The following is a 57,671-nucleotide window of genomic DNA, read 5'->3' on the forward strand; positions in this document are numbered from 1 at the left end:
TAAAAAAGTGATTATCTTACGATAATCACTTTTTTTGCTTTTTACACATACAAAAAAGTATCAGATGATAAGGTTTTAGTCCAATATAAAACACAGGTTATGCCTTGGTACAGGCCTGATTTATGCTTATTGTTGCGTTATCAATTATTTTAATATTATTTAAACTTCTTAAATTCAATAAAATAACTAACTGTTTATTGATTAAACACATAAAATGTTGTTAAATAAAATTAGGAAAACAAAAGAAAGGAATGATATTATGGAAAAAAATATAATGGGAACAAATGTAGTTACTCAAATAGGTATTTTATGTCATGACATAGAAAAAACAGCCCAGGCTTACGCGGATCTTTTCGGTATTGAAAAGCCTGAGATAGTAATGACAGCCACTGAAGATATTGCAAAAACCGTATATCGGGGAAATCCTACACCTGCCCGCGTAAAACAGGCGTTCTTCCATGTAGGTCCTAATTTGGATATTGAACTTCTTGAACCTGATCATGAGCCAAGTACATGGAGACATGATCTTGATACTTATGGTGAAGGAATCCACCATATAGCATTTGTTGTTGACGGAATTAAACACGTAGTTGAAAAATTTGAAAGAAACGGAATGAAAGAAATTCAAAAAGGAGAATGGATCGGCGGACGTTATTCTTATATTGATGCGAAAGATTTGCTGAAAGTAACCGTAGAGTTGTTGGAATTTGACAAATAAAACTGTTAAATTGGATATAAATAACTGTAGTCATAAAAAGATTTATGCTGTTTATTATCAGGCAGCTAGAATGCATATTTTGAGTACTTTTAAGGAGGATAAACGGTGAGGAAGGTTAAGATTGGCATTATAGGATGCGGAGTCATAAGCAATACCTATACCTGGTTGGATATTCAGGCATGTGCAGACCTGGACAGGGATAAGGCCGTATCAACGGCTAAGAAGTACGGAATTCCAAAAGGCTGCAGTACAGAGGAACTGTTGAATGACCCTGAGATAGAGATTGTAATTAACCTTACAATTCCGGCTGCTCATACGGAAGTCAATAAACAGATATTGATGGCAGGAAAGCATTTGTATTGCGAGAAGCCATTTGCCCTTTCCTTACAGGAAGCAGAGGAAGTTATATCCTTAGCCAAAAGCAAAGGCTTGATGATAGGAGCTGCTCCGGAAACGTTTCTTGGAGCCGGGCTTCAAACCTGTCGTAAGGTAATTGATGACGGATGGATAGGGACTCCGATATCGGCAACTGCCAATATGATTTCATATGGTATTGAAACATGGCATACCTCACCGGAATTTTTCTATAAAAAAGGAGCCGGTCCGATGCTTGATATGGGACCGTATTATATAACGGCTTTGGTATCACTGCTTGGTCCGATAAAAAGGACGGCTTGTTTTGCAAATATAGGGAGAAAAACAAGAAAAATATACAGCAAGCCGCTTAGAGGAAAGACTATATCGGTGGAAGTGCCTACAACCTATACCGGAATTATGGAATTTGAAAACGGTGTCAATGCCAATATTAATATGTCATTTGACATCTGGATGTCAAACCTGCCCAAGCTTGAGATATACGGGACAGAAGGCACCCTGATTTTGCCGGATCCCAATTACTTCGGCGGTAAGATAAAGATTTTCCGTAAAGAAAGAGTGCTTGATGCCCTGAAGCTTTATGGCGGAGAAGATAAGCCACAGATTGACATCTGCGAGGACATTCAGGAGATACCCTAAATATACCAGCAACCAATGGATTATATCCGCGGTCTTGGAGTTCTCGATATGGCATATGCACTGGTAAACAGAAGAAAACACAGGACCAATGAAGATTTAATACTTCATGTGACGGAAGCGTTACTGAGTTTTGACCAAGCTGCAAAAACCGGTTCCGTTTATAATATGAAGACGACATGTGAAAGGCCGGTACCTTTGCCTGCAGGAAAGGATATTGATGAGTTGGATTAACAACAAAGGAGGATGAATATGAGAATAGGTGGAGGAATAGAAAAGCCCTACTCCAACCCTGACGAATGGCTTGCCCTGGTAAAAGATTTAGGATACAGTGCAGTCCTTGTTCCTGTATCTTACGATGATCCCAAGGAAGTCAAGCAGGAATATAAGCGATATATTGAGAATAACAATTTGGTTTTAGGAGAAGTAGGTGTGTGGAGAAATCCGATTTCTCCCAACGAGGCTGAGCGCAAGGAAGCACTGGAATACTGCAAGAAGCAACTGGCATTGGCAGATGAAATGGATGCCAATTGCTGTGTAAACGTTGCAGGTTCCAGAGGAGAGCTTTGGGACGGATTTTACAGTGAAAATTATACCAAAGACACCTATGCTTTGATTGTAGATACCGTTCGGGATATCATAGACAGTGTAAATCCTAAAAATACTTACTATACTTTGGAACCTATGCCGTGGATGATACCGGATTCACCGGATGTTTATCTGCAGCTAATCAAGGATATTGACCGCAAAGCTTTTGCGGTACATATGGATTTTACAAACATGATTAATAATCCGTACAGATATGTGCATAGGTCGGAATTTATAAAAGAATGCTTTGAAAAACTGGGGCCTTATATTAAGAGTATTCATATTAAAGATGTAAATATGAAAAAGGTATTTCCGTGCGTTATTGAGGAATGTATGCCTGGAAAAGGCACTATAGACTATGGTTTGGTACTTAGGTTATGTGAAAGCCTTGGACCGGAAACAACCGTATTCGTAGAACATCTAAATACTTATGATGAATATAAGGAAGCGGTCCGCTATGTAAGAAGCGTGGCAGAAAAAGAGAACATCAAAATAATATAAATCATATGAAAGATTAGACGTATTAAGATACGCCTGTATTTGATTGCTTTATTCGAAAGGGCAGCAAAGGAATAAAATTATATAATATATTGTTATATTGTTTTAATTATAAGTTGGTTTAAGAAAAATAATTTAAAAAGTATCCGCATAAACAATAATTCTGTTTATGCGGATTTTTCGGTTGGTTAGTTACGGTATACCTATTATCTAAAAATAAGGGTTGTAGGTTTACAATACATGTGTTACAAAATTAAATAAATAAAAACGGAAATGCTCTCTTTTGTGTTATATTTAAGTTACCATACAAAAATACAAACAGAAAGGAGAAGCATTTCCGTATGGCTATTATAACACAGGATATGAGATTTAGACTAGCATTAATTAAGTATGCTGATAAATATGGTGTTTCAAAAGCTGCTGCTCGTTATAAAACCAATCGCCAGTATGTCTATCGCTGGAAACGCCGTTACGATGGCTCTTGGGATTCTCTTAGAGATCGGTCCAGAAGGCCTCATCATCATCCTAATCAGCATACTGAAGAAGAAATCAAACTTATTAATAACATGCGCCGTCGTAATCCTCATGATGGTTTGGTTGTTTTTTGGGTAAAACTTAGGCAACGTGGCTATAAAAGATCCATCACCGGTCTATATCGTTTTCTTCGTAAGAAAAGCCTTATGCCTACTAAACCAAAAAAACCAAAGTACATTCCTAAGCCTTATGAGAAAATGTCATATCCTGGCCAGAGGTTCCAGATTGATGTCAAGGCCGTACCTTCTTCATGCCTGGTTAATGAAGCCAAGGGGCAAAAGTTTTATCAGTATACTGCTATTGATGAATATTCCAGATGGCGTTATGTTGAAGCTTTTGAAGAGCGTAGTACATATTCATCTATGCAGTTTTTAGAGCACCTTGTAAAAGCATTTCCACTGCCCATAGAATGCATTCAAACAGATAATGGCATGGAATTCACTAAACGCCTTTCATCAGGAAATAAAGCTAAAACACCGACAATTTTTGAAGTACGACTTAAGCAACTAGGTATTCGTCATAAACTCATACGGCCATTTACGCCCAGGCATAATGGTAAAGTAGAACGAAGTCATAGAAAGGATAATGAGCGATTCTATTCAACGCATACCTTCTATTCATTCGAGGATTTCAGTAAGCAGCTAACTATATATAACAAAAGAGAGTATAACCGTTTTCCAATTAGACCCCTGGGATGGAAATCGCCACAAGAAGTCTTAAATGATTTTATTAAGTATGGTGTAACATATGTTTGACAAACCTACATATACCTATTATCTAAAAATAAGGGTGTTATTGACAATTATAAGAAAATAAAGTATATTTATTTAAAATTATCAATTTCGAAAAAAACTAGGTTTAGGGAAATTTATATAACAAAAAAGCGCAAGAAAAAAGCTTCAGCTTCCGGTCAGCCATAAAGGAATTTGTTGATGATAATAATAAGAATACGGCAGAGATCAAAATAATAGTATATAAAATAATGTATTATGTAAAGATGGGGTAGAATATGAATTCTGCTCCATTTCTTTAAAAATTAAATGAAATATTTAAATCTATTGGAAACAAAATATATGTTTAGTTTTGCTGTATCTTTATGTTAATTCTTATTTTTCATTTCTTAGGAGATTTTACGAAAATTAAGAAAAATTCTGCGGTATTTGATTATACTATTAATAAAACACTGATCCAAAATAATTTTTAATAATTACTTTGATAATTAAATTAATATACTTAGAATAAAAGAACTGCTAAAAGATCAATGATAAGAAATAGGATAAGTTTTCCGTGTCTGATTAGGGCAAAGAGGTGAATAAATATGCGGATTGCCATGCTGACAAATAACTATAAGCCCTTTGTAGGCGGAGTCCCTATATCTATTGAAAGACTGGCACAAGGGTTACGAAGCCTTGGACATGAAGTATATATATTTGCTCCCAGCTATGAGGGGCAGGAAGAAGAGCCATATGTGATACGGTATAAATCAAGAAAGAAAAAGCTAAAAGGTGAATTTGTAATACCTGATATTTTGGACAAAACTATAGAAGAAAAGTTTGCCGCCATACCTTTTAATATAATCCATGTTCACCATCCCATGCTGATGGGATATATTGCCCAGTATCTGCACAAAAAGTACGATATACCTATTGTATTTACCTATCATACCAGATACGAACAGTATCTGCATTATTTAAAACCGTACGACTATGTGCAAAATTTCTATATGAGAAATGCTAAAAATAAACTTAGGGCCATACCTCATAAGATTTTGTTTGACAGCGGCAAAAAGCTCGTAACGTTTCATAACCGCATATTTACAAATCTGTGCAGCATGGTTTTTGTACCGACCGAAAGCATGAAACAGTATCTTATTGAAAACGGAACCAGCACAAAAATTGAAATTGTACCAACCGGAATAAATCCCGAAGACTTTTTATATGATAAAGAAGCAACCAAGAAAATAAGGAGTCGATATTTAGAGGGAAAAAAGTTTCTTTTATGTACGGTATCCCGATTGGAGAGAGAAAAAAATATCCTGTTTATACTGGAAGGGTTGGCCAGACTGAAAAGCAACATAGGCTCCTGTTTTCGCCTGCTCTTAATCGGGGATGGAAGTCAGAGGGATGAAATAAAGTCTGTGGCTCACTCCCTTAATTTGACCGATAATATTATATTTACAGGCTGTGTTGAACATTCGCAAATCCGAAATTTTTATCATGCCTGTGATGCTTTTGTGTTTGCATCAAGATCAGAAACTCAAGGTATAGTTCTTCTCGAGGCCATGGCAGCAGGCTTGCCTGTAGTTGCCGTAAAAGCTTGTGGTGTTAATGACGTAATTTCGGACGGATGGAACGGGTATTTGACGGAGCCTTATGTTGCAGAGTGGGAGAGAAAGCTGGAGATACTTCTTGGCAATTTGAGCTTAAGAAAGTGGATGAGCAAAAATTCTGTAAACAGGGCTAAGGATTATTTGGCATCCAATATAGCAAAGAAGGCAGAAAAATTATATAAAGATCTGATTTATGAGCGCAGTATTGAAGAAGTTTATTAAAACAGGATTATGCCATATTAAGATAGTTCGGTAATAAAAAATTGGCTTGCTTAGAAGATTTTTTGCATACTAAAATAAGGACGCATTGCATCCGGCCTTTATGGCGGTTTTGCAGTGCGTCCCTGTGGGTGTTATATATATTTGAATGAGTGATTTAGATTCTTTAGAATATGTTATCCGGTTTTTTATCAGGATGTTCGGGTGCAGGCCATACAGTATTAAGCGGATAAGGTTTCTTCTTGGCATCATCCTTAAGAGGGAAGGGCCAGCATACTTGCTGTTTTTGCAGAAGTTTAATGCACAGATAAATGACAGATTTATCTGTAAATTCTCTGAATTCTTCCTCGTTAGGCATATTATCGATAGGTTTACCCTTCTCGTTTATATCGGCATCATATACTGCGGACCATTCAAGTTCGCAGTATACAGGCTCGTTAAATATTTCAACATTTGATCTATCAGCTTCTCTTATGTCTTTTCCCATTCTCTTTTCATCAAAGTATCTTGCTATTAATGAAGGAGGATTCGGTATAATCTGAGGTTTTGCTCCAAAGAATTCAACCTTTGTATATACTTTGAAAGGAACATGAACAGTAGTATCTTTTATGGTGCCTGCAATACTGTTGTGCTTGTTGGTGCAGGTCTTAGTGGCATATTCAATGTTTTTCCTGATGTAACCTTCGATAAATACTTTATTTGTTTGAGGAATGTACCTGCATTGTGTCAGGAACACCTGTTTCTCAATTCTCTTAATTTCGTATGCGGGTTCATTAAGTCTGATTTTAGCCTCGGAATCGATCTGAACTACGAATTCACTAAGAATTCTGGGGATTTTAAAATCTCCTCCGGGCCAAGGATAATTTTCGGCACCCGGCAGGGTATCCGATTTCAATACAGAAGCATTGCAGAAATCTTTATCGCAGTTGCTGGCATAAGCTTCTGAACTTACAACAGTGGCACTTCCGTATTTGTAGTAATTATCCATATCTCACCTCTCCTGCTTTTATTTTTTTTTGGTTTCAATATATAATATTCAGAATGTCGAAAAATGTGCAAACAATATGTCGAAATAAAATTATTTGCGTCGGTTATATATAGTATGATGTAAATAAAGAACGATAAAAGCAGATTAAATTAAAATTAGGCAAAGCTTCTTAAATCGGCAGAATCGTGTTATAATTTATAAGGAAATTTCGCATTTTAAGTTAAGGACTTCGAAATGTAAAGGGGCATAAAAATGAACATAGCATATTTTTTAAAAACCAAAGCAGAAGTATCATATCTTTATGAGGATTATACCCTTCGCCAGGGTCTGGAAGAGATGAGAAAACACGGTCATACAGCTATTCCCGTGCTTTCAGCCGATGACAAATATATAGGAACTATAAGCGAAGGGGATTTTTTATGGTTTTTGGTAGATGACAGAAAAGAAAATTTGTATAAAACCAATTTTGATAATATAGACAAGATACAAATAAAAAACATATTTAAGAAAGGGAAAAACCCCAGCGTCAGAATTACGGCAACAATGGATGAACTTTTGATGAGGGCCATGGATCAGAATTTTATTCCTGTGGTGGATGACAGAAATTATTTTATCGGTATAATTACTAGAAGAGATATAATGCGTTATATAAATTCCAAACTAACAAATGATAATAAAAATACCTTATTGGAGGAGAAAGATGTCAATTGAAAGAGTAAAGCAATATTTCCGCAGACTGGGAATAGAAGATAGGATACTGGAATTTGACGTATCCAGCGCGACAGTTGAACTGGCGGCCCAAGCGGTGGGATGTGAACCTGAAAGAATTGCAAAAACATTATCCTTTCAGGTTCAGGATAAGTATATTTTAGTGGTGACCGCCGGGGATACCAAGATTGACAATGCCAAATTTAAACAACAGTTTCATACTAAAGCAAAGATGATAAATCCTGACGAGGTAGAAAGGATAATCGGACATGATGTAGGCGGCGTTTGTCCTTTTGGCATTAATGAAGGCATTGAAGTATATCTGGATGTATCATTGAAAAGATTCAAAAGCGTTTATCCTGCCTGCGGAAGCAGCAACAGCGCTGTCGAAATGTCCATCGAAGAATTGGAGAAATACTCTAATTTTACTGCGTGGATTGACGTATGTAAGATAATAATTCATTAGATTAAATAATTAAATATTAAGGATATCAAACGGCATGGATGCCATAAGCCATAATGTCGTATGATACATACATAGATTATGGAGTAAATAATTACGTATATAGTTTTGTTTATAAGACAAAGTATGTAATACGGTTTGAATAAATAACAATAAAAGTGTAGAAATCATAAAAACTTATAGAAAAACTCGATATATTTAAATAGATTTATTAAAATAAGATAAACAAATAATTCATTGAAAGGTCGGCATATATGGAGAACATAGTGTTAATAGGAATGCCCGGTGCCGGAAAAAGTACGGTTGGAGTCGTCTTGGCTAAGGTATTGGGCATGAATTTTATTGACTCGGATATATTAATCCAGAGACAGGAGGGAATGCTCCTAAAAGACATTATAGAAAAGAAGGGGCTTAAGGGATATCTGGACATAGAAAATCAGGTTAATCGGGACATTTCCGTAGAAAATACGGTAATAGCTACCGGGGGCAGCGTAATATATTGTCCCGAGGCAATGGAACATTTCAGAAACATTGCCAGAATAGTCTATATTAAGCTAAGCTATAATACAATACGTAAAAGGCTCGGCAATATAAAACAGAGGGGAGTTGTGCTGCGTGAAGGTCAAACCTTGCTTGACCTGTATTGTGAGCGCTGTCCCCTCTATGAAAAATATGCCCATATCATAATAGATGCGGAAGGTCTTAGTGTTGAAGAACTTATGGATAAAATAGTAAAAGAACTTGCAGGCAAGTAGAGCCTTATATTATTTCATCCCAATTGCAGCCATCTGCCAGTATCCTTGCTACTTCCTCAAGCCCTTTAAGATCAGTCTGGTCAAACCTGTTAAATTCAGGGCTGTCAATATCAAGAACACCTACAATACGGTCGCCTGCTATAATAGGTATGACTATCTCTGAATTTGATGCACTGTCACAAGCGATATGTCCAGGAAAGGCGTGGACATCGGGAACCAGTTGGGATTTGGCTTGGGCTACAGCAGTACCGCAAACTCCTTTTCCTACGGGGATACGGATACAGGCGGGCTTACCCTGGAAAGGGCCCAAGACAAGTTCTTTATTTTTCAGCAGATAAAAACCTACCCAGTTTATATCTGGGAGGGTAAGGTTTAGCAAAGCTGAGGCATTTGCAAGATTGGCTATGGGATAGGTTTCATTTTCAATAAGTGATGAAAGCTGGGCAAATAATAAATTGTAACATGCCTGCTTATCTGTAAGGTAAAGATCCGAAAGTTTTTCATTATCTTGTTGTTGGGTATTCATATTTTACTTCTCCTGTTAACTATATTGAATTAATTTATACTATTCTGATTATAGTATTTGTAATGAAACATTTCAACCATAGGAATATTTTATAGTTTCAGCCCTGCATTTTATAATTTAAAACATTGAATCAGTTTATTGATTAATATATTATTGTATGGTAAGGGCTTTCGCTCTTATCAGAATTAATATGTTGCAAAATAATACATCAGCAAAATTGCGATAAAGTTAACTGTGTATGTATTATTCGGATCTATCTGACGGAGGATATCATGAGGCTTTTTACGGCAGTTATTTTTGACGATGAAATAAAAGATTCCTTGTGCGGCGTTATGGAGAAGCTGCGGCGTTTAACCGATAAGGGGAGCTTTACTTTACGGGAGAATCTGCATCTGACATTGAATTTTATAGGAGAGACCGACAAGGAAAACCTTGTTATGGATGCCATGAAAAAAGCGGTATCCCTTGCGGATGCAAAAGCTTTTGAGCTTACTTTTGCCGGTTTTGGGAGATTTAGGCGCAGTGAGGGAGATATCTGCTGGATAGGAGTTGAAAAAAACGGGCAATTAATCAGGCTTCAGAAAGAATTGGCAGACTGCCTGACTGATGTAGGCTTTGTTTTGGAAGACCGTGAATACAAACCCCATCTTACTTTGGCAAGAAGAGTAAAGTTTAAGGATAAATTTAACCAAAAGGAATTTGAGGCATATGTTCCGAGAATGACCCAGCGCGTAAGCAGGATAAGCCTGATGAAATCGGAACATATTAAGGGGAAACTGACATATACGGAGATATTTTATGTTGATTTACAATAATAATTATTAATTTTAAAATTCATAATAAAACGGTTTATTATTAATTCTAAAACTGCTTTTCATATTCAAGCAAAAATGAGATGCAATTATAGTGCTGTAATACACTGTATAATTTTTATCTGTAATTAAATGACCTAATGGTATGGGGGAATTATGTTTAAACTGGCAAGATACTTAAGATATTTTAAGAAAGAAGTTATTATAGGGCCTTTTTTTAAACTTCTGGAAGCGGTATTTGAACTCATTGTTCCGCTTGTTATGGCATCTATTATAGATATAGGAATAAAAAATAAGGATACGGCTTATGTGCTCCAAAGGGGAGGAATAATACTCCTTCTCGGCTTTATGGGGCTTGTTTTTGCGCTTATTTGTCAATACTGTGCAGCCAGGGCATCCCAGGGATTTGGAACTATGGTAAGAAACGACCTGTATGCCCATATAAATTCTTTTTCCCATGCGGAACTGGATTTGTTTGGGACAGATACTCTGATTAATGTTCTTACAAATGATCTTAATCAGATGCAGTTGGCAGTAGCTATGCTGATAAGGCTTGTGGTAAGAGTACCTTTTCTCATAATCGGTGCGATAGTAATGTCCATGATTTTGGATTTAAAGTTGTCGGTCATATTTTTGATAGTGGCTCCGTTGGTTTCAGCGGTATTATACCTGATTATGAAAAAGTCTGTACCGTTTTATAAAGCCAGGCAAAAGAAATTGGATAAGGTATCTTTGATAACCAGGGAAAGTTTAAGCGGCGCCAGGGTAATCAGGGCTTTTTCCAAACAGGAACATGAGATAGAAAGATTTAAAAGGGCTAATGACGAAGTGGCCGACATTGCCATAAGTGTCGGCAAAATTTCTGCCTTTTTAAACCCGGCTACCTTTGCCATTTTAAATATTGCAATTCTTACAATTTTATGGTTCGGAGGTATCAGGGTTAACGAAGGCAGTCTGACCCAGGGGGAAGTTGTTGCCTTTACCAACTATATAACTCAAATATCTTTGGCTTTGGTGGTCTTTGCCAATCTTGTGGTTATATTTACAAAGGCTGCGGCATCGGCAGCAAGAATTAATAATGTATTTGAAACTGTGCCTACGCTTACGGATAAAGCCGGCGACAGATCCAATTTGTCATCGGAAGAATTAACGGATACAGGCTTGGACGGGTATCCGCTTATCAGCTTTGAAAATGTTTCTTTTGCTTATCCAGGAACGGACAAATATGCCCTGGAGGATATTAATATTGACATAAATGAGGGTGAGATAGTAGGAATTATAGGAGGAACCGGATCGGGCAAGTCAACATTGGTCAATCTTCTGCCCAGATTTTATGACGTAAGTAAGGGAGTTATAAAAATTAAAGGGAAACCGGTACAGGATTTTTCCATTGACAGTCTTAGGAAAATTTTTGGCCTTGTACCTCAAAAAGCAGTCCTTTTTTCGGGAAGCATTTCGGATAATATCAGATATTATAAAGAAGATGCAACCATGGAAGAGATTAAGTGGGCGATAGAAATAGCCCAGGCAAAAGATTTTGTGGAACGGCTTCCTAACGGATATGACACCATAATCAGACAGGGCGGAAAGAACTTATCTGGAGGGCAAAGGCAGCGTATTACTATAGCCAGGGCTCTTGTCAGAAATCCAAAAATACTTATACTGGACGACAGTTTCAGTGCCCTGGATTATGCTACCGATGCCAATTTAAGAGAGGCTCTAAAGAAAAACTTAAAAAACACAACGGTAATTATGGTTTCACAGAGAGCAAACACGATAAAGAATGCGGACAAGATTATTGTTTTGGATGATGGCAAGGTGGCTGGTATAGGCAAACATGAAGATTTGTACAGGTCCTGTCATGTATATAAAGAAATTTGTGATTCCCAGATAAGCTAAGGAGGTATCCTATGACATCGAAAGAGAGCAATCAGACACTAAAAAGATTATTTTCATATGCAAAACCATACAGAATGTATCTGATAGGGGCTCTTTTCAGTGCTTTAGTCAGTGTTCTTTTGTCACTTTTGCTTCCGGTTTTTCTGGGAAAAGCGGTTGACTTTATTGCAGGACCGGGAAAGGTGGATTTTAACGGGCTTTTAAGGACTATTGCTTATATGGCCTTGTTTATTGCGGGAAGTTGCATTTTCCAGTGGACCATGTCTTTTTGTACAAGCAAGATAACATATTTTACCGTTAAGGATTTAAGAAACAGCGTATATGAAAAATTAAATATAGTACCTTTGGAGGTAATCGATAAAACTCCCCACGGCAATATAATAAATACTATGGTAAATGATATAGATGCTGTTTCCGACGGGCTTTTGCAGGGCCTAACCCAGTTGTTTTCGGGAATAATGACTATTGTGGGAACTATTGGACTTATGTTAAGCATTAATCTGGGCATAGGTTTTGCGGTTATCCTTCTTACTCCTCTGTCCTTATTTGTGGCTTCATTTATATCACGAAGGACTTATCGGAAATTTACCGAGCAGACCGAGATAAAAGGAGAAATGGGCGGTCTGATAGAAGAAATGCTGGGTAATCAAAAACTTATAAAAGCATTCTCATATGAGGACAGGGCTTTGGAAAGATTTAAAGAAATAAACGCAAGACTTCATAAATGCGGAGTTATGGCGCAGTTTTATTCGTCCCTTACCAATCCTTGTACCCGCTTTGTCAACGGTGTGGTATATGCCAGTGTAGGTATTTTGGGCGCATTTTCAGCAATAAGGGGAAATTTGTCCGTAGGGCAGCTTACAAGCTTTCTGGCCTATGCCAATCAGTATACAAAACCGTTTAATGAAATCTCGGGAGTTATTACGGAGTTTCAATCCGCCCTGGCCAGTGCAAAGAGGGTTTTTGCCCTTATTGATCTTGAGCCTGAGCCTTCCGATGAAGGCCTGCTTTCCGGTATTCAAGCAGACGGAAGGGTAAGCCTTAAGAATGTGTATTTTTCATATGATAAAAGTGTAAAACTTATAGAGGATCTCAATCTGGAAGTTAAGCCGGGCAGCAGAATTGCAATTGTAGGACCAACAGGTTCCGGAAAGACAACGGTTATAAACCTGCTTATGCGTTTTTATGATGCTGATAAGGGAACAATAGAAGTAAGCGGTGTAGATATAAAGAAGATGCAAAGGAAAGCCCTTCGAAATATGTACGGAATGGTGCTTCAGGACACCTGGCTGTTTGAAGGAACCGTAAGAGAAAATATAGCTTACGGCAAAGAAGATGCCACAGAGGAAGAAATAATAAATGCAGCTAAAGCTGCCTATGCCCACAGTTTTATCGAGCGGCTGCCTAACGGCTATGATACTGTTATAACCAAAGAAGGGTCAAATCTTTCCCAGGGCCAAAGACAGCTTCTTTCCATCGCCAGAGTTATGTTAATAAAGCCTCCCATGCTGATACTGGATGAGGCCACCAGTAATATCGATACCAGAACAGAAATTCATATACAGAAGGCCTTTGCCAGACTGATGGAGGGGCGGACCAGCTTTATTGTAGCCCACAGGTTATCTACTATAAAAGAATCCGATCTTATTCTGGTTATGAATCAGGGAAGGATTGTCGAACAGGGAAGTCATGAAGAACTTTTGCGTAAAGAAGGCTTTTATCATAAACTTTATTACAGCCAGTTTCATGTTACACAAACATAATTGATATTTGCCGTTTATTATCAAAAAACATAATTAATTTAGATATTAATTAACAGATATTTAGAAATAAGGGATATGGGTATAGTAAATAAGCAAAGTTGAAAATCTGATTTGCCATCGTTTTATTTTTAATATAAGACAGAATTCAGAATATGAAAAGTTTTTTACAATACTAACCGGTTATTAAAGATTTTCGAAGCCTGCTGTGAAATGTGCTTATATAAACACATACACGGCAGGTTTAATTATTGAATACCCAGGTATTGTGCATAATGGAAAAATAGAACAAACATTCGAAAATCTATTGCTTTTGCCAAACCACTGTGATATAATTACAGACACTTAAGTAGATATATAGGATATTTATAAACTTATAAAATTAATGCACTTATATGTTTATATTTACATATAACGGATAAAGTTAATATAGGCAATTATATTTCAAATATACAGTTTATAAAAAGTTCAAAAATACATTTTATATAAACTTATGATTATTAGATCCCTAAGCTTGATGAAGGGCAGATTGGTTTGTAAATTAATAAACAACCGAATATATTAGAAAGTATTATTATTTTATCAAGTGTTATACGAAATATGCAGGTAACTATGAAAGGAAGGTGTCGTTATGGAGTTTAAGCTGGTTTCCGAGTTTTCCCCGACGGGAGATCAGCCCCAAGCCATACAGGCTTTGGTGGAAGGCTTCAAAAAAGGTAACAAATATCAGACATTGCTTGGGGTAACAGGATCGGGAAAAACCTTTACCATGGCCAATGTTATACAAAAACTCCAAAAACCTACCTTAGTCATAGCTCATAATAAAACCCTTGCGGCTCAGTTATACGGAGAATTTAAAGAATTTTTTCCGGAAAATGCAGTTGAATATTTTGTAAGCTACTATGATTATTATCAGCCGGAAGCATATGTACCGTCAACGGATACCTATATAGAAAAGGATTCATCTATCAATGACGAGATTGACAAACTGCGTCACTCCGCTACGGCAGCGCTGACAGAGCGAAGAGATGTTATAGTTGTGGCCAGTGTATCCTGTATTTACGGACTGGGTAGTCCTATAGATTACCAGAACATGGTTCTGTCTTTGCGGCCGGGGATGATAAAAGACAGGGATGAAGTGTTAAGAAAACTTATAGACATACAGTATGTAAGGAATGATATGGACTTTAAACGCGGCTCTTTCAGAGTACGGGGTGACGTGGTAGAGATATTCCCAGCTTCCTCCGCAGATGTAGCTGTAAGGGTAGAATTCTTTGGAGATGAAGTGGACAGGATATTGGAGATAGATGTACTTACGGGTGAGATAAAAAGCAGCTTAAAGCACATAGCCATATTTCCCGCATCCCACTATGTAGTGGCACCGGAACAGTTGGAGATAGCGATAAAAAATATAGAGGCAGAATTAGAAGAGAGAATCCGTTACTTTAAGAGCGAGGACAAGCTGCTTGAAGCTCAGAGAATAGCCGAAAGAACATATTTTGATATAGAGATGCTCAGGGAGACGGGTTTTTGCTCAGGTATCGAGAATTACTCCAGGCACCTTACCGGATTGAAACCCGGACAACCTCCCCATACGCTTATTGATTATTTTCCGGATGATTTTCTGATAATCGTAGACGAATCCCATATGACAATTCCGCAGATAAGGGGAATGTATGCAGGGGACAGGTCCAGAAAGCAAACACTGGTGGATTACGGTTTCAGACTGCCTTCGGCTCTGGATAACAGGCCCCTTAATTTTGAGGAATTCGAAAGCAAGATAAATCAGATACTGTTTGTTTCAGCCACACCAGCAGAATACGAAAGAGAGCACGAACAGCTTCGGGTGGAACAGGTTATACGGCCTACCGGCCTTTTGGATCCGGAAGTTTCCGTTCGGCCGGTTGAAGGTCAGATTGATGATCTGCTTGGAGAGATCCGAAAAGAAATTGAGAAAAAGAATAAAGTTCTTGTAACTACCCTGACTAAGAGAATGGCCGAGGATCTGACTTCTTACTTAAGAGAAGTCGGCATCAGGGTAAAATATCTGCATTCCGATATTGATACCCTGGAGCGGTCGGAAATAATCAGGGACATGAGAATGGATTTGTTTGATGTTCTTGTAGGTATAAATCTTTTAAGGGAAGGCCTTGATATACCGGAAGTTGGACTGGTGGCAATTCTTGACGCCGACAAGGAAGGTTTCTTACGGTCTGAAACATCTTTGATACAGACCATAGGAAGAGCCGCCCGAAACGCCCAAGGCCGGGTTATCATGTATGCCGATATTATAACCGAAGCCATGCGAAACGCAATCGGTGAGACTAACCGCAGAAGAAAGATACAGCATGAATATAACCTTAAACACGGAATTACACCTACAACCATACAGAAAAAGGTACGGGATTTGATAAGCATATCTAAAAAGATTGACCAGAATATCAATGAGATTGAAAAAGATTTAGAATCCATGTCAAAGCAGGAATTAAACGAGCTGGTTAAAAAGATTACCAAGCAAATGCATGCTGCGGCTGCGGAACTTAACTTTGAGCTGGCTGCCGAGTTGCGTGATAAGATGATAGAGATAAAAAAACACCTGCTTGAACTGGAAGGAGAAAATAAATAACGGAAAAATATCTTTTATCGGATGGCATTGAAAGCTTGTCCGCTACGATATTATAGAAATTAAATATACCTATTAATTTTATTTAAAGTATTATATATATTTATAAACTTTACGAATTAAAATGCACAGATATACGATTTAACGAAACAGGTGAAATTATGTCAGATCAAAAAAAATATATCAGAATAAGAGGAGCTAAAGAAAATAATTTAAAGAACATTGATGTAAATATACCCAGAGATCAGCTGGTAGTTCTTACAGGCCTTTCAGGGTCAGGAAAATCATCCCTGGCTTTTGATACCATATATGCCGAAGGGCAAAGAAGATATATGGAATCGTTGTCTTCTTATGCCAGACAGTTCTTGGGGCAAATGGAGAAACCCGATGTGGAAAGCATAGAAGGCCTGCCTCCGGCTATATCAATCGATCAGAAATCGACAAACCGCAACCCCAGATCCACGGTCGGAACTGTTACGGAAATTTACGATTACCTGCGGCTTTTATTTGCCAGGGTAGGTATCCCACATTGTCCCAATTGCGGAATGGAAATAAAAAAGCAAAGCGTGGACCAGATGGTTGATGAGATAATGAGCCTTCCCGAAGGAACCAGAATCCAGCTTTTGGCTCCTGTGGTACGGGGACGTAAAGGGGCTCATGCAAAACTGTTTGAACAGGCAAAGCGCAGCGGATATGTCAGGGTAAGAGTTGACGGAAGTATTTATGATTTAAGTGAAGAAATAAGCTTGGACAAGAATATAAAGCATAATATTGAAATAATTGTTGACCGTTTGGTTATTAAAGAGGGCATAGAGCAAAGGCTGACAGATTCTATTGAAAATGTGCTAAAGCTTGCCGACGGCCTTATGATCGTGGATGTAGTAGGCGGTGAGCCTATGCAATTCAGCCAAAATTTTGCCTGTCCAGATTGCGGCATAAGTATAGAAGAACTGGAGCCCAGGGTATTTTCATTCAACAATCCTTTCGGGGCTTGTCCTGAGTGCCACGGGCTGGGAATCAGAATGGAATTTGATGAGGACCTTCTTATTCCTGATAAAGATTTAAGCCTTATAGGTGGGGCCATTGCAGCTCCCGGCTGGCAATCCGTCAAGGATAAAGGGAGTTTCACAAGAAGTATTTTGGAAGCTATGGCCAAAGCGTATGATTTTGACTTAAATACCCCTTATAAAGACCTGCCCCAGCATGTAAAGGATATTTTCATGTACGGTACCGGCGGGAAATCTGTACAGGTTCACTACAAAAGCCAGAGAGGGCATGGAGTGTATGACGTTACTTTTGAAGGCCTTATAAAGAATGTTGAAAGACGTTACAGGGAAACTTCATCAGAAACAGCAAAACAGGAATATGAAACATTTATGAGAACTATTCCATGCAGCTCCTGTAACGGTAAAAGGCTCAGAAAAGAAGCACTTGCCGTTACCGTAGGCGGCAAAAATATAGCTGAGATGACGGAAATGTCCGTCCGTGACCTGGCTGAATTTATGGAAAACATAGAACTTACCGATATGCAGATGAAGATCGGTGAGATGATATTGAAAGAAATTAAAGCCAGGTTGAAGTTCCTGATAAGTGTAGGCCTGGATTATCTTACTCTTGCCAGGTCTACAGGGACTTTGTCCGGAGGAGAGGCTCAAAGAATCCGACTGGCTACGCAAATCGGTTCCGGTTTGGTAGGCGTGGCGTATATACTGGACGAGCCCAGCATAGGGCTTCATCAGAGAGATAACGATAAGCTGATTAAGGCTTTGCAGGATTTGAGGGATTTAGGAAATACCCTGATAGTGGTAGAGCATGATCTGGATACCATGTATGCGGCAGACCATATTGTGGATATAGGACCCGGAGCCGGTGAACACGGTGGAATGGTTGTTGCCGAGGGTACGGTAGAAGATATTATTAAGGCTGAGAATTCCATTACCGGTGCATATCTTAGCGGTAGAATAAAAATTCCTGTACCCAAAGAGAGACGTAAACCTACGGGATTCCTTACTATTGTGGATGCACATGAAAATAACCTTAAACACATAAACGTAGATATACCTTTGGGAGTGATGACCTGTATTACAGGCGTGTCCGGTTCGGGAAAGAGTTCACTTATAAATGAAATTCTGTATAAAAAACTGGCCAGAGAACTTAATCGGGCCCATACGATACCCGGAGCTCACAAAGATATACTAGGTATAGACCAATTGGACAAAGTTATAAATATTGACCAATCCCCTATAGGAAGGACACCCAGGTCAAATCCTGCTACTTATACCGGAGTGTTTGATCAAATCAGGGATTTGTTTGCTGCAACTCCGGATGCCAAGATGCGAGGGTATACCAAAGGAAGATTCAGCTTCAATGTAAAAGGTGGACGCTGCGAAGCCTGCAGCGGAGACGGTATTATAAAGATAGAGATGAACTTCCTTCCCGATATTTATGTTCCCTGTGAAGTTTGTAACGGGAAAAGATACAACAGGGAAACCCTGGAGGTAAAATATAAGGGCAAGAGCATATATGATGTACTTAACATGACTGTGGAAGAAGCGTTAAAGTTCTTTGAAAATATTCCGTCTATAAAAAGAAAGATACAGACTTTGTATGATGTAGGCCTGTCCTATATCAGGCTCGGACATCCATCCACAACCCTTTCCGGCGGTGAAGCCCAGAGAATTAAACTGGCAACTGAGCTGAGCAAGAGAAGTACGGGAAGAACCATTTATATACTGGACGAACCTACAACCGGACTTCATTTTGCCGATGTTCATAAACTGATTGACATTTTAAAGAGATTCTGCGAATCGGGAAATACCGTAGTCGTAATAGAACACAATTTGGATGTTATAAAGACAGCGGATTATATTATTGACATGGGGCCGGAAGGCGGAGATAAGGGTGGGACTGTTGTAGCCTGCGGAACTCCGGAAGAAGTGGCTCAAAATGAGAAGTCCTATACCGGTCAATACCTGAAGAAATATTTACAGGGATAAGTTTGTTGCAAATATGGTCTGAATAAGATTAATTTTAAATTGATAAATATTAAATCGATTATAAATTATTCATATGTCACAAGGGCATTAAAGATGAAATATCTTTAATGTCCTTTTGGAATATAAACTGTTGGGAGAGTTACATATGGTATCTAATTTTTTTGCCATGATATCAAGAATGAAATTTATAGAACGCTGGTCGCTTATGCGTAACTCCAGGCAGGAGAATTTAAGCGAGCATTCCCTAGAGGTCGCTATGCTTGCCCACGCTCTGGCTGTTATCAGCAATGAACGGCTTGGCAATAATTTAAATGCGGAAAAAGCAGCAGTCCTTGGAATATACCATGATGCCACCGAAATAATAACAGGTGATATGCCTACTCCTATTAAGTATTTTAATAAAAATATTCAGGGGGCTTTTAAAGAGGTGGAAAAGGATGCGGCAGAAAAACTATTCTGTATGTTGCCGGATTATTTGAAAAAATATTACGAAGATATCTTTTTTGCGTCGGAAGAAGATTTATATTTACGTAAGCTGGTAAAGGCAGCGGATAAAATATCTGCTTTGATAAAATGTATAGAAGAGGAGAAAGCCGGAAATAGAGAGTTCGTATTGGCAAAAAAATCGCTTTATGACCAGCTTAGAAATATGAAACTGAAAGAAGCGGATATATTTATGGAAGAATTTTTACCGGCATACAATAAGACATTGGATGAGTTAAACTGATGATTTAAGGGTGTAATCAATAAGGCACTATAAGTACCTTTTGGCTCTTTATTGGAAAGAGAGGTGAAGATAGTGATTGTTGCCAACGGCCAATGGATTATGGAAGGCTTGGATCGAAACGACGACAGGCGAATAAAAAATGTTGAAGAACTGAAAGAATACATAAATAAAGTAGGTTTTCTCCCTTTTTTTAAAGGTGAAGTAGAAGGGTTTTCTTTGGAGGAAATGACAGCCAGGGATGCCTGGTGGTCGGGAGATCCTGTGGAGGACCCCTGGGAGTGGAGAGGAATCATTGCCGAAAAAAGCGATATTGCTTACGGAAAACTCTTTTGTAACAGGGCAGGTTTTATATCTAAAGAATGGTTCCCTATATTTGCGGCATACCGTAGAGACGGATATGATTTTGACAGCAGGTATGAGGATGGGCTTGCAAGTATAAGGCAAAAGAAAATTATAGATGTTTTAAGCAAATATGACAGGGTGGCGTCTTATGAATTAAAAAAGCTGGCAGGTTTTAATAAGGGTGGTGAAAAAAACTTTGAAGGGACGTTAACATCTCTTCAAATGCAGACCTATGTCCTTATCCGCAGCTTCAGAAGAAAAAAGAACAAAAAAAACCAGGAATACGGCTGGGCTGTAGCGGATTATACCCTAAGCGAAAATATATACGGCGGGGATTATGTCCGCAGCGCATATCATCTTTCGGCACAAGAGGCAAAGGATATTATTATAAATCACTTGCTCAAGCTGTTTCCGGATGCAAAGCCAAAAGAGGCAGAGAAATTAATTAAATAAGTGAAATTAAAACAATGGGACGGTTCCTGACATACACACAAGTATAAAAGGGACCGTCCACTTTATGTATGAATTCAAGAAAAATCCTGCAAACTAAATTGCTTGCAGGATATACTAATTATACTAACCTATATTTTTAATATATTTTCTACTCCCATTCAATCGTAGCAGGAGGCTTACCTGTGATGTCATAGCAAATACGGTTTACATGTTTTACTTCGTTAACAATTTTCCTTGATATGCGGCCAAGTACTTCCCAGGGAATTTCCACATATTCTGCCGTCATAAAGTCGGTTGTTGTTACTGCCCTTAAGGCAACGGTATAATCATAGGTCCTTTCGTCCCCCATAACACCGACACTTCTTAAATTTGTTAAGACAGCAAAATATTGGCTGATTTTTCTGTCCAGCCCGGCTTTTGCAATTTCTTCCCGGTAAATATAGTCTGCTTCCTGAAGAATCTTGACTTTTTCGGGTGTTACTTCTCCGATTATACGTACGGCAAGTCCGGGTCCCGGGAAAGGCTGGCGATATACCAGATGTTCAGGCATCCCAAGCTCAAGACCGACTCTTCTTACTTCGTCTTTAAATAAATCTCTTAAAGGCTCAATGATTTCTTTAAAATCTACATAATCGGGAAGGCCGCCTACATTATGATGGCTTTTTATAACCGCAGACTTACCGAGGCCGCTTTCTATTACGTCAGGATAGATGGTTCCCTGAACCAGATAATCTACTTTGCCAATTTTTTTTGCTTCTTCTTCAAATACCCTTATGAATTCTTCACCGATTATTTTTCTCTTACTTTCGGGATCGGTGACTCCTGCCAGTTTATCATAAAAACGCTGTTGAGCATTTACACGGATGAAATTTACGTCAAATTTTTTCGTAAACACTTCTTCAACTTCATCGGCCTCGTTTTTTCTTAAAAGACCGTGATCTACAAATATACATGTAAGCTGTTTCCCGACAGCCTTGCTTACCAAAACAGCCGATACGGATGAATCAACTCCGCCTGATAAGGCACATAAAACCTTTTTATCTCCGATTTTTTCTTTTAAATAACGGACTGACATATCAACAAAGGATGACATAGTCCAATCGCCTGTACAACCGCAAATTTTAAATAAAAAGTTTTTCAGCATCAGAACACCTTCGGGTGTATGTTCCACCTCGGGATGGAACTGTACACCGTATAAGTTCTTTTCAGGATTTTCTATGGCAGCAACGGGACAGGATTCGGATTTTGCAATGACCCGAAAGCCCGGAGCAACAGTTTCTATATAATCCGTATGACTCATTAGGCAGGTTGTATTTCGGGTTACATTTTCAAAAAGTTTGGAACTTGAATCTACTTCTATTTCTGTTTTGCCGTATTCCCTTTTTGGCGCCTTGCCGACTTTACCGCCGTTTAGATGACTCATAAGCTGGCAACCATAGCATATCCCAAGTATAGGTATTCCTAATTCAAAAATTTTAGGATCGCAGCTTGGTGCATCAGGTTCATATACGCTGTTGGCACCTCCGGTAAAAATTATTCCTTTTGGAGCCTTTTCCTTTATAACTTCAATATCTGTATTATATGGCAGTACTTCACAATATACGTTAAACTCCCTTACACGTCTTGCTATAAGCTGATTATACTGCCCCCCAAAGTCAAGTACAATTACTAATTCTTTATCCACTGTTCAACCTCCTAATTTGTCATATAAACTTCAATTTATGTATATTTGGACAGACTTTTATACCTAAAAATTATGATTTATAATACATCATTTTGATGTAATCCGCAAGCCCTGTCGTTTTTTTATATATTAAAAATTTTAATGTTTTTATTTACTAATGATGTTAATAATGAATAAAATTTATAATTTCAAGGAATATATGGGAAAATATTCTTATATTTAAAAATTTTTATTTACAAAACCACTGTATAATGTTATTATTATCCTGTTATGTTACAATATATGGTATATTCTGATTTTTTATAAAAAAGTCAAACTTTTCATACATTATTACATAATCAAATCAGGTTATATAGGACATAAATTAAAATAAATATGCTTTTATAATGTTTAAAGGGGTTATATTGCTTGACTAATATGTTAGGATATAAAAGTGTTTTTTAAGTTTTAAAGTTTCTTAAGTGAATGTTTTCGGTTTATTTGGGGGGTTATAATATGTTTAGACACTATATGCAAAATCTGTTTGATATAGTGCCGGAGATTGATTTTTATAAGGGGTATGATTATTACCTTCATAATATGGAGAATTATTCAAAGGCATTATTGGCGACGTTAAAAAGCGTCAAATCAAAGCTTCCTATTCTAAGAAACATGACAGAAACAGAAGAATATGAAGGTTTACGAATGATTACCCAGACATTAAGAAGAATGATGCACACTATAGGGGGAGAAAAGATTGCTGATTTGTCATACAGGCTGGAAATGGCTTTATTAAATGAAGATAAAGATTTGAACAACAAAATTTTTGAATATTTGATTACGCTTGAAGATTTGGCTGACCGAATGGAGGAACTGATTAAGAAGCTGCCGATTCAGTATACAAAAACAGACCCTGATAAAAAGGACTCATACTTTAATTACAACTTTGCCAAAACCAAAGAGTTTATTGATTTTTCAAATGATTTTATAGAAAAGAAGATAATATAACAATCGCTTTGTACCCTCACATCTCTTTTTCAAGTCCTGTCTTTTATCATATCCGTAAAGACAGGGCTTGATTTTTTTCTTAAAAATAATTTTTGTTAGCGCAATTGCTGATGTATGCTTGCATATTAAGATCTGACTACCGGGATGATGATTTATAATAAAATATTATCTAAAGTTTATGAGGGCGTGAATATATACAAAATACTTATTGTTGAAGATGATATGACAATAGCTAATATTATAAAAGAACGTTATATCGGCCGTACGGTGGATTTTTTTCTTTGCTTTATATGCTTATGTAGATAAATTTCATATTTAATTTAACGCTGTGTTAAACCGGTATTATGATGGAAATTTTATACATAATATGATATTATGTATGTAATCCGTATTTTAACTTACATGCTGAAAATTGTTGTTTTATCTAATTAACAATCTGTACGAAAGGAGAAGGATTTTTGAACAGTTTAAAATCAGTCAAAAATTATATATTCTGCTTTATTATAATAACAGCATGTTTATTTATCTGCGCATGTTCGGCAAAGAACGAAGCAGAACCGGTTTATGGGAATAATGATGAAATTACAAATAATACAGAAGGCACCATAGCAGACAATGAAGATGATGCTGTCGTAAATACAGACAAGGCAGGGGTAGGAATTGTAAAAGACATTGCAACAGAGGATATTGCAACGGAAGAAAATACAGCAGAAGATATTGAAGAAACATCTTATGTTAAAGAAGCCTTGAACGATGATAATGTAAGCAGCGAGTTTATACAAAAATATTACGACTTCACCGAGCAAACCGCTGTGCATATCTTTTGCAGCAAAAGCCGGGATAATCAGCTTTATGCTCCTTTTAACCTGTATCTGGCTATGTCTGTGCTTGCGGAACTGACCGGTGGCGAAGCCTGGGAAGAGATGCAAAAAGCATTGGGTTTCAGTGCTATTGACAGCAACAGAACTGAATTGAATAAAGCTATATCTGCCCTTGATAAGAGATATCTAAACGTAGGCAGAGTTAAGATAAAAAATTCGTTGTGGCTGAATGATAATATCAAGTATAAAGATGATATTCTTTCAACGGTCAGGGATAAATACGGAACTGAAATATTTAAGGGCGATTTTCAGGATGCTGAATTCCAGCAAATGATGACCGATTGGGTATCCCAAAATACCAACCAAGGATTTAAGCCCGATTACAGTGATTTATCTTACACGGGAGCTACCTTTGTTGCGTTAAATACCTTGGATTATTATGAAGAATGGATTACAGAATTTGACGAAGAAAGTACATCTGAGGATTACTTTACTTGCAGCGATAACAGTAAGGTACTGTGTGAATTTATGAATATGGAAGAAGAGCCTTACTCATTTCTTAAAGGTGAAGACTTTATATCAACATATTTACACTTAAAGGATAAATCGAATATGTTATTTATTCTTCCGGACGAAGGAATAGAGGTAGAAGATTTTTTACGTAAGGAGGGTAAACTTGCCGATATTATTTACAACTGGGCAAATTACCAAACTACTATCGGAAAAGTTAAGCTCAGCATACCGAAATTTGCATATGCTGATGAGAATTATTTAAATGATACAGTAAAGGCAATCGGAATAAATAAAATATTTGATGTGGAAGAAAATGCATTTTCAAATCTGACCGATGAAAACATTTTTGTAGGAGCTATTAAGCAGGCATCAAAGATAAAAATTGACGAATACGGTTGCTCTGCCTCATCCTATACGGAGGTTAATCTTTTCGCAAACTCCGGATTAGTAGGGGAAGATGAAGCGGTAATAAACTTGAACAGGCCTTTTATTTACGTTTTATATAAAGAAAAGCTGCCGTTTTTGATAGGGGTGGTCCGAAATCCTTTGAACAGTTAATTGGCATATGCTATAAGCTAATGATTAAGAAAAATTTTATTAATAACATTTATTATAAGATGAACATAATAATAGCCCGGTTAACATGATTTTCCGGGCTATTATTTATGTTATGTTATTATTAAATTAATTATGTTTTATAAAAACTATTAATTTAAATAAATGGATAATTACAGATTAGCTGCTTATTAACCTAATCGTAGCCTTATATAATTTAATATAGTTTTTTATAACCCATCATAACCTTTTACAGCTTAGTCTTTTGTCCTTTGTCTCCACGGTTACGGATTTTTATCTTCTTAACTTCTATCGGTTTGTTGTTATATTCAACTGTTTGTGTATCCGGACCGACTACCGCAGCAAAGCGTACAAAATCGTCCTTATTAAGCTTAATAGCCTTAACACCTCGGCTGTTTTTCTTAAGTTCCGGTACTTCCGAAAGGGAGAAGCCAAGGGATAAGCCCTGATCGGTAAGAATGATTACATTTTGATTGCCCGATAATATATCCCCTGCCGAAAGCAAGGTTATTCCGATCACTTCGTCTCCGTCTTCAAGTTTTGTGGCATTAACCTGAGAACGGTTCGTTTCAAATTCCGCACCTGAAACCATCTTGATATATCCGTTCTTTGTTACAAATAAAAGCTGGGCTTCAAAGAGCTGCTCAAAGGAGGTATAAAGGATTACTTCTTCTTTTTCCAGTTTACATAAGGTATGTATTAAAGCTCCTCTGTCTTTCATCTTGCATCTTGGAATATTTTCCGCCTTAACCTGGAACATGTTACCTTCCTTCGTGAAACAGCACAGCTTGTCCGTATTTTTCATCTGTATGATATAGCTGTATTCCTTGAGGTTTTCTTCAAGGACCCTGGTATAACTGCTTGTATCTATGGATTTGGTATAACCGAAGCGGTCAATAAGAACATATATATCTTCAACTTTTTTCTCTTCCACATAATCTTCGGTTATAGCGTTAATAAGCATGGTCCTGCGGTGGGAATGGAATAATTTCTTAAATTCTGTGAGGCGTTTCTTAATTACTTTAAACAGTTCTTTTTGACTTCCAAGAACTTTTTCGTATTCTTTTATGGAGTCTTTTAAACTTTCTTCTTCTTCATGCAGCTTTAAAATTTCCAGGCCTATTAATTTTGAAAGCTGCATGGAAAGAATGGCATCGGCTTGTCTTTCAGTAAAGTTTAGGGTGCTTGCCTCCTTTTTTGAAGCTTCCGACTTAAAGCGGATACCCTCGGTATTGCCGTTCATAAGACAATCTTTGGCTTGTTTTACTGACGAGCTTCCGCGAAGGATTTCGATAATCAGGTCGATTATATCGGTAGCTCTTATTAAGCCTCCCACAATCTCCAAACGGTTTTTTGCCTTATCGAGAAGGTAGTTGTATTCTTTGGTATACAGCTCGATTTGGAAATCTACAAATTCTTTGATTAAACCTTTCAGGTCAAATAATACCGGCTGTTGATTCTTGATGGCAAGGAGATTAACCGAATATGTATCTTCCATAAGGGTCTTTTTATATAAACCGTTTAGGAGATTTTGAATGTCTCTGTCTTTTTTTACTTCGATGACTATTCGGATACCTTCCTTGGAAGATTCGTCCCTGACATCGTTTATTTCATCAAAAACTTTATCCTTAATCAAGTTGGAAAGATTTTCAACCAGCTTTGACTTGTTTCCCGCTACAGTATATGGGATTTCGGTAATAACTATATTTTTCTTTCCGTATTCGGCATTTTCTATTTCGGTCTTTGCACGAATCCGGATTTTCCCTTCTCCGCTTGTATAGATTTTTTCCATTTCGTCCACATTTATTATGGTTCCTCCCGTAGGGAAATCCGGAGCGGGAATATATTTCATCAGTTCCTTTACGGTTATATCGGGATTATCCATGTAAGCTATAATTCCGTCTATAACTTCGTCGGGATTATGGGGAGGTATATTGGTTGCCATACCGACGGCGATACCGGTTGTACCGTTAATAAGAAGGTTTGGTATCATGGCAGGAAGAACCGCAGGTTCTTTTTCGCTGCCGTCAAAGTTCGGGTTAAAATCTACCAGGTTTTTGTCCAGTTGCTCAAGCAGGGCCATGGCTCCGGGCGAAAGCCTGGCTTCTGTATAACGCATGGCAGCAGCACCGTCTCCGTCTATGGAACCGAAGTTTCCGTGGCCGTCTACCAAAGGAATCATAAGGGAATAATCCTTGGTCATGTTGACTAAGGCATCATAAATTGAACTGTCGCCGTGGGGGTGATATTTACCCATGGTATCACCGACGATACGGGCGCTTTTTCTGTGGGGTTTATCCGGCTCCAAGCCCAATTCCATCATGGAATAAAGGATTCTTCGCTGTACGGGTTTAAGGCCGTCCCTTACGTCCGGAACGGCTCTGGATACTATTACGCTCATGGCATAATCCCGATAGCTGTTTTTCATTTCTTCGGAATAATCCAGTTGAATTATTTGATCGGTTTGATTTTGATGACTCATTGTTACCTCCTATATAAGTTTAATGGAGCTTATATATCCAGCTTGGCGTATTTTGCTTCTTCCATAATAAAAGTACGCCTCGGAGGAACATTGCTGCTCATTAGGATATTGGTAATCTCATCGGCCTCGATATTGTCGCTTATGGTTATTTGGGCAAGTACTCTTGTTTCAGGATTTAGAGTGGTCTCCCAAAGCTGCTGGGCGTCCATTTCACCGAGACCTTTATACCGCTGGATATTTATAATTTTATAATCCTTATTTTTACGGAATGTTTCCAGTTCAAAATCGTTGTATAGATATTTGAATTCCCTTTTTTTCTTACTTTTTGATGCGGGTTCATACTCCACCCTGTACAAAGGCGGAAGACCTTTGTAAATCTTTCCTGCCTTTATAAGGTCCGGCATAAAGCGGTAGAAGAATGTTAAAAGCAGGGTACTGATGTGGGAACCGTCTACATCGGCATCGGTAAGGATAATGATTTTATCATAATTTAACTTTGATATATCAAAATCTTCTCCGATACCGCAGCCAAATGCCGCAATCATGGATTTTATTTCATTGTTTAACAGTATTTTATCTAAGGTCGCCTTTTCTACGTTGAGGATTTTACCCCTAAGAGGAAGAACTGCCTGGGTGCGGCGGTTTCTAGCGGTCTTTACTGTACCGCCGGCAGAGTCTCCCTCGACTATATACAGTTCACATTCTTCCGGTTTTTTTGATGAGCAGGAAGCCAGCTTGCTTCTGGTATCCACATCGTTTAACTGCTTTAATATGGCCGTTCTTGCCTTGTCGCTGGCTTTTCTGGCATTGTAGGATTTCATCGTATTATCAAGGATAGCTTTTAATACTTCGACATTTTTATCAAACCAGCGCTGGGCTTCCTGGGAAAAGACTTCCTCAACCGCAGTTTTTGCGTCGGTATTTCCAAGTTTAGTCTTGGTCTGACCTTCAAACTGCGGGTCGGGGTGTTTAATGGATACTATGGCGACAATGCCGTTTCGGACGTCTTTGCCGTCAAAATTCTCATTCTTGTCTTTAAGGACACCAAGTTCCCTGGCATACTGGTTTATAACCCTGGTAAGACCTGTCTTAAATCCGGTAACATGGGTCCCGCCGTCTACAACGTTTATACAGTTACAGTAGGAATTTATCTGTTCCGCAAAATTATTGGTATATTGGAAAGCTATTTCAACTTCAATGTTGCCGCTTTTTCCTTCCAAATAAATAGGCTCCTCATGAAGTACGTTCATATCTCTGGTCAAATATGAAATAAAGCTCTTGATACCGTGTTCTTCCTTATAGGTCTGTGATATGCCAGTATTTTCATCATAAAAAGTCAGTGTCAGATTTTTATTCAAATAGGATAATTCCCTGAGTTTTTTTTGTATTATTTCGGCTTTAAATTCTACGGTTTCGAAAATGGCATCGTCCGGGAAAAAGATAACTTTTGTACCGGTCTCGTTCTTCTTGCATTTACCTACAACGGGAAGGAGGCCGTCTACAAGTTCCGTAACCGGATGACCGCCGTTTATATATTCATCCCTGTAAATATTTCCGTCTCTTTTTATTTCTACAATCATTCGCTTGGAGAGGGCGTTAACGACGCTGGCACCTACACCGTGAAGGCCGCCGGATACTTTATATACGGAATGGCCGAATTTGCCCCCTGCATGAAGAATTGTATAAACCACACGGGCAGTAGGAATGTTTTTTTGTGGATGAATGTCCACAGGTACTCCGCGGCCGTTATCCTCTATTTCTATTCCACCGTCCTTTCGGAGAGTAACATTTATCTGTGTGCAGTATCCTGCCAAATGTTCGTCTATACCGTTGTCTATTATTTCCCAGACAAGATGGTGAAGCCCTCTGGAGCCTGTGCTTCCGATGTACATTCCGGGACGCCTGCGGACTGCTTCCAGTCCTTCCAAAACAACGATCTGACTTCCGCTATACTGTTCCATGGTTTATATTCCCCTTTTTTAAATATATAAAATTTATAAATATTTAGAAAATTTCTATATGTAGTTTGCTCTTCATGATTATAACACAAGAGTTTGTATTTTTCTAGTAATTTTGCAATCGTATGTTCTCTTAGCGATCGATAAAACCCGACAGATGCTTAACTTAAAAGATGTTTTACAGCAAAAAAGTAGGTATCAAAATTATAATTTTATGCAAAAATAAAGAAAATTTTGATTAATTATAAAAAGGGTTTTAAATTGATTTAAAATGATGTATAATGGGAACAATTCTTTAGGACGATATGAATAATGACGGAAAGGACCGGGGGTCAATATGGACTTATATTTATATGAAACCCATCTTCATACGGCTGAAGCCAGTGCATGTGCTATATTGACAGGAGCACAGCAGGCGCAGTTGTATAAAAAAGCAGGATATGCAGGCATAATTGTTACTGATCATTTCTTTAACGGAAATACAGCCATTCCTGACGGTTTGCCTTGGGAAGAACGGGTGGATTTATTTTATAAAGGATATGAAAATGCGAAAAAAGAAGGAGAAAAAATCGGCCTGTCCGTTTTTTTCGGATGGGAAGCCAATTATGACGGTACAGAATTTTTAATTTATGGTCTTAATCATGAATGGATGAAAAAACATCCCGAAATGCTTGAATGGTCAATCGAAGACCAATACCGTTATATCCATGAAGCCGGAGGATTTGTAGTTCATGCTCATCCATTCAGAATAAGGCCGTACATAAAAGAAGTCAGGTTATTTCCGGATTTGGTCGATGCGGTGGAAGTATACAATGTGGGCAACAGAAATTTAGAATTTGATAAAAAAGCCAGCGAATACGCTAAGAAACACAAGCTGCCTGTAACGGCAGGTACTGATGCCCACGGCTTTGAACAGGAGCGAAGCGGTATGGCATTTTATAAACCGCTTAAGGATATAAAGGATTTTATAGAAAATGTAAAATCAGGTAACTGCCGATTAATAATGAATACTTAAATTACATAAGCTAAAACCGATATTCATAGCAGGGGAGGTAATATATGAAGAAAAAACCGTTTGTAACCTTGGAACAATTGAAAGAAATAACAAAGCAATATCCTACACCATTTCATATTTATGATGAAAAAGGTATTCGTGAAAATGCAAGAAGATTAAAAGAAGCTTTTTCATGGAATAAAGGCTTCAAGGAGTATTTTGCGGTTAAAGCCACGCCCAATCCTTATATTATAGAAATATTAAAGGAAGAGGGCTGCGGTGTGGACTGTTCCTCATATACGGAACTTATGCTTGCAGAGGCTCTTGATTATTCAGGCGATGGGATAATGTTTTCATCCAACGCCACACCGGCAAAAGAGTTTGTAAAAGCCAGAGAACTGAATGCCATTATTAACCTTGACGACTTTACTCATATTGAATTTCTTGAGAAGGTGGCAGGGCTTCCTGATACTATCTGTTGCAGATACAATCCCGGCGGTATGTTCATGGCTTCCAACAGGATAATGGACAACCCCGGCGATGCCAAGTACGGTTTTACAAAGGAACAGATGGTAGAAGGTTTTCGTATATTAAAAGAAAAAGGCGTAAAAACATTCGGTATTCATGCTTTTCTTGCCAGCAATACCCTGACCAATGACTATTATCCTACTTTGGCAGGAATACTATTTGAGCTGGCGGTTGAGCTAAGGGATAAAACCGGAGCGGATATTAAGTTTATCAATTTATCAGGCGGTATTGGCATACCTTACAGGCCGGAAGATGAGCCCAATGATATTATGGCTATCGGTGACGGGGTAAGAAAAGCTTATGAAAGAATTCTTGTTCCTGCCGGCCTAGGAGACGTTGCTATATATACCGAGCTTGGAAGATATATGCTTGCACCTTACGGTCATCTGGTAGCTACGGCTATTCATCAAAAGCATATATATAAGGAATATATCGGACTGGATGCCTGTGCGGCCGATCTTATGAGGCCGGCCATGTATGGGGCTTATCATCATATTACTGTTATGGGTAAAGAAGATGAGCCGCATGTTTATAAATATGATATAACCGGTTCCTTATGTGAAAATAACGATAAATTCGCGATTGACAGAATGCTTCCTAAAATTGATATAGGTGACTTGATTGTGATTCACGATACCGGTGCTCACGGATATGCCATGGGGTACAATTACAACGGTAAATTAAGGAGCGCTGAACTGCTTCTTAAAGAGGACGGTTCGGTAAAACTTATAAGAAGGGCAGAAACCCCTCAGGATTATTTTGCAACTATTGATTTTAGCGATTATTATAAAAAATTATTTAATTAACAGGTTATTTAACAAAATCTCAAAGATTATTCATAAAAGGATAGTATATTTTATATGCTGTAAAGATAAGATATACTGTACGAAAACGTAATACGCCAACTTTATCAATCAAAATGCCATGCGAAAACTTATATGTTTTTGCAGGGCATTGATTGATATTGTCTAAATTTTTCGAAAAACATTGCAAACATTGCGTTATTGCTGCATAATATATAATGTTGACAAGAAACAGGCGTTGATATATAATACTTTGAATGTATTGTATAAGTCTATAAAAATATACAATATGCTATATGGAGGAAGGGTGTTTTATGGTAGAAAAGAAAAATATACTGACTTATGAAGGTCTGCGGCAGTTGGAAGAGGAACTTCACGATCTTAAGGTAAATAAGAGAAAGGAAGTTGCTCAAAAAATCAAAGAGGCAAGAGAACAGGGGGATCTTTCTGAAAATGCCGAATATGATGCTGCCAAAGATGAGCAAAGAGACATTGAGGCAAGAATAGAAGAGATTGATAAAATTCTTAGAAATGCCGAAGTTGTTTTGGAAGATGAAGTAGATGTTAATGTTATAAATATAGGTTGTAAAGTTCGTATATTGGATATGGAAATGAACGAGGAGTTAACATATAAGATTGTCGGTTCGATGGAAGCCAACAGCCTTAAAGGCAAGATATCCAACGAATCCCCTCTTGGAAGTGCTTTGCTTGGCAAAAAAGTCGGGGATGTCGTGGATGTGGAAACCCATGGAGAGGTAATTCAATATAAGATTTTGGAAATTCAAAAGTCAAATTAATACCCGGTGGCGGCTAAATGCCGCACCGGATAATGATATGAGGTGAAAAACATGGCTGATGAAAGAGTACAAGCGGCAAATGAGCAGGACATAAACGAACTGCTCAAGGTTAGAAGGGCAAAACTTGCAGAACTTCAGGAAAAAGGGAAAGACCCTTTTAAGATTATGAAATATGATGTGACAAACCATTCGGCAGATATTACCGAAGACTATGACAATTTTGAAGGAAAGACGGTTTCCGTAGCCGGCAGAATCATGACCAAGAGAATTATGGGCAAGGCGTCATTTTGTAATATCAGGGACTTAAAAGGCGATATTCAGATTTATGTGCGTAAAGACGAAATCGGTGAAGAATCTTATACCGAATTTAAAAAGTATGATATCGGTGATATTGTTGGTGTCCAGGGAGAGGTGTTTAAAACCCATACGGGCGAGATATCTATAAAGGCTAAAAACATAGTTCTTCTTTCAAAAAGCCTGCAGATTCTTCCCGAGAAATATCATGGACTTAAAGATACTGACCTCAGATATCGCCAAAGATATGTGGATCTGATTGTAAATCCCGAAGTAAAAGATACCTTTATTAAGAGATCTCTGATAATCAGAGAAATAAGAAATTATTTGGACAGCAGGAATTTCATAGAGGTAGAAACGCCGGTTCTTGTTCCTACAGCCGGCGGTGCTGCAGCAAGACCTTTCAGCACCCACCACAATGCGTTGGATCAGGACCTGTATCTGAGAATTTCTTTGGAACTTTATTTAAAGAGACTTATTGTCGGTGGCTTAGAGCGTGTATATGAAATAGGCCGTGTATTCCGTAACGAAGGATTATCTGTAAGGCATAACCCGGAATTTACCCTGCTTGAGTTATACCAGGCATATACCGACTATTACGGAATGATGGACCTTGTTGAGGACCTTTTCCGCACCGTAGCCCAAAAGGTATGCGGAACCACCAAAATAACCTATGGCGGAGAGGTTATAGATTTGTCTAAGCCTTTTGAAAGGCTTACTATGGTTGAAGCCATCAAGAAATATGCAAATATTGACTTTGACCAGATAAAAGATGAAGCATCAGCCAAAGCCTTAGCAAAAGAACATAATATAGAATTTGAGGACAGGCACAAAAGAGGCGACATTATCAATCTGTTCTTCGAAAAATATGTTGAAGAACATCTGGTACAGCCCACATTTATTATGGATCATCCTGTTGAGATTTCGCCTCTGGCCAGCAGAAAGCCGGACAACCCCGATTTCACCGAACGCTTCGAACTGTTTATTACAAGACGGGAAATGGCCAATGCCTTCTCAGAGCTTAACGATCCTCTTGACCAGAGAAAGAGGTTTGAAGCTCAGGAAGCCCTTAGGGCAGCAGGTGATGAGGAAGCCAACGAAACCGATGAAGACTTCCTTACAGCACTTGAATACGGTATGCCTCCGACAGGCGGCATAGGAATAGGAATTGACCGCTTTGTAATGCTATTAACAGATTCTGCAGCTATAAGGGATGTATTGCTCTTCCCGACGATGAAGAGGCTGGATTAGGTTGTTTTCGGAAAAGAACCATATGCACTTTCATTTAGTTGAAAAACTGAATGTGAGTGCTTTTTTATTTTATAAAAATTCTTCGAAATTTTTTGTAATTGATGATTTTGCTGAAATGGTGTTGATTTAATTAAAGGTTTATATGAAGTCGGCAAATCATAGAAAATTGCAGAAGAAGCCGGATTTAAATATATACTGCATATGAAGCGTTAAATTAGCGGAAGAGCTGGTTATATGTATAATTGAAATTATTTAATACTAAGCGAAGATTAGCCAAAGTTTTAAGGAAAAGTGAAATTTTAGAGGTAAAATCTTATGAATACGCAACACAAAAAAATGGTAGTTACCGATTTGGATGGAACATTACTCAGGAATGATAAAACCATATCGGATTATTCTCTACATATTATTAATCAATTCAGAAAAAGAGGAAATCTGTTTGTCATCGCTACTGCACGGCCTGTCAGAGCCGTAAAGAACTTTATGGTAAGATGCGATTTTGATGCAGGCATATATCACAACGGAGCACTAATATGTGATAAAGATTCAAAAATTGGCGGATTTGGCATGAAAGATCCATATGATGTTTCGAGAAAAATATTGAGTGTATTTCCCGATGTATGCCTTGCGGTAGAATCTGATGATGTTCTGTATGCCAATTTCGACGCGGAGCGTTTGTGGCCTGGAAACGGATTATTCTGACAGCTTCACAGAATTGAAAGGCAAAACTGGATGCGCAAAAGGGATAGCGGTGGAAAATGCCCTGGAACCTGTAAAGGATATCGTATCAGAAATATGCGAATCAAACGAAGATGACGGGGTTGCAAAATGGATAAAAGAAAATTTGCTGTAAAATAAAAATAAGCATATATTTAAAAATGCAAAATTATATTGTAAGATATGTTATATAGCCGCAGTGTCTAAATAAGGAGATAATATCATGATAGAAAAAGAACTGAAAATATTACTGACTAAAGAACAGTTTGATTGTCTTGTCAAGCAATTTGAATGGGATCAGATAAGGACACAGGTAAATTATTACTATACAGATAATAATTATATAAAAAATTCAGGAATTACAATACGTGTTCGTGAATGCAACAATACAATTGCTTTGCAACTTAAAGTACCGGTAAGTGAACAAGGCGCAATACATATGAAACAAGAAATTGAAACTTTTATTAATGAAATTCCCCAAAAAATAGACGGTGATTTTTTAAGTAAATTATGTTCTGTATCTTTGCCGGATGTAAGTCTGGCGGGTTTTATGGTTACGGAACGTTATATTTATAAATGGAGCAATGACATTGAAATTTGCCTTGACAAAAATAAATATCTTGATGTTGAGGATTATGAAATCGAGATAGAATATAAGGGAAATATAGACGAATCTATTTTTGACTTTTTAAATAAAAATAACATAGAAATCAAAGATGATGTAAAAGGAAAATGCGGAAGATTTTTTAGCCATTTACTTAAAGGGGAAGAGCAATAAAAACCATACAAAAATTTATTTATCTCTTTCAGACTGTCCCGTTTAAAAGAAATCCACTTATAAAATCTTCTATAAAATGTAATAAAGTCGGCGCAATTATGCTGTTATATTTTGAAAATAACTATTGGGATAATAAATGATGAATAAAAATATTAATTAAATTAGAAATATTAGCTGATATAAATTCAGGCAGGCTCGTCCGAGATACAATCATTTGCAGCGGAACATGTGATAATGTAAACATAATGCCAACATCAATTATTGCTAAATATTTATTTCGAAAGTAACCATATATTCTCGTTCCGATATATCCCCTGAAAATCAACTCTTCAGTGAATGCTATGAAAATCAGATAATGAATAACTTTCATAGCAATAAAGGTAATATCTGCTTTTATTGATATTCCTGAAATTATTGGTCTGATACCCCATAATAAAAAAACTATAAAAATTAATATTAATCCTATTATAAATGATTTTCCTGCATTTTTCTTACTGAAACCTACTGTGTTTAGTCGCTGTTTCCTGATTAAGCAAAACGATATTACCAACCCTGTGCATATTATAGAAAATATTCCGGTAGCACAGAAAATATATATATCGGTCAATTCTGACTGTTTATGTATAAATATTTTCCCCATTACAACACTCATTAGCAATAGAATACAATATAGAATTACAGAAAGCAGTGCATCTGTTTTTCCGTAATCTTTTACTTGCTGTACGTATTCATTATTAGCCCCTAATGCTTTTAAATTACTCAAAATTTCACCTCTTTAATATTTAATATAAATCCTTTTTATAACTAAATCTTATTAGCGTATCCGTTTGAGATCTCATAAACCTCATCGCATATATTAATAACTTCCTTATTATGTGTTACTATCAATATTATTTTAGATTTTTTAATTGATACTATTTTTTCTTCATATTATAATATGATTATGAGTTCTGCAAGATATTTATTATCTTTAGGTAAAACATATCAAGATAATCTTGTTTCATATAATCGATTAATTAATCTGATATGTGCTTATGTGTCAGATGAGATTTTTTTCTTTTTTCTATGTTGCCAAAAGTTTAAAAGGTGATATAATTTGTAATGGTTAATTTGAATCCGGTCATGACAAGTTGTCAAGATTGATGAACCGGCATGAAACAGAGTGCTCAGAGAATAAGGTAAAAGCGTACATACGGCATACAATACAGCACTATTAGAAATCGGGTAACCTGAAGATATTATAGGGTTTACAGAAAGGGATGTAATATATTATGAAATTTTTTATCGATACGGCAAACATTGATGAAATCAAAAAAGCCAATGAGATGGGTGTAATCTGTGGAGTTACAACAAATCCTTCCCTTATTGCAAAAGAAGGAAGGAATTTTAATGAAGTTATCACAGAGATTGCTTCCATCGTCGACGGGCCTATAAGCGGAGAAGTAAAAGCAACGACGACGGATGCCCGGGGCATGATAGAAGAAGGCAGACAGATCGCATCAATCCATCCGAATATGGTCGTGAAAATTCCGATGACAGAGGAAGGTTTAAAAGCGGTAAAAGTTCTTTCCTCTGAAAACATAAAAACCAATGTGACATTGATATTTACCGCTACGCAGGCGCTTCTTGCCGCAAGAGCCGGGGCAGCTTATGTATCCCCGTTTTTAGGAAGGCTTGATGATATTTCAACACCCGGTGTTGAATTGGTAGAAACGATTGCAAAGATTTTCCGTACTCATGGAATTAAAACCGAAATTATCGCAGCCAGCATCCGCAACCCTTTCCATGTAATTGAATGTGCATTAGCCGGTGCAGATATTGCAACCGTTCCTTATAATGTAATTGAGCAGATGATTAAACATCCGCTTACCGAGATAGGTATAGAGAAATTCAAGAAAGACTATTCCAGCGTTTTTGGTGAATAAGATTAATACATAAAAAGAGATTGCTGTATAATTCTATCGGGGATATATTTGGTTTTAACACCGGTAAAAGAAAGTGCGTCATTTTCGGACTCTATAAGTTCGACTATGACGCACAAAACATATTAGAGTTTTTTAACGATAATTACAGTTATATCTATTTCCTCTTGACTAATTATATATATTTTCAGAAACGTTACTATCTTTTTAGCGGCAACAATTCATCCAGTGCCAACCTGATATACTTGTCCCACAGTTCAAAGTCATGGGTATAACCTTCAGGGCAGATGTAGTTTACAGGATAGCCTAATTCTTTTAGTATTTGCACGTCTTTTTCCACTCTGTATCTTATAAACTCATCACTTCCGCAAATTATATGAAAGTCGCATACCTCAACACCGTTTTGAATGTTTTTTCTGGCTATAGCTTCAATATTATAAGGGGAGTCAATTATTGAGTCTGCACTTCCAAAGGATGAATTATAAATGGGGAAATTAGTTCTAAAGTGGCTTCCTCTTAATTCTTCAATTAATGTCTCTGTGGAAAGAGTCATGCCGATTCCTCCGGAGATGTCAACACAGGCTCTGTAGAGGTTAGGATGCATGATAGCGGTACCTAAAGCAATATTACCGCCCATTGCATATCCAACAATAAAATTATCCTCTCTTTTTGGAGATGAGGCAAAAAGAGTCTGTATTACTACAGGCAGCTCCTCGGATAAAAACTTTTGATATTTTACCCCGTACCGGGTATCTATGCCAAAAGAGTTGGGAATGCAGGGGGTAACAAGCATGACATTATTTTTTTGAGCATATCGTTCCGCATTGGTGTATCTGTAGGTTAAAGTATCATCATCGCCTCCGCCGTGTATAAGATAAACAGTTTGGAACTTCATACCGGGTTTATATACTCTTGGGCGTTTTCCTTCTATTGACAGCGGATTTGCGCAAGCATCCTGCTGATAATAACTGTATTCGTCCGTTGGGTAGACAATAGAAACATCAACATAATATCCTAAGGTTTGGCTTCTGAAATTAAAACGCATATAACTCATTCTTCATTAAAATCCTCTCTGTAATTTATATTTTTGCTTTTCATATACTGCTTTCTGTATTCACTGGGTGTTATATTTTCATGTTTTTTAAACATCTGAGTAAAGTGGGAAAAGTTGCTGTATCCTACTTCCGATGCAACAATGCTTACAGGTATATTGGGATTTTCCAATAGGTCTTTAGCTGAATCGACTTTTATCCTTAAAATATAGTTTTTTACGTTTTCACCTGTTTCTTTTTTAAATAATTTTGAAAAATATTCCGGGCTTAGATGCACATAATCGGCAACATCTTTTACAGAAATGTTGTTGGATATATTTGCCAGTATATATTCTTTTGCCCGCTGCACATCATTTTTGGATTCTTCTGTCATGGAGGCGTTGGCTATCGCATTTATGATAAATGAGATTCCCTTTTTCAATGATTTAACATCATTGAAACTGTTCATATAATCGTTGTAATTATATTCATTTGTAAATAGATTCATAATATCAATGTTCTGGCGGTATGAATAAACGAAAAAAATCTTTGTAAGTTGCTGGTGGAATTCGCATAAGTTGTCTAAATTAAGCCGGTTTACGGACACATAAAAATTCAGATATGAGAATATATTCTCTTCCAGCAGTTTAAACTGATTATCTTCTAAAAGTTTAGTCCAGCGTGCTATATTTTCAGGTATATTTGTGGCCCCGGACACCGAAACGTTTTTGTCGCAATAATACATGCCGGGTTTTTTAGCCACATTGTTGCTTAATAATTGATGAGCAGCATAAATTGTATCACGAATTCCTGAAAGTTGACCTCGGGGGGTAGCATAGCAGGACAGTTCAGATCCTAACTTATTGCAAAGAGTTTTATAGAAATTTTCAAAGGCATCCTGATTAAGCTCATCCAAAGCATTGCTGTTGCAAAACAAAAGGACAACAAATTGCTTATATCTGTTAAGGCATACCAGTGGATATATTATCTGTGAATTAAAACTTTCTGCAGCACTTTCAAGTAATGTAATAAAAATGTATGAATCGGAATACGTTGGCAAATCCGATTCGGAATAAGGATAGATATCTATAATGACTGCCTGAATATTGGAATCCTCTTTGATGGGATATCCGAACTGATTCAGTGTATCAATGGATTTCTTTTTGTTTGAAGGATTATGAGAAAAAAGATTTAAAACTATATTACCGATAATCTCCATATTATAATATTGTTTCAGTTGTCTTTCAGAGACAATTTTTGAAACCGCACGCATTATAACGTCTTCGATTTCATGGTATGGTGCCGGCTGTAAAATGTAATCAAAACATCCTAACCGTATGCTTTCTTTAGCGTATGAAAAAGAGGCATGGGAAGTTAGTAGTATTATAATTATGGCAGGATAATTTTCACATACCCATTTGCTTAGTGTAAGACCGTTTTCACCGGGCATTTCAATATCAGTCAATAATATGGATATATCATTTGATTGAATTATTTTTTTGGCTTCTGAAACGTTTGTTGCCGTATAAACATTTTCTATACCGATTTTATTAAAATCAACACCGCTTGTTATACCTTTTAATACGGAAATTTGATCGTCTACTATTAAAATATTCATATTATAGCTCCCTAATTAGTGAATTATTGCATAGTTTCAGTTTCTTCCAGCAGAGGAAGATATATCAATGCACAGGCACCTCCTGAAGGGCTGTTGTAAAATGCGAATCTGTAATTGTTTTTATATATAAGCCCAATCCTATGTTTTAAATTGGATATTCCTACATGTTTTTTTGCAAACAGGTCATTTTCCGAACTGTTTAATTTTTCAAGTATATCAGGAGGGTACCCTACACCGTTATCGGTGAGGTGAATTTGCATAACAGGTACTCCGTTAATCTCAGTTTTACTGATTTTTATACTGAAAATAATAAGTTTACTGTTGTGCCTGTTGTATTTTGCCGTGTTTTCCAAAAAAGTCTGGATAAGGAGTGACGGAACCATATATTTGTGCAAGCTCTCATCAACCTGCTGATCAATTATTATGGGATTTTTCTGATCCAGCATAATAATATTATAATAATCGTTAACTTCTCTTAGCTCGGATTCTAAGGTAACAAGTTTCAGATTGTCATGAAAAACATAACGAAAATGATTGGACAGGGATATTAATATTCGTCTCATTTTCTCATATTCGCCGCATTCCAGCATGTTATATAAACTTTTTAGACAGTTAACAAAAAAGTGCGACCGGGTCTGAGCATAGTAATATTGCAGTCTTGCGTGGTCTTTCTCAAAGGTTTCACGCTGTTTTTCATTGTTTAGGACAATTTTTTGCTCTATTAAATGGGCAAGAGCGTTGTTAATGTTGTTATATTCAATAATATTTGTGTCCTTATTTGCCAGAAATGATTCCGGATTATTTTGCTCTAAAAGTTTTGTTGCGTCATTTATACGGTTAATTGGATACAGCAATATGTTATTTAATGAATAGATTATATAAATTATGATACCGCAGGTTATTATAGTCAACAGAATAAAAACAAATACCAGTATTTGCGTAAATGACCACATATAATCTGAAGAAAATACGAAGCATAAGCTAATATCAGTATTTTCAACAGGCATAGTTCTTATAACGTACTTTGAAAATAAAGGAGTAGGGATTGTATCGTTTAAGTCATTTACCGTAATACCCATTTCTGCAAAAAAATCTTCATTAGTCAGAATCTTTTCCCGGTTAAAAAAGCCATAAGAAAAAAAAGAAGCATCTGTACCGGATTCATCTATCAGGTTGAAATTATTAAGATCCAGTGTAGCGCAAACATAAATATCCTTAAGTCTTAAAGTCTTCATTAAAACCGAGTTGTTTTCGTCATGGTAGATCAACCATGTGTTTAATTGGCTCATATCCTGATTAAACCAGTAATTTCTCATACTTTCTTTTAACAGATAAATTTTGTGTGAACCATTGTTTAATGAAATAGATGAGCCTGCCGCAAACATGGAAACTCTGTTTTCTTCGTTAAAAACAAATATGCACTCATAAGGTGCAACATGTCTTTTCAGCATTTCCGTTATATTATACTGAATTGCGACTTTGTCCGAGCCTTTTAAATCCTCAAGAGTCAGTAGCTGAAATGAATTGTCGGCATAACAAAGCTTTTGCATAAAGGAAGATACCTCTGACATTTCTGTCTGAAGGGTATTTACATAAAATCTCATGGCTGAATTGGCGTTATTTGACATCTGCCTGTAGCTGGATCTTATGAACATTATACAATAAAAAATTAAAACACATGACGTACATACAAACAATGAAATAAAGTATTTATAAAATACCTTTTTAATAGAAAAAGCAGTTTTTTGTCTAAAAAATACCATAAGCATACTCCATATCTAAGAAAATCGCTATAAAAATTGAACAAAAGCTAAGGCGGATTTTAGTTTAATATTAGCAAAACAAATAAAAAAAGTCAATAAATCGACAAAATATATCAGAAAATCACAAGGCCAGCGTTTGACTTGCTATTGTCAAAATGTGAAAATAAATATATCAAAAGCTAAAGGAGATGGATATATGGCCTATTTGGAAATAAACGCGTTATCCACAATTTTATGCGGTTCATTCAGCGCCAAGGTTTATCTGCCTGAAATGGACAAGCTGATGCTTGACGATGAAAAGCATGAAAAAAAGTATCCGGTATTATGGCTTCTGCATAGTGAAGGCGGATCATCGCTTGATTGGAATAAGACGATGGCTGAAATCTGTGCGGTAGAACTCGGTATATTTATTATTGCCCCGGATGCTCAGCATTCTCTTTATACCAATATGTATTATGGACCCAAATATGAGAATTTCCTTGCTTATGAACTGCCCGGAATATGCAGAAACAATCTACCTATATCGGAAGATCCAGAACTGAATTGGATTGGCGGTGTGGGAACTGGGGCATATGGAGCAGTTAAAGCAGCATTAAAACACCCTGATGTTTTTTCAAAATGTATTGCTATGGACGGAATATTTGACATGGATGCAATTTGCAAAAAAGCTTTAAACGGTGAGCCTATCGGAATTTTTCACAAAGAAGAATCTTTAAAAGCTGTGTTCGGAGACATTACAAAAGTGGCAGGAAGCGAGCATGATGTTTATGCATTGGCCAAAAAGTGCAATGCGGGTAAATTCTATATTACCGGCAAGAAAGGGTCAATGTACGAGGAAGAAAGAAAACGCATTGCAGCAGAACTGAAAGATAGAGCCGTATATATCGAAACAACCGGTGAAGTCATGGACTTTAGTGAGCCGATGGTATTAAAGAGAGCAGTAGAATGGTTGTGCAATAAATAATATAGGAGGATGAAAAATGGCCAACTTCAGATTGCATTATTTTTCGGAAGCACTCCAGATGACGGTGGGAGTTAACGTTATTATACCGGAAAACACTTGGGGTCATTCTCTAGCCGACAGACCCAAAGGATATCGTTATCCGGTACTGTGGCTACAGTCCGGAGGCGGATTTGATTATACCGACTGGCAGAGGTATACCGCACTGGAACTTTATGCTTCGGAAGCCGGGATTGCAGTGGTATGCAGCGGTACTTACTGCTCCGGTTATATGGATACAAAGCACGGTGATTTTAAATATTTTACCCAGCTTTCCATAGAAACACCAAAAGTGGTAAGACACCTCTTCCCCTTATCGGAGGATCCGAAGGAAAATTATATTGCAGGTTTTTCCATGGGAGGGTATGGGTCATTAAAATGGATGCTGCGTGATCCGGAAAAATTTGCGGCTTTTGGACTTTTCTCCGGTGTAAAAAACGTACCGGATGTTATTCCTGAAAATGAGGACCGTAACGACGATTTCTATATGTTTGCCGCTGCGTTTGGCGATGCGGCAAATACAAAAAATACGGAAGATGATGTCGTATATATGCTTAAAAAGCAATTGGCAGCGGGGAAGAAATTTCCGAGAGGTTATATATCAACCGGTATGGAAGACACTCATTATGAGGACAATGTATATTTTATGGATCTTTATGAGTCCATAGGCTTAAAATTTGAAAGAATAATCGATCACGGTGCCCATAACTGGGAATATTGCAACCGTCATATCAAGAACTTTCTTGACTGGCTCGATATAAAAGGAACATATAAGAGAGATTCTGAATAGTGGGAAGGAGATTAGTATGGGAGAAATGTTTTTAAGACCGGGTATTCCGGATGACGATAACAGAGAGTACCTTCCCGAAAAGCTAAAAGGCACGGAAATTGTGGTTAATGAAAACGGGAATAACTCACAGCCGTATCCCAAAAACTTGAAAGAGTATCATGGAGTAATTGCGGACGGCGTAGAAGACGAGTGGTATGTATATGTACCGGACAGTTATGATCCGTCAAAAAAAACACCGCTGGTAATATCTCTGCACGGTGGAATGATGACAGGCTGGGGCCAGGCTGTGTATACCTCATGGACTCTGGTTGCAGAAAGGGACGGTTTTATAGTTGTATTTCCCAATGCAAGCCATAACCGTTTTTGGCAAGTCCAGTGGGGGACTTGGGAAGTTGACAAAGCTTCACCGGGTTCAATGGAAGGTGAACCTCCGGGGGTAAAAGGAAGCCCCGAAAATGTAGGCGAGAACCATGACATAAGATTTATATTGGGACTTATCGATTTGATGAAACGTACCTACAACATTGATGAAGGAAGAATTTTTATGCAGGGCATGTCTATGGGAAATATGATGACATCCTTGTTTGCCAGATATTTCGGAAATGTATTGGCAGGGGCTGCAGGATCAGGAGCGGCAACATTCTTATCGCTGTTATATACAAAGGAAGGAAAAATAATCAATAAAGGCGGCCCGCTGGCATTTTGGCAGTCATTGCCCGAACTAAACGATATCCCGCCCGGCAGGGAACTTGAAAAAAAGGTGCATAAATACAATCGCCTTTATTGGATGAGGATTAATGAGTGTGATTTAATACCCCAGATTACAATACAGGGTGAAAATAACCTGGCCTTCTATAAGGGAAAGAAAGCTGACTTTGTTTATTTTGACATTAAGAACAGAGACCACGGTCAGACCTTTGATGATGCTGCCCTGATTTGGGATTGCTTCTTTTCCGGTATCAGAAGAAATGCAGAAGGCAATATAGTATGTACAGAAACGGTTAAGCCCAGGATAGGGGATGATTTTGCTTTCGCGGTGACAAGCGGTAGCCATATGGCGTGGTTGAAAAACAGTATTCATAAAATGTCGGGAGAAACCGTTTTGTGGAGGAAGATGAAGTATCACGGACTGGACGGAGGACAAAAAATCAGAGGCGAATATCATATGGTACCTTTGTCTTTCCTTGCTGAAGCCTTTGATGCAAAACTTAAATATTCCGAAGACAATCTTGTGGCATGGATGAATTTGAAGGATGGCAGAAGACTTCAGTTTGCAAGGGGAAGTATCGGCTGTATCATAGACAATTCGCTTACACAGATGTACTGCGAAGCATTGCACCGCAATAACGAACTTTACATTTCAGTCGAATGGTTTTCGGAATATGTCTGCAATATGCATGTATCAATTTGTGAGGATGTCGTGTATGTAGCAGATCATACAAGCAAACTGTCGGCTAATATGGCAGACCTTATAAAAGATTTACTTACTGACAATATTGTACCGGAAAATTATTCAGAAATGCTTTAGATTTTTTATAAAGAATCCGGCTATCAGATTAAATATTGTCATTGAAATGAACGGATATGAATTAAAAATGTTTAGGAATGGAGGCTGTTATGGCAAATAAAATAAAAATCTTGCCCGGAACTCCCGACGACAATAATCGGGAATACTTACCGGAAGCTATTAAGGGTTCGGATATTGTGGTAAATGAAAACGGAAACAACTCACTGCCGTATCCGAAAAGGCTTCAGGAGTTTCATGAAATCATGGGTAATGATACTCCTGATACATGGTATGAATATGTACCCGAGTGTTATGACCCCTCAAGAAAGACCCCACTGGTATTGGCAATGCACGGAGGTTTAATGACCGGATGGGGACAGGCGGTTTATACATCATGGACCCTGGTGGCCGAAAGAGATAATATTATTGTTGTTTTTCCCAATGCCCACAGCAGAAGATTATGGACTCTTGAAGCAACCGAAGTGGAGCTTAAAGTCAATTCGCAGTTACCGGATGAAATTAAGCAAAACCTGGCTCCGAACGATGAAAATCCTGATATTAAGTTTATACTTGCTTTGCTTGAGTACTTAAAGGGTAAATATAACATCGATGAAGAAAGAATTTTCATGCAGGGCATGTCCAACGGAAATATGTTTACTTCGCAGTTTGCCAGATATTTCGGTGACAAATTAACAGCCGTTTCCGGTGCGGGAGGCGGAACGCCCAACCCCAGGCTTTTATATAAAAATGGAAAATTGATAAATCATGCAGGCCCAATCGGAATGTGGATTTCAATTCCGGAAAAGAACGGTTGCCCGCCCTGGTGTGAATTTGATGACTTAACAATATATAAATATACAAGAGTTTACTGGAATGAGTTAAACGGATGCACAACCGACCCGGAAATCAGCATAGTCGGAGAACATGCCTTTGCCTTTTATAAGGGTGAAAAGGCTGACAATGTATTTCTTGAAATTAAAAACAGGGATCACGGACAGACACTGGATGAAGCGGCTTTGGTATGGGATTATTACTTTTCAGGACTTAGACGAAAACCGGACGGAAACATAATAGATGAGGGATCAAGGATTCCACGTACCGGGGACAAGTTCGCGGTTGCTGTTGCGGACGGCTGCAAAACAGCATGGTTTAAAAACAAAAAAACAGAGATGAAAGCCCCGGCTATTAAATGGCAAAAGCTGAAATACCACGGATTAAACGGGGGACAGATAGTAAGAGGGGAATATATCTGTGTACCTGTTTCATTTATAGCCCAGGTCTTTGATATCGAGTATAAATATGAAGAAGATGGGGCTGTGGCTTATCTGTATCTGAAGGATAAAAGAGAATTACAGTTTGCCCGGGGAAGTATTATCTGCATTATGGAAGATGAAATCCGCAGTATGTACTGCGAAGCCTTACACAGAGACGGTGAGTTATACATTTCACTGGAATGGTTTGCACGGTTTATTATGAATATGTGTGCATCGAGATTTGAAGATGTCTTATACGTTACAGACCATCATGCAGAACTTGGAGAAAATATGACGGATATAATACGAAACCTGCTCCATAATAAAACAGAAACTGTGGAAATCTAGAAAGGAGATATGAATATTGGCTGATATCAGGATATTGCCGGGAACTCCGGATGACAATAACAGAGAGTATCTTCCGGAGAAGATAAGACATACGGATATTGTGGTAAATGAAAACGGAAATAATTCCATTGTATATCCGAAAAGGCTTCAGGAATTTAAAGAAGTGCTGTTAGACGGGGTTGAAGATACATGGTATGAGTATGTTCCCGAAAGCTATGACCCCAGCAAAAAAGTTCCTCTTGTTATCGGACTGCACGGTGGGCTTATGACCGGATGGGGACATGCGATTTATACATCATGGACCATATTGGCAGATAGGGAAGGATTTATATGCCTCTTTCCAAATTCCCATGAGAAAAGAATGTGGGCTGTTAACGGTGTGTTTGATACCTTTGATCCTTCACTTGCTCCGGATCTTCCGGTTTTGAATCCACCTAAAGACATAAAAGAAAATCATGATATGAACATGATTTTGGCCCTAATTGAAAGAATGAAAGAAAAATATAACATCGACGAGGGCAGGATTTTCCTGCAAGGTATGTCTATGGGAAATCTCATGGCAAGCCAGTTTACAAGAGAATATGGTCATATCCTTGCCGGTATGGCAGGTTCGGGAGGCCCGTGTGAGTTAAAAAGTATATTTGATAAGGACGGTAAGATCATAAATAAATCCGGCCCTCTTGCAATCTGGCAATCAAGACCGGAGAAAAACGGCCTGCCTCCCGGAAAAGAATATGATGAGTTCTTAATAAATAAGATGAACCGTATTTACTGGATGAGGATAAATGAATGTGAGCTGATACCACAAATAAGCATTATAGGAGAAAATAATTTCGCCTTTTATAAGGGGAAGAAAGCCGATTTAGTTTACCTTGACATAAAAAACAGGGATCATGGACAAACCTTAGATGAGGCATTTTTATACTGGGATTATCTTTTCTCTGGAACCAGACGAAATGAAGACGGAAGCATAACTCATGACGAAAGTAAGTTAAACAGAACCGGAGACGAATTTGCAATAGCGGTAGCCGACGGTTTTGATAAAGCATGGTTTAGAAACAAGGTTGTAGATTTAAATACAAAAGCAATACGGTGGAATAAGCTTAAGTACCATGGCTTAAACGGCGGAGAGTTAGTAAGAGGCACTTATATGTGTGTTCCGCTTTCGTTTATAGCGGAAGTATTTGATGCTGAGTATTATACGGATGACAATGCGGCCACTGTAACATTGATCCTTAAAGACAAGAGAAGATTACAGTTTGCCCGAGGAAGTATCGGCTGTGTAATAGATGATACGGTGCGCTGCATGTATTGCGAAGCACTTCACAGGGACAATGAACTGCTGGTTTCCATTGAGTGGTTTGCCAAGTATTTTTATGGACTTCATGTATCAACCTGTGAAGGCGTGACTTATATAACCGATCATTTTGCCGAATTATCCGCCTTTATGGCTGACCTTATAAAAGATATACTGGCAGATACCATTGTACCTGACAATTATGATGAAATGCTATAGGCAGGAATCAATGAAAGAGGCAGTTTGTTCATGGATAATTAATATATAAGAACTTAGACTGATAAAAATTTGAAAGGAGATTAGTAATGACCAAGTTTATTGCCTATACACACATTGGCGATTACGGACAAGCGGTAGATAAGATTAAACTTGTACCGGATAAGGAAGTACAGATAGATGAGATATCTCTCAATATTGAAGGGCATTATTGTGACTTAAGCGGAAAGAAATTATCGGAAGGAATTTTATCTATAGAAAAAAGCCAGGATGGTTATGAATTGTTAATGGACCCGTTTTTATACAGGTATGATTTTAAAATCACAGGGAAAATAGGCCGGGACGAAATTGTCGTAACAAAAGAGAATATAGATGAAGTTGTGGTTAAAGGCCTTGATACCTTTATTCCAAAGGAAGAAAACGGAGTTATTTACAGAATATATGAGCCGGAAGCAACTACTCCGAGACCACTGGTTTTATTTTTACACGGAGGCGGAGAATGCGGCGAGGATAATGTCCTTCAATTGACCGGTACCATAGGGGCCTTAAGGTTAGCCGAGATTTGGTCGGATATGTACGTTATGGCACCGCAGGCACCGGGAGGATCCCTTTCTTTTCTTGAAGTTTTTGAAGTAATGAAAAAGAGGGGGAATCCGTTCCGCGTTGATATAGGTATGACTCCGTTTTCGCTTAAAGGTGAAAGAGGATGGAACAGGGATTACTTAGGAAAAATAAGCGACATTATCCGTAAGATGATAGCCGAAGGAAAAGTCGATCCGAAGAGAGTTTATGTAATCGGAATGAGTATGGGAGGGGCAGGAACAATCAGTATGGTTTCTGTGGCACCGGACTTGTTTGCCGCAGCCTTGCCGATCTGCCCGAGTATGAACGGTGAAACATACCCTCAATTATTACATTGGCCAAAGGTTCCTGTATGGATTACCACAGCTTATATGGATCATCAGCGCGGACGGCATGCTTACATACTGAATGCATGCAATAAACTTTGGGGCGAGGGCAGAAAGGACGTTAAGTATACTATATATCTTCCTGAGGAACTTGAAAAATACGGAATAGGAAATACAGAGGGATTAAGCCTTAGTGAACTGGAAACAGAAAACCACAACAGCTGGATACTTACATTGCATAATGCAAACGGAATTCTCGACTGGATGATCTCCCATGTCAAAGAGTAAAGTAAAATAATTTGGTATTACAAGGTTAAACTTTAAAAATTGCTTATTGAAAGGAGGATACTATGTCTTTACTAACTTTTAATTTTGAAAGCGAGTATTTAAACAATAATCATGAAATTTCCATAATTCTTCCCGATAAGAAGAGAGGTGTCGAACCAAAGGAATTCTACCGCAGCGGAAAAAAATATAAAGTACTTTGGCTGCTTCACGGTACTTTCGGTGATCACACCGACTGGATTCGTAAAACAAATATTGAGCTTTATGCCTGTGAAAGAGACCTTGTGGTAGTAATGCCTTCGGCGCTGAATTCGAACTATTCCAATTGGCCCAAAGCCATGATGGGATTCAATATGTATGATTATTTCATAAAAGAACTGATGCCTCTTGTTTACGGATGGTTTCCGGTATCGGATAAGAGAGAAGACAATTTTATTGCAGGCCTGTCCATGGGTGGCAGAGGTACGATTAAGCTTGCAGTTAATTTTCCTGAACTGTTTGCGGCAGCAGGAGTATTTTCCGCGGCTCCGGTACCATTTGATGAGATAAGGCCCGGCCATCCGTGCCCTATTATGGATCCTACTCATCCGAGAATGGCACAAATTATTGAAAATGCAGGCGGTTTTGAGGCTTACAAAGCTTCAGAAGAAAATGTCTGGGCAATTATTGATAAACTGGCTCCGACGGGAAGACTGCCCAGGTTAATGTTTGCATGCGGACATGAAGATCATCTCCTGTATGACAGGTATAAAATATTTAAGGAACACTGCAAGGAAATCGGCCTTGAAGCAAAGTGGTTTGACCTTCCCGGATATAAACATGAATGGAGATTCTGGGATTTGTGCATCCAGGAGGCACTGGATTTCTTTGGACTTGAAAAAAACGACGGAGGAAATCCCTTCTAATACGGCTTTTACATTTTACAATTTTACAGTGATTAACTATTTATAAACATATTAAAAACCTCCTGTATTAATTAATGTGGCTTATTAATAACACATTAATTGTACAGGAGGTTTTTAACATATAATCCGTCAAATAGGAAACATGCCTTTCTTGATTTGGCTTTGCTTAAGCTTATTCATTCATGCATTCGTAGGCAAGATCTCTGATTTTCGGATGTATCTCACTATATACTTTAATGAAATTCATGATGTGCTGTGCATAAAAGATACTTATATGATTGAACGGATCAACTAATGCATAGGCACCGGCTGCACCGTCCCATCCAAACTCGCCGACCGGTGACTTGGATGCATTTTGTTCAACCAGTACTCTTACTCCGAGACCGTATTCATAACCGATTTTGCCGGATGCGGCAAAATCTTTGCTCATCTGCCCGGTGGTATAAGGAATAGTAAACAATTTTACCGATTCTTCGGAAAGGATTCTGGCACCGTTAGCCCCGACACCGTTGTTGCTTAAAGCATCGATAAAGGTACTGTATGCTTCAGCCGTACCCGCAAGGCCGGCACCGCCGCTTTCATAATTGGCAGTTACTTTAAAACTGTCAGACATAAAACCGTCATCAGGCTTTATTTCATCGGAACCGAATACACCGGTATAAAGGGCACATATTCTGTCTGATAAATTCTTATAATCCCAATGGAAGTAAAAATCTTTAATGCCCAGGGGATCAAAGATATTATCCTTTAAGTAATCTGAAAATTTTTGGCCTGACACAACCTCAACCACCGCTGCAAGAACGTCATGTCCGAGACCATAGCTATATCTGGTTCGGGGTTCATATACAAGAGGCATCTTGGCTATTGCAGCAACCACTTCCCTGGTTGATGCCTGATTATTGCTGTGTCTTTTTATTTCCATTAATTCATCGGAATGAGTATCATAAGAAAGCCCTGCAGTCATTGTCATAAGGTCAATGATTCGGATTGAATTATGGGCCAAATGGCACCGGTCAGTTGATTTAGGCCATTTAATAGGAAATTTAAATTCAAAACTATCGGCTACCATCATATGGCCAAATTCAGGAAGGTAGCGATAAACTTCGTCGTATAATCCAAGTTTCCCCTTTTCAACTAGTTGCAATACAGCAGTCATAGTTACAACTTTTGTTGCGGAAAAAAGCCTAAAAAGAGTATCCTCGGACAGGGGTACGGTCTTTTCAAAGTCAGAATAACCGGTCATATGATTAAAGACGACCTGGTGATCCTTTGTTATTCTGCAGGCTGCGGCGGGAACTCCGTATTCTTTATGTAATGAATCCATATATTCCCTTAATTTGTTAAAATTCATGGCAACTCTCCTTTTATCAGAAGTTTTTATAGTTTTTATATGAATTTTGCATCAGACAATACAATAATAACTTATTATAAAACACGTTCGCAACCGTTTTCTGTGTCATAATATGTTATATTATAGGTTAATGATTTAAAATCTGCATATAATGTAGTGCGGTATTCATCCTTTTCCCAGGTAATGGTTATTGTACCGTCACCCTTGTCTTCGCCGACTTGTATGTTACCGTTAAAGGCTTCATAAGTATTTCTGAAGCGCATCAGTTCATAAAGCCTTTTGCATACCGGTTTATTTACAGCAGCTTCGATTTCTTCCATAGTGTAATTGTGGCGGTTAATAGTTCTTGGATCAGGATTAGTCTTAAGGCCCTCTATATCATTTTCTCCCGCAAGGAGGCCAACGTAATAAACCTGGGGAATTCCAGGGGTAAAGAACTGAACTGCTCTGGCAATAAGGTAAGCATCATCATTACAGCGCAAAGCGGAATAATAGGTAGACCCAAGCTGATAGTACTGGAATTTTTCACCTTTTCTTTTTATCATACTTGGAAGTTTGATATATTGCTTTGCTTCTTTTGTAATATCATCCACATCTTCTCTTACAAGTTCAATTTCGTCTTCGGTTAAGAGGCCCATCACATCCACTACACCGATGCCGTCATGAGTATCCAGGGTAGTGAACTGTTTTCTGGGACATATATTAAGCCAATGAATTAAACGGTCTGTGCGTCCGCTTTTTAAGCCATGCAGTAAAAGCATCGGAAGGGCAAAATCATAAACCCAGTAACCTTTTTCAGCCATTTTTAGCTGTATCGTATAATTTTCATGTATCTCTGGAAGCATCTCGGTGCCTGTTTTTCTTAAGGGCTTCATTCCGATTTCAAGTACGTCCCAAATTTCCGGTTCGACAAAAAAGCATGAAGTTCCGGGTCGTTTTGAGGCATAGGCAAAAGCATCAAAGCGTATTAAAGGGACATGGCTTGACAGAATACCCAAGTTTCTTTCGTAATAATCCTGGGTAGCTTTTGAGTAAGGATTGATATCAATTTGCTCCTCAAAAAAGGTATTCCATAAATGAACTATTTTGCCGTCTTTTCGGACAAATTCAATATAAGGATAGTTTGCCTTTCTTCTGTACAAGGCCATATATTCTTCTTCGGTTGGATTGCCGTTGGGCCAGAACTCCTCCCAGTGGATGAACATATCGCGATATGGTGAAGCATCGCCTTTTTCCATATAATCTTTAAATTCTTCGGAACGAATTGAGACATGATTTAGCATAAAATCGGCCATCATATAGTATTTATCCGCAAGTTCGTCAATGTCATCCCAAGTACCGAAAGCGGGGTCAACAATGTCGTAATTAATGACTGCAAAACCGCGGTCACCGGAGGATGGGAAGAACGGCAGGATGTGAAGACCTCCGATTACTCCGTCAAAATATTTTTCCAATATTTCATTTAGTTCCTTCAGATTTTTGCCCATACTGTCCGCATAGGTGATAAGCATTATTTTATTTTCTATTTTCTTCATAACTTTTCCCCTTTCTTAACCTTTTACAGAACCTATTGTAATTCCCTTTACAAATGTCTTCTGGAAGAAGGGATAGGCAAAAAGAATAGGTAAGAGTGCAATAACTGCAATAGCCATTCGTATGCTGATACTCGGAAGTTCGGTAATTCTTATATTAGGATTTGAGTGTGTTTGCAAAAAGGCTATATTGCTAAGAACTGAGTTTAAGTAATTCTGAATACCGTAAAGCTCTCGTCTTGTCTGGATGAAATAAACACCGTTTGTCCAGTTGTTCCAGTAACCGATGGCTGTCATAAGTGAAATCGTTCCGATAATCGGTTTGGACATGGGGATAATAATATGAAACAGGGTATTAAACTCTCTTGAACCGTCTATCATAGCTGCTTCTATAACTTCGGTAGGAATGTTGGAATTAATGTAAGTTCTGACCATAATTACAAAAAATGCATTCATTAACAGGTAGGGTATAATCAAGGCCCATACTTTATCAGTAAGATGAAAGATTCTCGAATAAACCATGTAAGTAGGTACAAAACCACCGTTAAATAACATGGTGAAAAACAGGAAGAAAGATAATACCCGCCTTCCGGGCAGGTCATGCCTGGATAAAGGATATGCAAAAAGCAATGTCATAGTTACACTTGCTAATGTCCCTACTCCGGTTACAAAGAAACTCATGCCGTATGCTCTGATGATATTATCTTTAACACTCCAGATATATTCGTAAGCAGAAAGTGAAAATTCAGTGGGAATAAATGAATAGCCGTATTTTGTAAGAGCCACTTCCGATGTAAATGAACTTGCAATTAATAATATGAAAGGAAGGATACATGCCATTACGAGTAAAAACATGATTAAGCCCATTACAAATCGGAACACTTTGTTGTTATAAATCATGAGATCATCCTCCTTTTGCTAGAATAAGCTGCTTTCTTTGTCAATTTTTGATACAACATAATTTGCTGTAAGCACACAGGTAAAACCAAGTATGGACTGTAAAAAGCCACCGGCTGTTGAACGGCCAATATCGTTTAGCTCAAGCAGACCACGATATATATATGTATCAATGGTCTGGGTTGTTGAGTATAGCAAACCGCTGTTCATAGGAACCTGATAGAACAAACCGAAATCTGAATAACAGATTCTGCCTATTGCAAGCAGCACCAATGTTATAATTGTAGGTTTTAGAGACGGTAAAGTTATATGGCGGATTTGAGCCCATGTTCCGGCACCGTCTACCGTTGCTGCTTCATAATAACTTTTGTCAATACCAATAAGAGTAGAATAGTAGAGAATGGAGCTGTATCCAAATGTCATCCACAGATAAACTATGGTAATAATGACAGGCCAGTACTTGGCTTGGTTATACCAACTGATAGGCTCTATTCCGAAAATAGGAAGTATACTCTTGTTAATAAATCCGTTGTTTCCGGATAAAAATGCGAAAACTATATAACTGATGATAACGGTTGATAATAGGTAAGGGATTAAAATTACAATCTGACTAAACCTTTTAAAAAATTTATTACGTATTGTATCTAAACTTATAGCCACAAGAATACCAACTATATTGCCCAACAGGATAAATGCTAAATTATATAAAATCGTATTTCTGAAAAAGATAAAAGCATCATTTGTAAGGAAGAGATATTTGAAGTTATCAAGCCCGGACCAGGGACTTTTAAATAACCCTATCTGATAATTTACTTTTTTAAATGCAAGCGTAAGCCCGGCCATCGGCATATAGTTATTAATTAATAAGTAGATAAAACCCGGCAGCATCATAATATACAGCGGTATATATCTTTTAAATTTTTGAAAAGACATTTTATTTTTTTTATTTTTAGCTTTCATAAAGACCCCCTTGTTATAGCAAGAATAATTTTGTTATTTAATAGTACCATAATTAAAAAGTATCATAAAAATTAATAAACGAGCTATCATTAATTTGTCACATATTATTTAAATTTTAGTTTTAGCCGGAATTATTAATTTTAGTTATTGTAGGAATTAGCTAAAATTATTATAAAAAAAATAAAAAATGTTGGAAAAATGATGATTTATGTCAAAAAAACGATAGAAGAAGTATAAATTAATTTGCTATGATTTTTTATGTAAAGTAAAAGACGTAGTTACTGGCTTTACTCAACAACAATGATTGTAAAATAGGAGGAAGGTAAATGAAAAAAAGAATATTTGCAATTATACTCACAATTACTATGATTGCAGCACTTTTTGCCGGTTGCGGTTCAAAGAGCAAAAACTCGGACTCAAATACTAATAAAACAGAAACCGGGAATAAGACTGATACCGCAAATCAGGACAATAACGGCAAAAACAATGGACAAACAGATGCGGAATATCCTGTTATTAAAATGGTATATGCAGTTGTTTTTCCTTCCACAGACGAACAGGCTATTGAAGAAGAGCTTAACAAGATTTTAAGAGAAAAAGCACAAGCAGAGATAGATCTTGTAGGTATTGAATTCGGTAACTGGCAAACTCAGCTGAACTTAATGCTTAGCGGAGGCGGATCGGATTCAATCGACTTATTCAATTCCTTCTGGTACACATCTGTAAGTAACCTGGTTACCAATGGTCAGGTAATGGCACTGGATGATTTGCTGGCTAATGAAGGAAGCGATATTAAGAATCTGTTTGTAAGCAATGAACTGGAAGAATATCTTAACTGTGGTGTTGTAAACGGAGTTCAATATGGTATTCCTAGTATGTATGCATATTGCACAGAAAATATCTTCTATGCAAGAACCGAAGATGCCAGAAAAGCCAATATAGACTGGAGTCAGGTTAAAACCATAGATGATATGTCTGACGTAATTCTTAAGCTTAAAGAAGCAAATCCTGACAGCTATTATGTACCCGGTTCAACCGAACCTTACTGGATACCTAAGAGCATTGACTATTTAGGAGATACCAACTATCTGGGAGTATTGACAAATCCTACTGAAAGCACTAAAGTAGAGAACTATTACGAATCAGAATACTTTTACAATTTCTTAAATCATGTTAAGGAATGGAAAAAGGCAGGCGCTATCAGCCCCGATCCTCTTAGCAACAGCAATCCTACTCTTATGAATCTTCTTATGGGAGTTGTAAACGGAACACCCGGTTATGCATGGGATTCGGCTGTAAGCATGATGGCAACTATTGCTCAGAACGGAATAGATCTGGAAGGCACCAATGTAACAGAAGCTCTTTCAACAACCAGTGACGCAACAACTTATATGTGGCATATTAGTTCTTTCTGTAAGAACCCTGAAGCTGCTATGAGAATTCTTAATGTATTATATACAGATCCTGAAGCAGCCAACTTAATTGCTAACGGTATTGAAGGATTAACATATGAACTGGATGAAAACGGACAAATGGTATATCCCGAAGGTGCCAACGGAATGGCTGATTTAGGATGGGCTGCAGCTTCCATGGCATACTGGCCTAACGTTATGCTTTGCAAGACATGGTACTATGAGCCCCTTGATGTATATGAAAAAATGATGGAGAAAAATAAAACCTGTGATAAATCTCTGGCATTGGGATTCACATTTGATTCTACCAAAGTGGCAAACCAGATGGCAGCCTGCGCAAACGTAGTTGCACAGTATTATACACCGTTAATGTACGGCGAAGTTGATATTGATTCTACATTGGTTGAATTCCAGCAGGCACTCAAAAAAGCCGGCATTGATGATATTATTGCTGAAAAGCAGGCACAACTTGATGCATGGCTTCAGAGCAAGAATAAATAATCGGAATTATAAGAATACCGATTATACAGGTTAAATGATAATT

General features: G+C 37.7%; 47 protein-coding genes. 34 read left to right on the forward strand and 13 right to left on the reverse strand.

Features of this window, described 5'->3' with window-relative positions:
* Positions 1 to 259: 259 nt before the first annotated feature.
* The 6 genes from HHT355_RS00305 (at position 260) to HHT355_RS00325 (ending at position 5,900) form a co-directional block, all read left to right on the forward strand.
* A complete protein-coding gene (locus HHT355_RS00305; protein WP_103201468.1) occupies positions 260 to 718 on the forward strand; it encodes a VOC family protein in 459 nt (152 codons plus the stop codon).
* Positions 719 to 823: 105 nt separating this feature from the next.
* Complete coding sequence (locus HHT355_RS00310) at positions 824 to 1,732, forward strand: Gfo/Idh/MocA family protein (RefSeq protein WP_199179132.1); 909 nt, start codon at positions 824 to 826, stop codon at positions 1,730 to 1,732.
* A gap of 48 nt (positions 1,733 to 1,780) precedes the next feature.
* Entirely contained in the window at positions 1,781 to 1,963 is a 183-nt protein-coding gene (locus HHT355_RS13685) for a hypothetical protein (RefSeq protein WP_199179133.1), read from the forward strand.
* Positions 1,964 to 1,981: 18 nt separating this feature from the next.
* Positions 1,982 to 2,818, forward strand: coding sequence for a sugar phosphate isomerase/epimerase family protein (locus HHT355_RS00315; protein WP_103201469.1), 837 nt, complete (start codon positions 1,982 to 1,984; stop codon positions 2,816 to 2,818).
* Positions 2,819 to 3,156: 338 nt separating this feature from the next.
* Positions 3,157 to 4,104 (forward strand): DDE-type integrase/transposase/recombinase, encoded by a 948-nt coding sequence (locus HHT355_RS00320; RefSeq protein WP_103201470.1) that lies wholly within the window; start codon positions 3,157 to 3,159, stop codon positions 4,102 to 4,104.
* Between the two features lie 563 nt (positions 4,105 to 4,667).
* On the forward strand, positions 4,668 to 5,900 hold the full coding sequence (locus HHT355_RS00325) for a glycosyltransferase (protein ID WP_103201471.1): 1,233 nt from the start codon (positions 4,668 to 4,670) through the stop codon (positions 5,898 to 5,900).
* Positions 5,901 to 6,063: 163 nt separating this feature from the next.
* Here the strand turns inward: HHT355_RS00325 and HHT355_RS00330 are convergent, their stop codons facing one another.
* Positions 6,064 to 6,885, reverse strand: coding sequence for a CsxC family protein (locus tag HHT355_RS00330; protein WP_103201472.1), 822 nt, complete (start codon positions 6,883 to 6,885; stop codon positions 6,064 to 6,066).
* A gap of 252 nt (positions 6,886 to 7,137) precedes the next feature.
* Between HHT355_RS00330 and HHT355_RS00335 the strand changes: the two genes are divergently transcribed.
* The 3 genes from HHT355_RS00335 (at position 7,138) to HHT355_RS00345 (ending at position 8,811) form a co-directional block, all read left to right on the forward strand.
* Positions 7,138 to 7,596: a CBS domain-containing protein gene (locus HHT355_RS00335; RefSeq protein ID WP_103201473.1), complete on the forward strand. Its 459-nt coding sequence runs from the start codon at positions 7,138 to 7,140 to the stop codon at positions 7,594 to 7,596.
* Complete coding sequence (locus HHT355_RS00340; RefSeq protein WP_103201474.1) at positions 7,586 to 8,059, forward strand: YbaK/EbsC family protein; 474 nt, start codon at positions 7,586 to 7,588, stop codon at positions 8,057 to 8,059. Before HHT355_RS00335 ends, HHT355_RS00340 begins: the two co-directional genes overlap by 11 nt.
* Positions 8,060 to 8,310: 251 nt before the next feature.
* Complete coding sequence (locus HHT355_RS00345; RefSeq protein WP_103201475.1) at positions 8,311 to 8,811, forward strand: shikimate kinase; 501 nt, start codon at positions 8,311 to 8,313, stop codon at positions 8,809 to 8,811.
* A 4-nt stretch (positions 8,812 to 8,815) separates the two neighbouring features.
* Here HHT355_RS00345 and HHT355_RS00350 read toward each other — a convergent pair whose 3' ends face one another.
* Positions 8,816 to 9,337: a GAF domain-containing protein gene (locus HHT355_RS00350; RefSeq protein ID WP_103201476.1), complete on the reverse strand. Its 522-nt coding sequence runs from the start codon at positions 9,335 to 9,337 to the stop codon at positions 8,816 to 8,818.
* A 272-nt stretch (positions 9,338 to 9,609) separates the two neighbouring features.
* Here HHT355_RS00350 and thpR point away from each other — a divergent pair, with 272 nt between their 5' ends.
* From thpR to HHT355_RS00385, 7 genes are all read left to right on the forward strand, one after another.
* Positions 9,610 to 10,152, forward strand: coding sequence for an RNA 2',3'-cyclic phosphodiesterase (gene thpR, locus HHT355_RS00355; RefSeq protein WP_103201477.1), 543 nt, complete (start codon positions 9,610 to 9,612; stop codon positions 10,150 to 10,152).
* 153 nt (positions 10,153 to 10,305) lie between these two features.
* Positions 10,306 to 12,048: an ABC transporter ATP-binding protein gene (locus tag HHT355_RS00360; RefSeq protein ID WP_103201478.1), complete on the forward strand. Its 1,743-nt coding sequence runs from the start codon at positions 10,306 to 10,308 to the stop codon at positions 12,046 to 12,048.
* An 11-nt stretch (positions 12,049 to 12,059) separates the two neighbouring features.
* On the forward strand, positions 12,060 to 13,811 hold the full coding sequence (locus HHT355_RS00365) for an ABC transporter ATP-binding protein (protein ID WP_103201479.1): 1,752 nt from the start codon (positions 12,060 to 12,062) through the stop codon (positions 13,809 to 13,811).
* A 628-nt stretch (positions 13,812 to 14,439) separates the two neighbouring features.
* The gene (gene uvrB / locus HHT355_RS00370) at positions 14,440 to 16,434 is read left to right on the forward strand and encodes an excinuclease ABC subunit UvrB (protein ID WP_103201480.1); all 1,995 of its coding nucleotides are present in this window, start codon (positions 14,440 to 14,442) and stop codon (positions 16,432 to 16,434) included.
* Positions 16,435 to 16,592: 158 nt separating this feature from the next.
* The gene (uvrA, locus tag HHT355_RS00375) at positions 16,593 to 19,427 is read left to right on the forward strand and encodes an excinuclease ABC subunit UvrA (RefSeq protein ID WP_103201481.1); all 2,835 of its coding nucleotides are present in this window, start codon (positions 16,593 to 16,595) and stop codon (positions 19,425 to 19,427) included.
* Between the two features lie 145 nt (positions 19,428 to 19,572).
* Positions 19,573 to 20,154, forward strand: coding sequence for a 5'-deoxynucleotidase (gene yfbR, locus HHT355_RS00380; protein ID WP_103201482.1), 582 nt, complete (start codon positions 19,573 to 19,575; stop codon positions 20,152 to 20,154).
* 63 nt (positions 20,155 to 20,217) lie between these two features.
* Positions 20,218 to 20,949: an AlkZ-related protein gene (locus tag HHT355_RS00385; RefSeq protein WP_330403340.1), complete on the forward strand. Its 732-nt coding sequence runs from the start codon at positions 20,218 to 20,220 to the stop codon at positions 20,947 to 20,949.
* Between the two features lie 148 nt (positions 20,950 to 21,097).
* Here the strand turns inward: HHT355_RS00385 and guaA are convergent, their stop codons facing one another.
* Positions 21,098 to 22,633, reverse strand: coding sequence for a glutamine-hydrolyzing GMP synthase (gene guaA / locus HHT355_RS00390; protein ID WP_103201484.1), 1,536 nt, complete (start codon positions 22,631 to 22,633; stop codon positions 21,098 to 21,100).
* Between the two features lie 495 nt (positions 22,634 to 23,128).
* Between guaA and HHT355_RS00395 the strand changes: the two genes are divergently transcribed.
* Both HHT355_RS00395 and HHT355_RS00400 read left to right on the forward strand, forming a co-directional pair.
* Positions 23,129 to 23,620, forward strand: coding sequence for a hypothetical protein (locus tag HHT355_RS00395; RefSeq protein WP_103201485.1), 492 nt, complete (start codon positions 23,129 to 23,131; stop codon positions 23,618 to 23,620).
* 458 nt (positions 23,621 to 24,078) lie between these two features.
* On the forward strand, positions 24,079 to 25,512 hold the full coding sequence (locus tag HHT355_RS00400) for a serpin family protein (protein ID WP_158245842.1): 1,434 nt from the start codon (positions 24,079 to 24,081) through the stop codon (positions 25,510 to 25,512).
* 247 nt (positions 25,513 to 25,759) lie between these two features.
* Here the strand turns inward: HHT355_RS00400 and HHT355_RS00405 are convergent, their stop codons facing one another.
* Both HHT355_RS00405 and HHT355_RS00410 read right to left on the reverse strand, forming a co-directional pair.
* Positions 25,760 to 28,012 (reverse strand): DNA gyrase/topoisomerase IV subunit A, encoded by a 2,253-nt coding sequence (locus HHT355_RS00405; RefSeq protein WP_103201487.1) that lies wholly within the window; start codon positions 28,010 to 28,012, stop codon positions 25,760 to 25,762.
* A gap of 29 nt (positions 28,013 to 28,041) precedes the next feature.
* Complete coding sequence (locus HHT355_RS00410) at positions 28,042 to 29,973, reverse strand: DNA gyrase/topoisomerase IV subunit B (RefSeq protein WP_103201488.1); 1,932 nt, start codon at positions 29,971 to 29,973, stop codon at positions 28,042 to 28,044.
* 334 nt (positions 29,974 to 30,307) lie between these two features.
* Between HHT355_RS00410 and HHT355_RS00415 the strand changes: the two genes are divergently transcribed.
* From HHT355_RS00415 to HHT355_RS00440, 7 genes are all read left to right on the forward strand, one after another.
* The gene (locus HHT355_RS00415; RefSeq protein WP_103201489.1) at positions 30,308 to 30,985 is read left to right on the forward strand and encodes a PHP-associated domain-containing protein; all 678 of its coding nucleotides are present in this window, start codon (positions 30,308 to 30,310) and stop codon (positions 30,983 to 30,985) included.
* A gap of 44 nt (positions 30,986 to 31,029) precedes the next feature.
* The gene (locus tag HHT355_RS00420) at positions 31,030 to 32,298 is read left to right on the forward strand and encodes a diaminopimelate decarboxylase (RefSeq protein ID WP_103201490.1); all 1,269 of its coding nucleotides are present in this window, start codon (positions 31,030 to 31,032) and stop codon (positions 32,296 to 32,298) included.
* A gap of 311 nt (positions 32,299 to 32,609) precedes the next feature.
* Positions 32,610 to 33,092, forward strand: coding sequence for a transcription elongation factor GreA (gene greA, locus HHT355_RS00425; RefSeq protein WP_103201491.1), 483 nt, complete (start codon positions 32,610 to 32,612; stop codon positions 33,090 to 33,092).
* 51 nt (positions 33,093 to 33,143) lie between these two features.
* Positions 33,144 to 34,637, forward strand: coding sequence for a lysine--tRNA ligase (lysS, locus tag HHT355_RS00430; RefSeq protein WP_103201492.1), 1,494 nt, complete (start codon positions 33,144 to 33,146; stop codon positions 34,635 to 34,637).
* 315 nt (positions 34,638 to 34,952) lie between these two features.
* Entirely contained in the window at positions 34,953 to 35,339 is a 387-nt protein-coding gene (locus tag HHT355_RS00435) for an HAD family hydrolase (RefSeq protein ID WP_103201493.1), read from the forward strand.
* A 13-nt stretch (positions 35,340 to 35,352) separates the two neighbouring features.
* On the forward strand, positions 35,353 to 35,490 hold the full coding sequence (locus HHT355_RS13535) for an HAD hydrolase family protein (protein ID WP_158245843.1): 138 nt from the start codon (positions 35,353 to 35,355) through the stop codon (positions 35,488 to 35,490).
* Between the two features lie 87 nt (positions 35,491 to 35,577).
* On the forward strand, positions 35,578 to 36,132 hold the full coding sequence (locus tag HHT355_RS00440) for a CYTH domain-containing protein (protein WP_103201494.1): 555 nt from the start codon (positions 35,578 to 35,580) through the stop codon (positions 36,130 to 36,132).
* A 121-nt stretch (positions 36,133 to 36,253) separates the two neighbouring features.
* Here the strand turns inward: HHT355_RS00440 and HHT355_RS00445 are convergent, their stop codons facing one another.
* Positions 36,254 to 36,895, reverse strand: coding sequence for a CPBP family glutamic-type intramembrane protease (locus tag HHT355_RS00445; protein WP_103201495.1), 642 nt, complete (start codon positions 36,893 to 36,895; stop codon positions 36,254 to 36,256).
* 508 nt (positions 36,896 to 37,403) lie between these two features.
* Here HHT355_RS00445 and fsa point away from each other — a divergent pair.
* Complete coding sequence (fsa, locus tag HHT355_RS00450; protein WP_103201496.1) at positions 37,404 to 38,057, forward strand: fructose-6-phosphate aldolase; 654 nt, start codon at positions 37,404 to 37,406, stop codon at positions 38,055 to 38,057.
* 196 nt (positions 38,058 to 38,253) lie between these two features.
* Here fsa and HHT355_RS00455 read toward each other — a convergent pair whose 3' ends face one another.
* The 3 genes from HHT355_RS00455 to HHT355_RS00465 are packed head-to-tail and all read right to left on the reverse strand — an operon-like array spanning position 38,254 to position 42,466.
* A complete protein-coding gene (locus HHT355_RS00455; protein ID WP_103201497.1) occupies positions 38,254 to 39,108 on the reverse strand; it encodes an alpha/beta hydrolase in 855 nt (284 codons plus the stop codon).
* Entirely contained in the window at positions 39,105 to 40,703 is a 1,599-nt protein-coding gene (locus HHT355_RS00460) for a response regulator transcription factor (protein ID WP_103201498.1), read from the reverse strand. Before HHT355_RS00460 ends, HHT355_RS00455 begins: the two co-directional genes overlap by 4 nt.
* Positions 40,704 to 40,726: 23 nt before the next feature.
* Entirely contained in the window at positions 40,727 to 42,466 is a 1,740-nt protein-coding gene (locus HHT355_RS00465; RefSeq protein WP_158245844.1) for a sensor histidine kinase, read from the reverse strand.
* A 196-nt stretch (positions 42,467 to 42,662) separates the two neighbouring features.
* On the opposite strand from HHT355_RS00465, the gene HHT355_RS00470 reads away from it, so the two are divergent.
* The 7 genes from HHT355_RS00470 (at position 42,663) to HHT355_RS00500 (ending at position 50,975) form a co-directional block, all read left to right on the forward strand.
* Positions 42,663 to 43,430 (forward strand): alpha/beta hydrolase, encoded by a 768-nt coding sequence (locus tag HHT355_RS00470; protein ID WP_103201500.1) that lies wholly within the window; start codon positions 42,663 to 42,665, stop codon positions 43,428 to 43,430.
* Between the two features lie 16 nt (positions 43,431 to 43,446).
* Positions 43,447 to 44,256, forward strand: a complete 810-nt coding sequence (locus HHT355_RS00475; protein WP_103201501.1) for an alpha/beta hydrolase — start codon at positions 43,447 to 43,449, stop codon at positions 44,254 to 44,256.
* Positions 44,257 to 44,272: 16 nt separating this feature from the next.
* Positions 44,273 to 45,784, forward strand: a complete 1,512-nt coding sequence (locus HHT355_RS00480; RefSeq protein WP_103201502.1) for a stalk domain-containing protein — start codon at positions 44,273 to 44,275, stop codon at positions 45,782 to 45,784.
* 89 nt (positions 45,785 to 45,873) lie between these two features.
* A complete protein-coding gene (locus HHT355_RS00485; protein WP_103201503.1) occupies positions 45,874 to 47,364 on the forward strand; it encodes an alpha/beta hydrolase family esterase in 1,491 nt (496 codons plus the stop codon).
* A 16-nt stretch (positions 47,365 to 47,380) separates the two neighbouring features.
* Positions 47,381 to 48,880, forward strand: a complete 1,500-nt coding sequence (locus tag HHT355_RS00490) for a PHB depolymerase family esterase (RefSeq protein ID WP_242967468.1) — start codon at positions 47,381 to 47,383, stop codon at positions 48,878 to 48,880.
* A gap of 86 nt (positions 48,881 to 48,966) precedes the next feature.
* Positions 48,967 to 50,073, forward strand: coding sequence for a carboxylesterase family protein (locus tag HHT355_RS00495; RefSeq protein WP_103201505.1), 1,107 nt, complete (start codon positions 48,967 to 48,969; stop codon positions 50,071 to 50,073).
* A gap of 62 nt (positions 50,074 to 50,135) precedes the next feature.
* Positions 50,136 to 50,975, forward strand: coding sequence for an alpha/beta hydrolase (locus HHT355_RS00500; RefSeq protein WP_103201506.1), 840 nt, complete (start codon positions 50,136 to 50,138; stop codon positions 50,973 to 50,975).
* Between the two features lie 172 nt (positions 50,976 to 51,147).
* Here the strand turns inward: HHT355_RS00500 and HHT355_RS00505 are convergent, their stop codons facing one another.
* The 4 genes from HHT355_RS00505 to HHT355_RS00520 all read right to left on the reverse strand — a co-directional run bounded on the left by HHT355_RS00505 (position 51,148) and on the right by HHT355_RS00520 (position 55,715).
* The gene (locus HHT355_RS00505) at positions 51,148 to 52,326 is read right to left on the reverse strand and encodes a serine hydrolase domain-containing protein (protein ID WP_103201507.1); all 1,179 of its coding nucleotides are present in this window, start codon (positions 52,324 to 52,326) and stop codon (positions 51,148 to 51,150) included.
* A 74-nt stretch (positions 52,327 to 52,400) separates the two neighbouring features.
* Positions 52,401 to 53,861, reverse strand: a complete 1,461-nt coding sequence (gtfA, locus tag HHT355_RS00510) for a sucrose phosphorylase (protein WP_103201508.1) — start codon at positions 53,859 to 53,861, stop codon at positions 52,401 to 52,403.
* 15 nt (positions 53,862 to 53,876) lie between these two features.
* Positions 53,877 to 54,758, reverse strand: coding sequence for a carbohydrate ABC transporter permease (locus tag HHT355_RS00515; protein ID WP_103201509.1), 882 nt, complete (start codon positions 54,756 to 54,758; stop codon positions 53,877 to 53,879).
* 18 nt (positions 54,759 to 54,776) lie between these two features.
* A complete protein-coding gene (locus HHT355_RS00520; RefSeq protein ID WP_242967469.1) occupies positions 54,777 to 55,715 on the reverse strand; it encodes an ABC transporter permease in 939 nt (312 codons plus the stop codon).
* A 326-nt stretch (positions 55,716 to 56,041) separates the two neighbouring features.
* Between HHT355_RS00520 and HHT355_RS00525 the strand changes: the two genes are divergently transcribed.
* Complete coding sequence (locus HHT355_RS00525) at positions 56,042 to 57,628, forward strand: ABC transporter substrate-binding protein (RefSeq protein WP_103201510.1); 1,587 nt, start codon at positions 56,042 to 56,044, stop codon at positions 57,626 to 57,628.
* Positions 57,629 to 57,671: the final 43 nt, after the last annotated feature.

This window comes from Herbinix hemicellulosilytica (assembly GCF_002904165.1).
Lineage (GTDB): Bacteria > Bacillota > Clostridia > Lachnospirales > Lachnospiraceae > Mobilitalea > Mobilitalea hemicellulosilytica.

Excerpts from the sequence above, each read along its gene's own strand:
- HHT355_RS00470 (WP_103201500.1), top strand. The coding sequence starts at position 42,663 with ATGGCCTATTTGGAAATAAACGCGTTATCCACAATTTTATGCGGTTCA.
- HHT355_RS00315 (WP_103201469.1), top strand. The coding sequence starts at position 1,982 with ATGAGAATAGGTGGAGGAATAGAAAAGCCCTACTCCAACCCTGACGAA.
- HHT355_RS00360 (WP_103201478.1), top strand. The coding sequence starts at position 10,306 with ATGTTTAAACTGGCAAGATACTTAAGATATTTTAAGAAAGAAGTTATT.
- HHT355_RS00485 (WP_103201503.1), top strand. The coding sequence starts at position 45,874 with ATGGCAAATAAAATAAAAATCTTGCCCGGAACTCCCGACGACAATAAT.
- HHT355_RS00495 (WP_103201505.1), top strand. The coding sequence starts at position 48,967 with ATGACCAAGTTTATTGCCTATACACACATTGGCGATTACGGACAAGCG.
- HHT355_RS00325 (WP_103201471.1), top strand. The coding sequence starts at position 4,668 with ATGCGGATTGCCATGCTGACAAATAACTATAAGCCCTTTGTAGGCGGA.
- fsa (WP_103201496.1), top strand. The coding sequence starts at position 37,404 with ATGAAATTTTTTATCGATACGGCAAACATTGATGAAATCAAAAAAGCC.
- HHT355_RS00500 (WP_103201506.1), top strand. The coding sequence starts at position 50,136 with ATGTCTTTACTAACTTTTAATTTTGAAAGCGAGTATTTAAACAATAAT.
- HHT355_RS00465 (WP_158245844.1), bottom strand. The coding sequence starts at position 42,466 with ATGGTATTTTTTAGACAAAAAACTGCTTTTTCTATTAAAAAGGTATTT.
- HHT355_RS00405 (WP_103201487.1), bottom strand. The coding sequence starts at position 28,012 with ATGAGTCATCAAAATCAAACCGATCAAATAATTCAACTGGATTATTCC.
- HHT355_RS00305 (WP_103201468.1), top strand. The coding sequence starts at position 260 with ATGGAAAAAAATATAATGGGAACAAATGTAGTTACTCAAATAGGTATT.
- yfbR (WP_103201482.1), top strand. The coding sequence starts at position 19,573 with ATGGTATCTAATTTTTTTGCCATGATATCAAGAATGAAATTTATAGAA.
- HHT355_RS00475 (WP_103201501.1), top strand. The coding sequence starts at position 43,447 with ATGGCCAACTTCAGATTGCATTATTTTTCGGAAGCACTCCAGATGACG.
- HHT355_RS00525 (WP_103201510.1), top strand. The coding sequence starts at position 56,042 with ATGAAAAAAAGAATATTTGCAATTATACTCACAATTACTATGATTGCA.
- HHT355_RS13685 (WP_199179133.1), top strand. The coding sequence starts at position 1,781 with ATGGCATATGCACTGGTAAACAGAAGAAAACACAGGACCAATGAAGAT.
- HHT355_RS00435 (WP_103201493.1), top strand. The coding sequence starts at position 34,953 with ATGAATACGCAACACAAAAAAATGGTAGTTACCGATTTGGATGGAACA.
- HHT355_RS00440 (WP_103201494.1), top strand. The coding sequence starts at position 35,578 with ATGATAGAAAAAGAACTGAAAATATTACTGACTAAAGAACAGTTTGAT.
- HHT355_RS00520 (WP_242967469.1), bottom strand. The coding sequence starts at position 55,715 with ATGAAAGCTAAAAATAAAAAAAATAAAATGTCTTTTCAAAAATTTAAA.
- HHT355_RS00330 (WP_103201472.1), bottom strand. The coding sequence starts at position 6,885 with ATGGATAATTACTACAAATACGGAAGTGCCACTGTTGTAAGTTCAGAA.
- gtfA (WP_103201508.1), bottom strand. The coding sequence starts at position 53,861 with ATGAAGAAAATAGAAAATAAAATAATGCTTATCACCTATGCGGACAGT.
- HHT355_RS00480 (WP_103201502.1), top strand. The coding sequence starts at position 44,273 with ATGGGAGAAATGTTTTTAAGACCGGGTATTCCGGATGACGATAACAGA.
- uvrA (WP_103201481.1), top strand. The coding sequence starts at position 16,593 with ATGTCAGATCAAAAAAAATATATCAGAATAAGAGGAGCTAAAGAAAAT.
- uvrB (WP_103201480.1), top strand. The coding sequence starts at position 14,440 with ATGGAGTTTAAGCTGGTTTCCGAGTTTTCCCCGACGGGAGATCAGCCC.
- greA (WP_103201491.1), top strand. The coding sequence starts at position 32,610 with ATGGTAGAAAAGAAAAATATACTGACTTATGAAGGTCTGCGGCAGTTG.
- HHT355_RS00320 (WP_103201470.1), top strand. The coding sequence starts at position 3,157 with ATGGCTATTATAACACAGGATATGAGATTTAGACTAGCATTAATTAAG.
- HHT355_RS00395 (WP_103201485.1), top strand. The coding sequence starts at position 23,129 with ATGTTTAGACACTATATGCAAAATCTGTTTGATATAGTGCCGGAGATT.
- HHT355_RS00505 (WP_103201507.1), bottom strand. The coding sequence starts at position 52,326 with ATGAATTTTAACAAATTAAGGGAATATATGGATTCATTACATAAAGAA.
- HHT355_RS00515 (WP_103201509.1), bottom strand. The coding sequence starts at position 54,758 with ATGATTTATAACAACAAAGTGTTCCGATTTGTAATGGGCTTAATCATG.
- HHT355_RS00335 (WP_103201473.1), top strand. The coding sequence starts at position 7,138 with ATGAACATAGCATATTTTTTAAAAACCAAAGCAGAAGTATCATATCTT.
- HHT355_RS00455 (WP_103201497.1), bottom strand. The coding sequence starts at position 39,108 with ATGAGTTATATGCGTTTTAATTTCAGAAGCCAAACCTTAGGATATTAT.
- lysS (WP_103201492.1), top strand. The coding sequence starts at position 33,144 with ATGGCTGATGAAAGAGTACAAGCGGCAAATGAGCAGGACATAAACGAA.
- HHT355_RS00410 (WP_103201488.1), bottom strand. The coding sequence starts at position 29,973 with ATGGAACAGTATAGCGGAAGTCAGATCGTTGTTTTGGAAGGACTGGAA.
- HHT355_RS00415 (WP_103201489.1), top strand. The coding sequence starts at position 30,308 with ATGGACTTATATTTATATGAAACCCATCTTCATACGGCTGAAGCCAGT.
- HHT355_RS00340 (WP_103201474.1), top strand. The coding sequence starts at position 7,586 with ATGTCAATTGAAAGAGTAAAGCAATATTTCCGCAGACTGGGAATAGAA.
- HHT355_RS00420 (WP_103201490.1), top strand. The coding sequence starts at position 31,030 with ATGAAGAAAAAACCGTTTGTAACCTTGGAACAATTGAAAGAAATAACA.
- thpR (WP_103201477.1), top strand. The coding sequence starts at position 9,610 with ATGAGGCTTTTTACGGCAGTTATTTTTGACGATGAAATAAAAGATTCC.
- HHT355_RS00350 (WP_103201476.1), bottom strand. The coding sequence starts at position 9,337 with ATGAATACCCAACAACAAGATAATGAAAAACTTTCGGATCTTTACCTT.
- HHT355_RS00365 (WP_103201479.1), top strand. The coding sequence starts at position 12,060 with ATGACATCGAAAGAGAGCAATCAGACACTAAAAAGATTATTTTCATAT.
- HHT355_RS00345 (WP_103201475.1), top strand. The coding sequence starts at position 8,311 with ATGGAGAACATAGTGTTAATAGGAATGCCCGGTGCCGGAAAAAGTACG.
- HHT355_RS00460 (WP_103201498.1), bottom strand. The coding sequence starts at position 40,703 with ATGAATATTTTAATAGTAGACGATCAAATTTCCGTATTAAAAGGTATA.